Source organism: Marinobacter sp. NSM (assembly GCF_052380025.1).
Classification (GTDB): Bacteria; Pseudomonadota; Gammaproteobacteria; order Pseudomonadales; family Oleiphilaceae; genus Marinobacter.
In genome coordinates this window covers 453038-510708 of record NZ_JBQTCK010000002.1, presented here as the reverse complement: position 1 = coordinate 510708, position 57671 = coordinate 453038, and the positions used below count along the sequence as shown (strand labels likewise).

Here is a 57671-nt window from a genome sequence, read left to right as displayed (position 1 = left end):
CGCCGAGCGTTCCCTGGCCACCAAGATGGCCCGGAGTGTCGACGAAGTGCTGGAATTTCTGAACCAGCTGGCGGCCAAGTCCAAGCCCCAGGCACAGAAGGAGTTCGCCGAGCTGAAGGCATTTGTGAAAGACGACTTCGGCGTGGACGACCTGCAGGCCTGGGACATTGGCTACTACAGCGAAAAGCTGCGCCAGAAGCAGTACGACATCTCCCCGGAAACCCTGCGCCCCTGGTTCCCTGTGGATAAAGTGGTGCCGGGTCTGTTCCAGGTGGCGGAGAAGCTGTTTGATGTGCAGATCGAAGAGCATGCGGAGGTAGAAACCTGGCACGACGACGCCAAGGCTTACTGCATTAGCCGCAACGGCCAGCCCATCGCCTGGTTCTACCTCGACCTGTTTGCCCGCCAGGGCAAGCGTGGTGGTGCCTGGATGGCCGACTGCCGGGTACGCTGGCGCAACCAGCGTGGCACGCTGCAGCTGCCGGTAGCATTCCTGACCTGTAACTTCACCCCGCCAGTGGATGGCAAGCCGTCGCTGCTGACCCACGACGAGGTCACTACCCTGTTCCACGAGTTCGGCCACGGCCTGCACCACATGCTTACCCAGGTGGAAGTGATGGACGTGTCCGGCATCAATGGCGTGGCTTGGGATGCCGTCGAACTGCCCAGCCAGTTCCTGGAGAACTGGTGCTGGAACCCGGAATCCCTGGCCCTGATCGCCAGCCACCACGAAACCGGAGAGCCACTACCGGAAGATCTGCTGCAGAAACTGCTGGCGGCCAAGAACTTCCAGTCCGGCATGGGTATGGTGCGCCAGCTGGAATTCTCGCTGTTCGACTTCCGCCTGCACGCGGAATTCACCGACGTGGCCCCCACCAACCCGCTGGACATGCACCGCAAGGTGCGGGAAGAAATCGCCGTGGTCCAGGCGCCGGAGTTCAACCGGTTCCCCAACGGCTTCTCCCACATCTTCGCGGGTGGCTATGCGGCCGGTTACTACAGCTACAAGTGGGCGGAAGTGCTGGCAGCTGATGCCTTCTCGCTGTTCGAGGAAAAAGGCATCTTCGACCCGGAAACCGGCCAGGCCTTCCTGCACAACATCCTTGAAAAGGGTGGCTCCCAGGAGCCGATGGAACTGTTCAAAGCCTTCCGGGGCCGTGAACCGCAGGTGGATGCCCTGCTGAAACAAACCGGCATCACGGACGAAGCTGCCTGATACAATCCACCCCGGTTGTCGTACCGGCAACCGGGTGTGTTACTGGAGTAGAGTTATGGCAAGTCCGAAACGCTTCATCGCCGGCGCGGTGTGCCCCCGCTGCGCGGAGATGGACAAGATTACGATGTTCACCACCGAGGCCGGTGACCAGATCCGCGAGTGCGTGGCCTGCGGCTATACCGATGCCCTGTCTGACCAGCCGCAGCCCGAGGCCCCGGAAATCGAAACACGGGTGAACAAGAAGGCCAACAACGATGATCATACCGTCAAGCAGGTGGTGTTCTTTAAGTCCGGCTCTGACTCTGAGGACTAGGCTGGGCTTGGGCCCTAGCCTGCCGGTTTTGGTGGGTTAGAGGCCACGGGGGTGCTTTTCTTCCGGGAAAAACAACTCGCTTCGCTCAGACTCTTTTTCCCTGCAGAAAAGCACCCCCGTACCCTCTAAGCCGGACAGCACGGAAATCGCTTGTTTAAGGTTTGGTTTCTTTCTTTTTTTCTTCTTTCTTCTTTTCCTTCCGTACCTCTCATTGGTACGACGTGAGGGGGTGGGTCAGGTTTTTTTCCGCCGGAAATGGATGTCTGAGCGCAGCGAGTTGCATTTCCAAGGGAAAAAACCTGACCCACCCCATCGCAGCCCCCAAACCAGGCAGGCTACGATCAGGACGGCAAACTCCAAAGCAAACGGGTCAGAGCACCATAGCCGCGAGCCAGCCGAAGGCCAGCAGGGGCAGGTTGTAGTGCAGGAACGTCGGCACCACGGTATCCCAGATGTGGTTGTGCTGGCCGTCCACATTCAGGCCCGCTGTTGGCCCAAGGGTGGAGTCCGACGCTGGTGAACCCGCATCACCCAGGGCACCGGCGGTGCCGACCAGGGCCACGATGGCCAGGGGGCTGAAGCCCAGTTGCAGGGCCAACGGCACGTACAACGCCGCGATGATGGGAATGGTCGAGAACGACGAACCAATACCCATGGTAATCAGCAGGCCCACCACCAACATCAGCAACGCCGCCAGTGCCTTGTTATCACCGATGGCGGCCACCGAACCCTCCACCAGGCTGGCGATCTCGCCGGTTTCCCGCATCACTTCCGCGAAGCCGTTGGCGGCGATCATGATGAAGCCGATCATCGCCAGCATCTTCATGCCCTCGGTGAACAGGTCATCCGCTTCCTTCCACTTCACCACGCCGGAAATGTTGAACAGCACGAAGCCCGCCAGGGCGCCCAGGATCATCGAGCCCAGCCAGAGTTGCACCACGAAGGCCACGGCAATGGCCACCAGCGCCATCACCAGGGTTTTGGGGCTGTACTTCACATCCACCCGCTCGGTACGTTCGATGAGTTTCATGTCGTAGCCCCGGCCGCCCCGGTAGCTGAAGAACACGGCAATCAGCAGGCCGATGAACATACCCAGGGCTGGCAGGGCCATGGCGGACATGACGTTCAGCTCGCTGGCATCCACGCCGTTATCGCCGACATTGGCCAGCAGGATCTCATTCAGGTAAATACCGCCAAACCCTACGGGCAGGAACATGTACGGGGTGATCAGGCCGAAGGTGAGCACACAGGCCACCAGACGGCGGTCCATGTTCAGCTTGGCCATCACGTACAGCAGTGGTGGAACCACCAGGGGAATGAAGGCGATGTGGATTGGCAGGATATTCTGGGACGAGATGGCGATGGCCAGCAGCAGGCCGATGATCATGAAACGAATGCCGGTGGCAGCGCCGCCCTCCTCCTGTCGGCCGACGATGGCCAGGGCCTTGTCGGCCAGGGCGTGGGCCAGGCCGGACTTGCCGATGGCCACGGCGAAGGCACCCAGGGTGGCGTATGACAGTGCCACGGTTGCACCGCCACCCAGGCCGGTGTTGAAGGCATTGATGGTGGTTTCCAGAGACATCCCTGCCACCATGCCACCGGAAATGGCACCAATGATCAGGGCGACGACAACGTGGATGCGGCACAAGCTCAGCACGAGCATGATCAGTACCGCGGCAACAACGGCATTCATGGCAAACTCCGGGTAGGAATTGAAGATTTACCGGCGCCTTTTGGGCTCCGGCAGCACGAAAAGTGGGCTAATGTGCAGGAAATGACTGCGGCAGTCAAAGCGGTTGTGTAACGATCACTAGGTGTCGAGGCGGGCGAACCTGGGGACCTGTTCACCGGCCACTTCCACGGTTTCCCGGAACATTGCCAGCGGCCTCACCCAGAGGCTGTAGTCGCCGTAAAGGCAGCGGTACACCACCAGGGGTTCCTCGGTCTCGCTGTGCCGGGCTATGCCAATAACCTCGTAATCCTTGCCTTTGTAATGGCGGTATCGGCCGGGGGTGATGGGGTGTTTTTTGTCAAACATGCCTTCCTCTCAGGTGGTAACCGGGGATTACCCCTTAATTTCGGCGGACTCCCGCGCCAGTTACGTCTACACTTAACTCAGACGCTGGGGTTTGGATCTGTAGCCGTGCAGCCGTTTCCCAGTGTAGTTCAAGACTCCAGAGCCGGGAATAACAGACAACAATGAATGGCCCATTTCCGCGCACCCTATGCCAGCTTCTTTTCCTGTTGCTGTATGTTGTCAGCTTTCATGTGCATGCTGGGCCCGTGGGATTTGACTGGGTTGAAGTGCCCGAGGACAACCTGACCGTCGCCCAGGTTCAGCAACTGCCCGATGGCCAATGGCAATATAACAGTGCCGCCCGGGTGCTGAACCGGGGCTTCAGCAATGGTGCGTTCTGGCTGAGGGTGCCGATTACGCCGGAGCCCGTCAACCGGGTGCTGGAAATCGCCTATCCGTTGTTGGATGAGGTATCCGTTTACTGGGAACTGGACGGCCAGTTTGTCGAATCTCACCACACCGGAGACACCCGGCCATTCGATACCCGGCCGATCATACATCGCAACTTTGTCTTTCTGGTGCCTTCCAATACCGAACCGGTGGTTGCCTGGGTGCGAGTAAAAACCCAGGGCTCGGTGCAGATACCGGTGGCCGTTACACCGTCGACCACGTTTCTCGCCAACGAGCAGTTCTCTTATGGCTGGCAGGCCATGTTCCTGGGTATTGTCGTGGCTCTGTCACTGTATAACCTGTTCCTGTTTGTCATTGTTCGCCATACCACCTACCTGTGGTATGTGTTGACGGTAGTGTCCACCGGTATGATTCAGCTCAATTTCAATGGGCTGCTGTTTCAATGGTTCTGGCCGGATATCCCCGAGCTCAATCGCTACTTCACCGTGCCGGTGATCAGCTTTGCCATGTTTTGCGCGGTGATGTTTACCATCAAGTTTCTGTCAGTGCGCCAATACAGCCCGTTCAGCTATCGGGTATTACAAAGCGTGATCGCCGCCTGCAGTTTCACCTTCGTCTACGGTTTGTTCGGTCCCTATCAGAGCGGCATTGCCCTGGTCAGCGGAATTGCCGCGTTTGCTACACCTGCCGCCTGGCTCATCGGTTTCTATGTCTGGCGTCAGGGGCAAGTGTTGGCGGGGTTCTATGTGCTGGCATGGACGCCGTTGCTGGTGGGCCATCTGGTGTTGGCGGTCAGCAAGATGGGTTGGATGCCGACCAGCCCGGTGACCGAGCTGGTTCCCCAGGCCGGTGTGGCGATTGAGGTTATCCTGCTGTCATTCGCCCTGGCCTACCGGATCAATATGGAGCGTCGCCGCCGACAGGAGGCACAGGAGCATGCACTGAAAGTGCAGCAGCAGGCCAACCTGACGCTGGAAGCCCGGGTGAGAGAGCGCACCGAAGAGCTTGAGCGTGCCAACGAACAACTTAAGGCAATTAGCCTGACCGATGGCCTTACCCACGTGGCAAACCGCCGCCGGTTTGATGAGAAACTGGAGATTGAGTGGGGCCGTGCGCTGCGCCATGAGCACGAGCTGAGCTTGCTGTTACTGGATATTGATCACTTCAAGCGGGTCAATGATGAGCTGGGGCATCTGACCGGCGACGATTGCCTGGTGGCACTTGCCGGCATTTTGCAGGCGGAAGTCCAGCGGGCAGGTGACCTTGTGGCACGTTACGGCGGTGAGGAGTTTGCGATACTGCTGCCAACCACCGATCCCGCGGGCGCCCTGTTAGTGGCAGAGCGCATTCGCAAGGCGGTTGCGGGAACCCCTGTGGCCACCAAAGAGCAGGATGCGCCGGTGCCACTGACCATCAGCGTTGGTGTGGCAACCATGCTACCGGCGAGAGGCGTCAGCAGCCAAGAGCTGGTGCGCCGCGCCGATGAAACACTCTATGCCGCCAAGGACAATGGCCGGAACCGGGTGGTGGTTTGGCAGCCGAAAGTGCCGGCCCCCACCGCCGATTCCTGAGCGTCAGTTTTTTAGCTTGTACTTGCCGGGCCCCAGGAAAATCACTGCAAAGGCAATAAACAGGAAGAAACCCTGCAGCTCCAGTGCCCAGCCTCCGTTGCTGCTGAGGCTCAACAGCTGATGCCCATGGACCAGGGCAATGGCGACGATCATATTGAAGACAATAACCAATGCGCCAATCCGGGTCTGGTAGCCCAGTATCACCATTAGCGGAGCAATGACTTCACCAACGTAAACACCGTAAGCGAAAATGGTCGGCAGACCGTGGGCAGCCAGCTGCCCTTCGATGAAGCCGACACCGTTCAACAGTTTCGCGATGCCATGAAACAGCAGCAGTCCGCCCAGGGTGAGCCGGACAATCAGTTTTCCCAAATCGGCGTTTTCAAGCACAGGGAGGCCTCCAGATGAGTGAGTCGAAAGCCGAAGGATACCGTGTTTCTGATTGATAATTCAGTGACTTGTTTGTAGTAAAACCCAGGGCCCCGGTTAATAGCGGAGGGAAAACCGGATGTGATTGCGTTCCAGCAGATTTTCCCAGTAATGCCGCATCCAGTCCCAGGCCCGGTTGTTGACCTGATCGATGAAGGGGTCAAGATCAAGATTGTAATAATCCGGTGTGCCGGCGATCTGCAGCACGGTGACGGTAATGGAGTCATCGAGTTCGTTGGCGAATGGCTCGCCAATCAGTTCATGGGCCAGCAGGTTGGCCCGGGTGGCTTCCAGGTCGATCAGCTCGCCGGCCCGGATTGAACGGTTGTTATCGTGCATCTCTTCCATCAGCCGATGGCACAGGTACGCACGGATTAGCAGGCCGTCCAGACCGTCGTATTGCACTAACAGTACAGAAGGCTGGGTGAAATATCGGGTCGCGGCGTCCACGAAAGGCTGAAATAGCTCGGACTTGCCGGCCTCCCGTGCGCAGGCATCAACACACTCGATCAGTCTTGGCGCCATCTCGATGTATTCGACGGCAAACTGGAACAGTGAGGTGGCCGGCTGATAGCCGTCAACCACGATCGCTGTGGGCAGTTGGGCGGCTTTCTCCTTCATCTGCCGGAGAAATGCGCCGGAGCGGGCTTCCTTTCGCCTTGCCTGGTCAATGATGTTGAGAACAGCCTTTGGTGTCATTTCAGGAAATGCCAGTGTATGAACAAGTTGAGGTCGCAAGGCGTTCCCCCTGGGTCGAGGAGTACACGGGCAAAGGCGCCAATGCTGAAACACAAACGCCCCCGCCGTTTTTGATCAGTGTAGCCAAGATTTCGGGCTCTGCTGTGGTTATGACAGAAGTTAACCTTTCACGGCCAGAACGCGGTTCAGGGTCGGCGCTGGCTGAACCAGCTGTCCAGGCGGGTATAACGCCAGCAGAGCCAGCCCATGCTGGCGGCTCTTGCCAGCATCAGGGCTATGAGCGACAGCCAGAGCCCATGGTTGCCCCAGCCAGTGCTCAGCCACCAGACCGGCAGGAACACGCCGAGGGCAGAAAACAGCATGGTGTTCTGCATTTCCCGGGTGCGGGTGGCGCCGATGAATACACCGTCCAGCAGGAAACCCCATACCGCAGCCAGCGGCAATAGCCACAGCCAGGGCAGGTACTGCCAGGCCGCGGTGCGTACCTCTTCCAGCCCGGTGAGCAGGCTGATCAGCCATCGACCTCCAATGACAAAGACAATGGTCAGTATTAGCGAGCCCCATAAAGACCAGCGCAGGGCGCTTCGGAAAGCCAGGCGAAAGCGTCGCCGGCTGCCCTTGCCAACGGCTTCGCCAATCAGTGCCTCGGCGGCATTGGCGAAGCCGTCCAGGGCATTGGAGATCACCAGCAAAAAGGTAATCAGCACAGCATTGGCGGCCAGGATCACATCTCCCTGGCGGGCGCCCTGGGCAGTGAAAAAAGCCAGTACCAGCAGCAGTGCGATGGTCCTGACCATGATGTAGCGGTTCACCTGCAGAATCGCCAGATAATCGGACACCTGGCCGATCAACGCCCGGGTCAGCCGCTGGCCTTCGGGCATTCTGCTTAACACGATGGCAAACCCGATCAGGGCGGCACCGTATTCGGCGATGACGGTGGCCATGGCCACGCCACGGCTGTTCCAGCCCAGCACCGTCACGAAGAACACATCCAGCACGATGTTGATACCGTTGGCGATGATCAGCATCACCATGGGGCCTCGGGGGAACTGAGTGCCAATCAGCCAGCCCACCAGGGTGTACTGACACAGCACGGCCGGCGCACTCCAGATCCGGATAGAAGCGTATTCCGCTGCCAGTTCCGCCACCGCCGGGCTCGGGTTCATCAGGGTCAGACCAAGTGTGATCAGGGGCTTGTGGAACAGGATCAGCAGCAGGCCTATGCCGGTGGCCAGCACGATGGAGCGTAACAGCAGAGCTACCTGGGCGAAGGAGTTCCGTTTACCCCAAGCTTGTGCCGCCAGGCCCGTGGTCCCCATGCGCATAAAGCCGAATGTCCAATACAGAATATTGAACAGGTTGGCGCCGACCGCCACAGCGCCAAGGTATTCCGGGCTGTCCAGGTGGCCCAACACAGCGGTGTCCACCAGGCCGAGTAATGGCACGGTCAGATTGGTCAGCATCAGCGGCCAGGCCAGGGCCCACAGGCGGTGGTCTGTGCTGGTCAATAGGGGCCTTTTATGAGTTCTGGTTCTCAAAACTTAGTGTTTATCCGTTTTGGATTTAAGGATTTTTTAGCCTTTTCTTGATCTGTGTCTATACTCGATCTTGATGTATCCATAAGCAGGCTTTCACTCTGAGGCCATCCGGTGTTGCGAGCGCCGGTGTGTGTCGCAGGGGGATGACGCAAAATCCGACAAGAATAACACTCTGTGGAGACACAGTATGCGCGTGCATGCCAAGCGGGCAGTAGCCCTAGCCGCTGGTCTGTTGTTGCCGGTCACTGTCATGGCTGACTGGACCATGAACATGTCACCTGGGGTGACCAGCACCAGTAACCAGATTTTTAGCCTTCATATGACCATTCTCTGGATCTGTGTCGCCATTGGCGTCATTGTTTTCGGGGTTATGTTCTGGTCAATCTTTGCCCACCGTAAATCCCGGGGTGCCAAGCCCGCGAACTTCCACGAGAACACCGTGGTGGAAGTGCTCTGGACCATTATCCCGCTGGCTATCCTGGTGGCCATGGCGATACCGGCAACGGCAACCCTGGTCGAGATGTACGACACGACCGAGTCGGACGTCGACATCAAGATTACTGGTTACCAATGGCGGTGGCAGTACGAATACATTGACGAAGATTTCAGTTTCTTCTCCAACCTGTCCACCCCGCGAGAGCAAATCCGTAACCGTCAGGCCAAAGGCGAACACTATCTGCTGGAAGTTGATAACTCGCTGGTGATTCCCGTCGGCAAAAAAGTCCGTTTCCTGCTCACCGCCAACGATGTTATCCACTCCTGGTGGGTGCCGGAATTCGGTGTGAAGAAAGACGCCATTCCGGGTTTTATCAACGAAACCTGGACCCGGGTTGATGTGCCTGGCACCTACCGTGGCCAGTGTACCGAGCTGTGTGGCAAGGATCATGGTTTTATGCCCGTGGTCGTCAAAGCGGTGCCTGAAGAGGAATACAACGAGTGGGTGGCAGAACAGAGAGAGATGGCCGAAATGGAGCGCCAGTTGACTGAAAAAGACTGGACGCTCGAAGAGTTGATGGAGCGTGGTGAGCGGGCTTATGCAACCGCCTGTGCCAGCTGCCACCAGGCTGACGGTACCGGCATGCCTCCGGCTTTCCCGGCGCTGAAGGGCAGCCAAATGGCGCTGGAGGACATGGAGGGGCATATCGATATCGTGGTGAACGGTGCGCCGGGCACAGCCATGCAGGCCTTCGGCAACCAGTTGAGCGAGGTCGACCTGGCCGCGGTGATTACCTACGAGCGGAACGCCTGGGGTAACAACACCGGTGAAATGGTCACGCCCAAAGAAATTTTTGATTACAAGAACCAGCAGTAATCAACGCCAGATAACAACAATCACCAGCCATAACAAACGGCGGTAACGGGGGTTTTCATGAGTGCGGTTGCAGATACCCACGCCCAGAACCATCATCACGGCCCGGCCAAAGGCATCAGCCGTTGGCTATTCACGACCAACCACAAAGACATCGGGTCGATGTACCTGATCTTCAGCTTCGCCATGTTCCTGCTGGGTGGCAGCATGGCGATGGTGATTCGGGCCGAGCTGTTCCAGCCCGGCCTGCAGATTGTCGAGCCGGAATTCTTTAACCAGATGACCACCATGCACGGCTTGATCATGGTGTTTGGCGCGGTAATGCCGGCTTTCGTCGGCCTGGCTAACTGGATGCTGCCACTGATGGTGGGTGCGCCAGACATGGCTTTGCCGCGGATGAACAACTGGAGCTTCTGGTTGCTGCCTTGTGCCTTCCTGATCCTGGTCTCTACCCTGTTCATGCAGGGCGGCGCTCCGGACTTTGGCTGGACCTTCTACGCGCCTTTGTCGACGACCTACGGGCCGCCGAGTACCACCTTCTTTATTTTTGCGGTGCACATCATGGGTGTGTCGTCGATCATGGGTGCCATCAACGTGATCGCCACGATTCTGAACATGCGGGCACCGGGCATGACCCTGATGAAAATGCCCCTGTTCGTATGGACCTGGCTGATTACCGCCTTCCTGCTGATTGCTGTCATGCCGGTACTGGCCGGTGTGGTTACCATGATGCTGATGGACATCCACTTCGGCACCAGCTTCTTTGATGCTTCCGGTGGCGGTGATCCGGTGCTGTTCCAGCACGTGTTCTGGTTCTTCGGGCACCCGGAGGTTTACATCATGATCCTGCCGGCTTTCGGGGCCATCTCACACATTGTATCGGCGTTCTCCCGCAAGCCGCTGTTTGGCTATGCCTCTATGGTGTATGCGGTGGGCGCGATCGCCATCATGTCGTTCATGGTCTGGGCTCACCACATGTTCACCGTGGGCATGCCCTTGGCCGGCCAGTTGTTCTTCATGTATGCCACCATGCTGATCGCAGTGCCGACCGGGGTGAAGGTGTTTAACTGGGTGACCACCATGTTCCGGGGCTCGCTCACCTTTGAAGCGCCGATGCTGTTCTCGGTGGCCTTCATCATTCTGTTCACCATCGGCGGTTTCTCCGGCCTGATGCTGGCCATCGCGCCGGCGGACTTCCAGTACCACGACACTTACTTTGTGGTAGCGCATTTCCACTACGTACTGGTACCGGGGGCCATCTTTGGCATCTTTGCCTCTGCCTACTTCTGGCTGCCCAAGTGGACCGGCCATATGTATGACGAAACCCTGGCCAAGACGCACTTCTGGCTGTCGTTCATCGGTATGAACCTGGCGTTCTTCCCCATGCATTTCCTGGGGCTGGCGGGCATGCCGCGCCGGATTCCGGATTACGCCCTGCAGTTCACCGATTTCAACATGATCTCCAGTATTGGAGCCTTCATGTTCGGAGCGACCCAGTTGTTGTTCCTGTTCATTGTGGTCAAGTGTGTGAAAGGCGGCAAAAAAGCGCCCGCCAAGCCCTGGGATGGTGCTGAAGGTCTTGAGTGGACCGTTCCGTCACCTGCGCCTTACCACACCTTCTCCACTCCACCGGAAGTGAAATAACCGGGAGGCTGCACCATGTCTGAGCAAACAGGTGAGAAAACGCCAGAGCGTAAAAGTAATGTAAGGGTGATTGGCTGGTGCCTGTCAGGGGTGGTGGGCATGTTTGCCTTCGGGTTTGCGCTGGTGCCGTTGTATGAAGTGTTCTGTGAGATCACCGGCATCAACGGCAAAACCGGTGGCCGATATGAAGCCAGTGCCACCCAGCAGGTGGATGAAAACCGGACCGTGACGGTTCAGTTCCTGGCCAGTAACGGCCCCGGTATGACCTGGAAGTTCCGTCCGGTGGTTCGAAGTGTGCAGGTGCACCCGGGGGAATCGGTCACTATCAACTACTATGCCGAGAACCCGACCGATCAGCCCATGGTTGGCCAGGCCGTGCCCAGCCTGGCCCCCTCAGAAGGCACGCTGTTTTTCCACAAGACCGAGTGTTTCTGCTTCAATCAGCAACCGCTGGAAGCGGGGGAAAGTGTGGAGATGCCGCTGATCTTCATTGTTGATCGGGACTTGCCGGAACACATCACCAAACTGACCTTGTCATACACCCTGTACGATCAGGGCAAGCAGGCGGAAGTTTCAAAGTCCGACCGGGCGCAGACAACAACTAACAATAACGGCTAAGCCATCGGAGACAGTTATGGCGGATAACCAGACCTATTACGTTCCCGAACAGAGCAAATGGCCCATCGTGGCCACTGTCGGGCTGGGGGTGACCCTCTACGGGGTGGCCTCAATCATGGTCAATGGCAAACAGGGCGAAAGCACCACCGGCTCCTGGATCATGTTCATGATAGGCGCCCTGATTATGGCGTACATGCTGTTCGGCTGGTTCGGCGCGGTCATCCGTGAGAGCCGGGCCGGCCTGTATAGCCCCCAGATGGACCGTTCGTTCCGCTGGGGTATGAGCTGGTTTATCTTTTCGGAAGTGATGTTCTTTGCCGCCTTTTTTGGCGCGTTGTTCTATGTTCGGGTGTTTGTGGTGCCCTGGCTGGGTGGTGAAGGTGACAAAGGCAGCACCAACATGCTCTGGGAGGGGTTCCAGGCCAGCTGGCCGTTGGTGAACAATCCGGACCCGCAAGCCTATCCAGGCCCCACGGAAGTCATCGGCCCCTGGGGCTTGCCTCTGATCAACACCATCCTGCTGGTCACCTCATCCTTTACCGTTACCATTGCCCATCACGCCATGAAGGCGGGTGACCGGGCAAAGATCAAACTCTGGTTGATGGCGACCATTGCGCTGGCGGTTGTGTTCATGTTCGTGCAGTCCTATGAATACCTGCACGCCTATCGAGATCTGGACCTGACCCTGCAATCCGGTATCTACGGCAGTACCTTCTTTATGCTGACCGGCTTCCACGGTGCTCACGTATTCCTTGGCACCTTGATGCTGGTGATCATGCTGATACGAATCAACAAGGGGCACTTCACGGCCGACAACCATTTTGGTTTTGAGGCGGCAGCCTGGTACTGGCACTTTGTGGATGTGGTCTGGCTGGGACTGTTTGTATTCGTCTATGTCATTTGACAACAACGTTGACCATTACGGGACCGGGGTCGGGTTAAGCACCAGATCTCCGGTCCACAGGGAGGTCAGAACCACGGCAATGAGCAATACGCTCAACGCCACCCGAACCGCCAGAGAGTTCACCACCCGGCTGGTTTTGCCACCGTCGCGGATCAGGAAAAACAGGCCGCTGAACAGGCTGACCATAACCGCCAGCAGCAGTACAACGATTAAAAGCTTTAGCATGGGGTGTCCCTGTTGTTGAATGGTTATATGGACGGAGTCCCCGGTGCACGATGGGAACCTGATATCACTATAGCAAAGCATGGGTAGGTGCGGTTGATGAATCGCCGATGGCAGTTTGACTGGCGATTGCTGATGTTCAGCGGGTTGCTGTTGCCGGTGCTGCTGAGCTTGGGCGTCTGGCAACTCAACCGGGCGGAGGAAAAGCAGATGCTGTTGGCAGCCTGGCAGCAACAAGCCAGCCAGGGTGATTGGCCGACATTTGTCTCAGGCGGATTAGAGAGAGGGCAGCCGGTTGTTCTGACCGGCTGGTATACCGAATACACCTGGCTGCTGGATAACCGAACCCGTGACGGCGTGCCCGGATACGAGGTGTTGACCGTGTTTACGCCGGTAGAGGGGCCGTCACTGGTGGTCAACCGTGGCTGGGTTCGCGGCCCCCGCACTCGTGATCAACTGCCGGAAATCGACACCCCGGGCGGACTGTTTACCCTGGAGGGACGGCTGGATGATTATCCGGTGCCTCCGGTGCTGGCGGAGGATATCGGCCCTGCCAGTGGCTGGCCAAGACGGGTACAGGCATTACCTCAGGCTACTGTTGAAGACACGGTGGCCAGTCCGGCCGGGATGGTCCTAAAGCTCTCAGACAGCGAGCAGCCGGGTGCTTACCGCGCTGATCATGCTCCGGATGTGATGGGCCCCCAGACCCACTACGGATATGCTGTGCAATGGTTTGCGCTTGCTGCAGCACTGACTATATTGACGTTAGTGGCGAGTTATAAAAAAAATGAAAGAATCCGAAAGACAGGAGCCGATAATGACAACGACAACGGCTGATTCCGTGACCGGGCAGGACCCCCACAGCCCGGAACAGGTTCGTCGTGGCAGGCGCACCGCCTTGCTGCTGTTTGCGGTGGGTTTTGGGCCGATGATTCTGGCCACCATCATGTTTTATACCGGCTGGTTGAATCCGGTTGGTCATACCAACGAAGGCGAGCTCCTGATGCCGCCTGTGCCGGTGCAGGCATTGAATCTGGAAACCTCAAACGGGGTGCCGCTGGCAGAGCGCTTCGGTGCTGATCAGGTCGACCCTAACTGGCTTATGCTGGTGGTCTCCGGTACTTGCGGCAGCGATTGCGAGGAGCTGCTGTATCTGGCCCGCCAGGTAAACATCGCCCTTGGCAAAAATGCACCTCGGGTCAGCCGGGCAGCAGCGCTGGGCACTGTGCCAGCCGGGCTCGAGCAACGCTGGCAGGCAGAGTACAGCTCCATGGAGCGACTGCGCCCGGCGCCCGGCGCGGCAGCGGCCTGGCCCACTGGCGTGTCACCTGAGACAGCCCCCCGGATCTTGCTGATCGATCCTTTCGGTAACGTGATGATGCATTACGGCACCGAACACACTGGCAAGCAAATGCTCAAAGACCTCAAGCATTTGCTGAAGTTGTCGCAGATTGGCTGACCAGGGAGAACGGAACGTGACGCAACAGTTTTCCCGTGAGCAATCTGCTCAAACGGTTAAGAAAATGGCCCGCTGGTCCACCGCTGCCTGCCTGCTGGCGGTGGTGGTGATTATGCTCGGTGCGTGGACCCGACTGGTGGATGCCGGGCTGGGTTGCCCTGACTGGCCGGGGTGTTACGGTTTCCTGACGGTGCCCCAGAGTGAAACCCGCATTGCCATCGCCAATGCCCGTTTCCCCGAGACGCCGGTGGATGTGTCCAAGGGCTGGCCGGAAATGATCCACCGTTACGCCGCCGGGATTCTGGGACTGGTGGTGTTTGGCCTGGCGGCGACCGCGGTTCGCCATCGCCGTGCAGGGGTTCCGGTAAAATTGCCGCTGTTTATCGCCGCGTTCATTCTTCTGCAGGGTGCGTTCGGTGCCTGGACGGTTACCCTCAAACTCTGGCCACAGGTGGTCGCCCTGCATTTGTTGGGTGGGTTCACCACGCTCACTCTGCTGCTATTGCTAACGCTACGTCTGCGCAAACGATCCCGGGGCTCTGCCCCTTCCGGCGCCGCACCGCCGGCCCTCGCCCGCCTGCGCCCCTGGTTGTACGGCGGCCTTTTGCTGGTGATCATGCAAATTGCGCTGGGTGCCTGGACCGCAGCCAACTATGCCGCTGTGGCCTGCACGGACCTGCCTACCTGCCAGGGGCAATGGTGGCCGGAAGGCATGGATTTCCGGCATGGTTTTGATATTACCCAGGAGGTTGGCCCGAACTACCTGGGCGGCCAGCTGACGGCTGACGGCCGTGTGGCGATTCATGTTACCCATCGCCTGGGTGCGGTTATCGTACTCGGCTACTTTGTCGTCCTGCTGACGCTACTCTGGCGGAACCGAGGTGATAGCGGCCTGGACCGGAGCATCGCGCTGGTTGCGGCGGCGCTTACGGTGCAGATCGGCCTGGGCCTGGCCAATGTGTGGCTGTACATTCCGTTGTCTATCGCCGTCGCCCACAACGCCATGGGGGCAGGACTGCTGCTGACGGTCGTTCACCTGATCTGGCAGCACCAGCAGCTGCCACAACCTGAAACATCCCCCGCAGCCCATACAACAACCATAAACCGGGAGGTAACGGCATGAGCGAGCAAGTTAAAGCGCTGCCGGCCGAGGAACATGCGAGTTCCCTGAGCAAATCCATTTCCTGGCGGGACTACCTGGAGCTGACCAAGCCCCGGGTGGTCGCGCTGATGATCCTCACCTCGGTTATTGGCATGCTGCTGGCGGCGCCCGGCATGCCAGGGTGGGGTGTGCTGCTGTATGGCAACCTCGGTATTGCCCTCCTCGCAGGGGCCGCCGCCGTTGTGAACCACGTCGTCGACCAGAAGATCGACACCGTGATGGCCCGCACCCGCAAGCGCCCGGTGGCCACCGGACGGATTGCTGCGATTGATGCCCTGTTGTTTGCCACCGTACTGGCAGCCGTGGGCATGATTGTGCTGGTCTGGCAGGTGAACGAACTGACGGCCTGGCTCACCCTGGCTTCACTGGTGGGTTATGCCGGGGTTTACACCCTGTTCCTGAAGCGGGCCACGCCACAGAACATCACCATTGGTGGCTTGGCGGGTGCTATGCCTCCCTTGCTTGGCTGGACCGCCGTTACCGGTCAGGTGGAGGGCCACGCCCTGCTGCTGGTACTGATCATCTTCGCCTGGACACCGCCGCACTTCTGGGCCCTGGCCATTCACCGTAAAGAGGAATACGCCAAGGCTGGTATTCCCATGCTGCCAGTGACCCATGGCAACAAGTACACCGAGCTGCACATTCTGCTGTACACCCTGATGCTATTGGCGGTCAGCCTGCTACCTTTTGTCACAGGGATGTCGGGAGGTATTTACCTGATCGGCGCACTGGCACTAGGCTTGAGGTTCCTGCAATACGCCATCCGATTGTTGAAGGGCGATGACCGGCGGGTGGCGTTGAACACCTTCAAATACTCCATCACATACCTGATGGCGTTGTTTGTGGTGCTGCTGGTCGATCATTTTGTCTATTTTTGAATGACAGTTTCCGGGTTTATAAAGTGGAGGCCCCATGGGGCGATCGTTACGCATCACGTTGTTTGTCTTGTTCCTGGTGGTCATGCTGGTATTTGGCCTGACAGTTGGCCGGCAGGTGTTCCTGAAAGGAGCCGGTGAATCGCCAGTGGCGGCGCCCGACCTGAGCCAGTACAACACTTATGTGTACGAGCAGCCAAGACCCCTGGCGGAGTTCACCCTTACCAACGAACAGGGTGAAACCGTCACCCGCGATGACCTGAAGGGCCAGTGGACGTTCGTGTTTGTGGGCTACACCAACTGCCCGGATATCTGCCCGGCGGCCATGGCTAACCTGCGCCAGACCGATAAGCTGTTGTCTGCGGATGTGCCCAAACCGGACTACCTGTTGGTCACGGCAGACCCGGAACACGACACGCCGGAACAGCTGAAAGCCTACACCGGCTTTTTCGGTGAAAACTTCCATGGCCTGACCGGCGACCTGGAGACCCTGCGTGAACTGGCGAAGAGTGTCAGTGCGGTGTTTGTTCATCGGGAGGTGGACGGGCAATTGCTGGTGGACCACAGTGGTCACTTTGCCTTGCTTAACCCCGAGGGACAGCTTCAGGCCTTGATCCAACCGCCTCACAAGCCCCAGGAGCTGGCCCAGGCCTATCAGCGCATCACCCAGTGGGCCAAGGCCCGCAACCCCGGCTCCTGAAACGGTAGCCCGCCCTGCGGGCCTGCTGGTTGGGCTTTATCCTGCCAAAGTCACACTGACAATTAATCGGTAGTGACCTACACTGCTCGGCCGTTTGATTGATCGACACGACCTCCGGGCTGCGCTATGACCAACTCGCACTCTGCTGACCCAAGACAGCTGTTTACCGTTCTGACCGCCGGCGCCCTGGTGCTACTGGTGGTGCATGGCCTCGGCCGGTTTATTTACACCCCGCTGTTGCCCTATCTGGTGGCCGACGGCCAATTCAGCGCAGCAGATGGCGCTGCCGTCGCCACCTGGAACTATCTTGGGTACCTGATGGGCGCCATGCTGGCCATTCGCTGGCATCGGATTGACCAGATCCGTGTCATACTGCCGCTGTTCCTGGCGATCCATGTGGTCACCACACTGGTCATAACCCAGACCGACAACCTCACAGTCATATCCGCAAGCCGCTGGCTGAACGGCGTGGCCAACGGCGTGGTGTTCGTGCAGGCACCCGCGTTGATACTGGAGTGGCTGGTGTTGCGCAACAGGGCCTCGCTCAGCGGCCTGGTCTATATCGGTGTGGGCATCGGCCTGCTGGTGTCCAGCGGACTGGTCACCGGTTCTGCGACCCTGCTTGAGGGCGCCGAGCGCTGGTGGCCTGCGGCGGTGTTGTCGATACCAATAGTCTGGTGGGGCGCCATGCAGCTGCGTAGGCTGGAGGTACCGGTGCGCCAGCACGACGATTCCGGGCAGGTGGTCAGCAACACCCCGTTACTGGATCGCGCGAGTATTCCGTTGTTCCTGTCCTATGCCGGGGCTGGCCTGGGGTACATCCTGCCCATGACCTTCCTGCCGCTCCTGGCCAAGATGACCTTGCCCCAGGGCCACGGGCTACTGAACGGCACCTGGGTGATCGTAGCCCTGTTTACCATTCCCGCACCCTGGCTCTGGAACAAGCTGGGGGCCCTGATGGGGGATCTGCCGGCGTTGCGGCTTAACTTCCTGATCCAACTGGCGGGGGTGCTTGCGGCGGTGGTCTGGCCGGGAGCCGTGGGGTTGGTGCTGTGTGCAGCGCTGGTGGGCAGTACGTTCCTGGGTACGGTGCTGCTGACCCAGCGTATCGGGCGGGCGTTGCATCCCCATCAGGGGCCCCGGTTGTCGGCGGCGATGGTGGCGCTCTACGGTTTCACCCAGATGGTCGGGCCATGGCTCACCAAACAATGGCTGGATGCGGGTGGTACCCTGGGGTCTGCCTTCGGTATTGGGGTGGCGGCGCTGGCGTTTGGGCTTTTGTTTGCGTTCTTTGTGCCTCGGGCTGAGGTTTGGCATTCGCGGTCTTGATGTGGTGTGGACCCAGACTGGGGTTTGGGGGTTATTTAGGGGGGTGTGGGGGTATTTTTTGCCTTGGAAATTAAACTCGCTGCGCTCAGACATTCATTTCCGGCGGAAAAAAATACCCCACCACCCCGCTCTAGCTGACCACGGCGGTTCCGCTGAAAAAGATAATTTGCTGGGGGAGCTTGACGGCATAAGCGGCTTAACCCAAGTACGACCATGGTAACCTCTGGATATACCCTTAAAGTTACGCAGGGTGTGGGGGTGTTTAGGTTTTTTTGACCGAATAAAGGTGTCTGAGCGAAGCGAGTTCTTTTTCGGCCAAAAAAACCTAAACACCCCCGCGCCACCCCCAAAACTCCCAGGCTAAACCCAACCACACCCCATGCTCCCAATAGAACACATACTCCCAGAGCTAAAACAAACCCTGAACGAGAGCACCACTGCGTTGCTCCAGGCACCCCCGGGCGCGGGTAAAACGACAAGGGTTCCGCTGGCTCTGTTGGATGCCCCGTGGCGGGACAACCGGAAGATCCTGATGCTGGAGCCCAGGCGACTGGCAGCCAGGTCGGCGGCCCGGTATATGGCGACGCAGTTGGGGGAAGCGCCGGGGCAGACGGTGGGGTATCGGACTCGCCTCGATACCAAGGTGTCGGGCAGCACCAGGATTGAGGTGGTGACCGAGGGCATTCTGACGCGCCTGATTCAGAACGACCCGATGCTGGAAGACTATGCCGCTGTGCTGTTTGATGAATTTCATGAGCGGTCGTTGCAAGCCGATCTGGGATTGGCCCTGGTGCGGGAAAGCCAGCAGGCCCTGCGGGAGGATCTGCGGTTGTTGGTGATGTCGGCCACCCTGGATACCGCGCCCATTGCCCGGGTGCTGGGGGATGTGCCGGTGATCACCAGCGAGGGGCGGGCGTTTCCGGTGGAAGTGTTGTACCGGCCCCTGCCCCGCAGTGCCCGGATCGTGGACCAGGTAGTGGCGGTGGTTCAGGAGGCCTTGGGAGCGCAAACCGGTTCCCTGCTGGTGTTCCTGCCCGGGGCCGGGGAGATTCGCCGGGTGGCGCAGCAGCTGGCGGGGCAGTTGCCGGGTAACGTGGTGCTGGCCCCCTTGTACGGCAACCTCAAAGCCGAAGAACAGGACCGGGCGATTTCGCCGGCGCCGGACGGTACCCGCAAGATTGTGCTGGCCACGGCGATCGCCGAGACCAGTCTGACCATTGAAGGCGTGCGGGTGGTGATTGATACCGGCCAACAGCGCCGAGCGGTGTTTGATCCCAACAGTGGTATGACACGCCTGGTGACTGGCCGGGTATCGAAGGCGTCTGCCGAGCAGCGCAAAGGCCGGGCCGGTCGGGTTGAGCCGGGGGTGTGTTACCGGCTGTGGAGTGAATCGGAGCAGTTCGGGTTGGCAGACTACACACCGCCGGAAATCCAGGAAGCCGACCTGGCCCCCTTGGTGCTGGAACTGGCCCAGTGGGGGGCGCGGTCTCCGGAGCAGGTGGCTTGGATTGATGCGCCACCGAAAGCGCACTGGCAGCAGGCGGTGGAGTTGTTGCAGTGGCTGGATCTGCTGGATCCCGGGGGCGCCATTACTGACCACGGCAAGTTGGCGCGAGAGCTGGGGCTGCATCCGCGCCTGGCCCATATGGTGATCAAAGGTCGCGCCCTGGGGCTGGGCCAGTTGGCGGCCGAGCTGGCGGCGCTGCTGGAGGAGCGGGATCTGCTCGGGCCAGGCTCCGGAGCGGATTTGCATGAACGGATTCGGGTGCTGCGGGGCGAACGCGGTCATCGCGGGCTGGATGCCGCACGGGTGCAGGCGGTTCGCCAGGCGGCAAAACGGCTGTGCCGTGGCCAGCTGGCACAGGATTTACCCTCTGAAACGGATGTTGGGCGGGTGTTGGCCCAGGCCTATCCGGACCGCATTGCCCGCCGCCGCTCAGCGGCCATGCCCCGGTATCAGCTCAGTAACGGCAAGGGCGCGGTGTTGCGGGAGGACGATCCCCTGGCCCGGCAGGACTGGCTGGTGGCGGCAGACCTGGATGGCAAGGCCCGGGAAGCAACCATCTATCTGGCGGCACCGGTCGACCTGTCGGATCTCGAACAGGACCTGGCCAGCCATATCGAAGAACGCGAGGAAGCCCTGTGGAATGACAAGCGTGGCACCATTGTCGCACGCCGGGTCCGCAAGCTCGGAGCCCTGGTGCTGGCGGAGCGGCCGTTGAGCCAGGTCGCCCCGGAACTGATCCAGCAGGGCCTGCTGGACGCGGTGCGCCGTAAAGGTCTGGACAGCCTGCCCTGGAGTGATACGGCCCGCCAGTGGGTTGCCCGGTTGCGATTGCTGGCGGGGCAGTTCCCCGGCGACTGGCCAGAGGTTAGCGACCAGGCCTTGCTGGACACGCTGGAGACCTGGTTGGCGCCGTTTATGGGTGGCATGAAGCGTTGGTCAGACCTGGCAGGGATCAACCTGGTTCAGGCCCTGAGTGCCCTTCTGGATTACCCGCAACAGCCGCAACTGGACGAACTCGCGCCCAGGTCTCTGACCATTCCCACCGGCCAGAACGTCACCCTGGATTACACCGTGGAAAACGGCCCGGTGCTGGCGGCCAAGTTGCAGGCGTTGTTTGGCTGGACGGAAACGCCAAAAGTGGCTGGCGGCCGGGTACCGGTGGTGATTCACCTGTTGTCGCCAGCCCAGCGGCCTTTAGCGGTGACTGCAGACCTGGCCAGTTTCTGGCAGAACGCCTATCCGGAGGTGCGCAAGGACATGCGGGGCCGCTACCCCAAACATCCCTGGCCGGAAGATCCACTCACCGCCCAGGCCCAGCAGGGAACGAAAAAACGCCCTGCTCGCTGACCCGCCCGGTCACCAGGTTGTCAGGTACGGGTTCGAAGTAGATATTGCGAACGGTTATGCCACTCTCTTCGGGGCCTTGCAGTTCAGCCGCGGGCATTTCTTCGAGATCGATGGTGTCAACGGTTGCCGGGCTGTCCCGGAAAGTGTCCGCCAATACCCAGAAAGGCGTTCCCATATGCCGCGCGGCCAGGGCCAGCAGCAGGGTGCCGCTCTTGTTGAGGAAGTGGTGGTCGGCCAGCCAGCAGTCGCAGCCGGTGAGTACCAGGTCTGCTTTCAACATAAACAGGCCGGCCTTGGCATCGGTAATCAGAGTGACCGTAACTCCCTGACGGGCAAGTGCTGTGGCCAGGCCGTGGCCCTCGAAACCGGGGCTGCTTTGGGTGCAAATCACCGAAAATGCCACGCCATCCCGAGCCATTTGGGTCAGTAACTGAAGCACCACAGAGCTGGCGCTGTGAGTCAGGATGGTGTTGCCTTGCTGCACGAGCTTACGGGCGTGCGTGATCAATTGGCAGGTGGCCGACTCGAGCTCGGTGATTAATGCCTGAATGGCGCCTTCAGCGGACTGCGGATTCTCCGCCAATGCCCGTTGCAGACGGCCGATACTGTTGCCAATCACCACCATGCTGGGCCGGGCTTTAGCCAGGGCAGCCAGCAACGGTTCCAGGCCTGGAGGGTGCTCCGGTTGTTGGGACGCGTAGCGGTGCAGATTACGAAAGGTCGTCAGCGCCAGTTGACTGGCGCCCGAGTGGGTGTCCTGCTCAACTTCCCGTAACAGCGCCTGCGCTTGCGGATCAAGGACGGCCATCGCCACCAACCTTTATTCCCCGAGCGAGTAGCCTTCAGGTTAGCAGCGATGGAGAACCGGAACAGCAATCTGTTATTTGATCACTTCCCGACTGACTTCAAGGTACTTCTGCCCGTGCTTTTTAACAGCGTTGCCATCGGCGTGCTCGGAGGCAACGTGAACTTCTTCCAGCACATCCGCCAGTTCGCGCAGTTCTTCATTGATCTTGCCCAGGGCGTTTTCCAGGGTATAGGTCAGTTGGTGGACCTCGTTCATGGTCTCGGGGGTCATGTCTCCGGCCAATACCTGCTCCAACTTGTTGTTGTATTCCGAAAAGTTCGCTACTGCCTGTTCCAGGGTATCAGAGGCTTCACCCTTGAAGTGTTCAACATCACTGGCGTGGGCGGTGGCACCGAAGGTGATAGCGGCGCAGGTGAGGGTGGCAAACATCAGATTCTTAGTCATGGACAGCTCCTTTTTTAATAATGATAAGTGTTATTATTTATATTCTATGTGTCTATGGCGCAGGTCAACTATTTTTTCTGTGGTGGCTTGTCCGGAACCGGATTCTGTATAAAATGCGCGCAACTTATCTGGAGTGCCGCTGACACCATGCACCTGGTTTCCTTTGATATCTTCCGTACCCTTGGCTTTCCCGACACCACGGTCATAAAGCCGGAGCAGTTTCTTCGACACAAGGAACTGTTGCGAGACGCTGACTGGGTACTGTTCCCCGAATACTGGCAACTGAATGCACTGGTCCACGGCCTCAAGTGCCGCGTGTTTCCGAGCGAGGCGAGCTATCGAATTGGCCACGACAAGGTGGAGATGACCCGTACGTTTCAGACCGTGGCGCCGGAACACACCCCGTGGACGTTGATTGAAGCCAACGGCCCCCAGGAACGGGATCTGATTTGGGACACCATGGCCCTGCCCTTTGTGGCGAAACTGCCGAAGGCCAGTATGGGTGAAGGAGTGTGGCTGATTGAGAGCCGGGACGACTGGCGCCGTTACTGCGAACGTACCCACGTGCTCTATGCCCAGGAATACCTGCCGATCGACCGTGATGTGAGGGTGGTGGTGGTGGGAGACCGCGTGCTGACGGCCTATTGGCGAACCCAGTCGGAACAGGGGTTCTACAACAACGTGGCACGGGGTGGCCAGATTGACACCAGCCCGGTGCCAGAGGTGGTCACTGAACTCGCCCTGCGGTTGGCAAGAGAGTTGGGAGTAGACCACGCCGGCTTTGATATTGCGCTGGTGGGCGGCTACCCCTACGTTCTGGAATTCAACCGGCTGTTTGGCAATCAGGGGCTGGGCCAAGGCAGTGACCTGAAAGAGGCGATTCTTGACTACCTCAGCCGGCAGAGCTGCCCTCAGGACCCGGACGGGCCAACCGAGCCAACACCCCTTTGGCCAGTGGCGGTGTAGCTGGTGTAATCAGGCTTTGACATCCACCAGGCTGCCAATGTTGTCTGTCGGGTTGGCACCGGTGGTTGCCACAGAGGTTTCAGTGACGCTTTCGAGAAGCTGCATCGCCCCTTGCTGGGCCATGTCTCTTGACTGTTTCATCACTGCGATCTGTGCTTGCTCCTGAACCCTTTGTTGGCTGATCTGGGTGCTGGCGGCGGCGATTCCGGCAATATCAGACATTGTGCACCTCGTTGTCTGGTGAATTTTTGATCACCCTAACACAGTTGATCTTGCAGCCGGGGCCGGGTTTACAGACTGTAACCATTTTAACTAAATGCGAGCGGATAGGCCCCTGCCGGAAGCGGCTATCTGGTCCCCGGTTTATGGGTATATATGCGCATTTGCGGTGGCCGGAAAAAAGCCCGATGATCGCGAAATCTGATGGGTGCTGCAGCCTTGCTGTGGTGCCTTTTTTTATGCCTGTTTGCCCTGTGGAGGGACACACCACCCATGATCCAGACCCCCAACGCCGATATCGCCGACTACTACAGCGCCGATACTTTCAAGCGGATCAGGGACTTTGCCGATGGCAAGGAAACCCCGTTTGTGGTCATCGATACCCAGACCATTGATCGCCAGTACGAAGAGCTGGTGGAAGGGTTTCCCTATGCCAGGGTCTACTATGCGGTGAAAGCCAACCCGGCGCCGCAGATTCTGACTATGCTGCGGGACAAGGGTGCCTGTTTCGATATCGCATCGGTGTATGAGCTGGACAAGGTGATGGGCCTGGGTGTGACCGGTGATCGTATCAGCTACGGCAACACCATCAAGAAGGCAAAGGACATTCGCACCTTCTATGAGAAGGGCGTGCGCCTGTTCGCCACCGACTCTGAGGCCGACCTGCGCAACATTGCAAAGGCCGCGCCGGGCTCGAAGGTGTATGTGCGCATCCTGACCGAAGGCACCCTGACCGCAGACTGGCCGCTGTCCCGCAAGTTCGGCTGCCAGACGGATATGGCCATGGACCTGCTGATTCTGGCCCGTGATCTGGGCCTGGTGCCTTACGGCGTGTCATTCCACGTGGGTTCCCAGCAGCGGGAAATCGGCGCCTGGGACGCGGCCCTGAATAAGGTGAAGGTGATTTTCGAGCGTCTGAAGGAAGAAGACGGCATCGAGCTGAAAATGATCAACATGGGCGGTGGTTTTCCGGCCAACTACATTACCCGCACCAATGAGTTGGCGGTGTATGCGGAGGAAATTGCCCGTTTCCTGCGGGAAGATTTTGGTGACGATCTGCCGGAGATCATTATTGAGCCGGGCCGTTCGTTGATCTCTAACGGCGGTGTGCTGGTGAGTGAGGTGGTGCTGATTTCCCGGAAGTCCCGTACCGCGTTGCACCGATGGGTGTTTACTGATGTGGGTAAGTTCTCGGGGCTGATTGAGACGCTGGATGAGTCGATCAAGTTTCCGATCTGGACCGAGAAGACCGGTGAAGGCGAGGACTGTGTGATTGCGGGGCCGACTTGTGACAGTGCCGATATCATGTATGAGCACCACAAGTACCCGTTGCCTTTGAATCTGGCGATTGGTGACCGGATGTACTGGTTGTCGACCGGGGCCTATACCACCACCTACAGTGCGGTGGAGTTTAATGGCTTTCCTCCGTTGAAGGACTACTACATCTGAGTTTGGGAGTCTGGCCGCAGGGTGGGAGATAATTTTCCTCTGGGAAAAATAACTCGCTGCGCTCAGACATCTTTTTCCCGGCGGAAAACTACCTCCCGCCCCGCGGCCTGCTGGCTCGGTCCGGGAAGTCTTATTTTGCTACGGTTTTGTGGGTCGCTTTGGCGGCCCTTTTTTATTTCTGCGGGGCCTTTTGGCGCTGTTCTTTGTTTTCGGCCTTGGTTTGCGGGCTGTCGGGTTGAGCCTCTTTGAGGTCGTCTGGTTCCGGTAGCGGATCTCTTGGCGGGTAAACCAGCGCCATGGGGTTTTCAGCGACCACCTGGAACCAGGCTTTGATCAGTTTCGGGAAGCTGGATATCCGGGTGTTTCTGGCTCTCAGGGCAACGTTCAGGGCCAGGGTGAAGCTGACGATGAGGTTGACGCCGCCGATCAGCAGGGCGAACAGGGTGAACAGGGCGAAGTCGCTGGCGCCGGGGATGAAGACGGACATGGCGTAGCCGACGTCGGCGGAGGAGAAGGCGACGTGGCGGATGTCGATGGGCAGAGCCAGCAGGTAGCCGATGTAGCCGGTGACACCGAGCAGTACGCCGAACACGAAGTTGCTCATCAGGGCGCCGTAGTGTTCAGCCACGTAGGCGCCGAAGCGGGCGCGGGTTTCCGGGGGCATCAGCGGGCGCAGCAGGGGGTGTTGTTCCAGGCGTTCGGCCAGGTTCAGGTAAGCGGCGCGGTTGTCGAAGTAGCCGGCCACCAGGCCGGAGAAGAACAGCCAGACGCCGGCGATGGCAGCGTACATCAGGGCCAGGCTTTGCCAGGGGTGGATGCCGGAAAGCATGTAGTCGTAGCGTTCGGTACTGATCAGCGGAACGCCTTGTACATGGCTGTATAACGAGCCAACCGCGAAAGCCACAGACAGGGCGACGGCGACGTTGCCTATGATGGCGACGAACTGGGTGCGGCCAACCCGGACCAGCAGTTCCGCCAGTTTGCGGGCGTTGGCGCGGCCCTGTTCGCCCTGCTCGACTTTTTCGGCGATGCTGGCGGCGGTCATGGCGGGCTGTTTGGTGGCCACAGTGCAGTGCAGCATGTGGATGATCATGAAGCCGATGCCGTAGTTCAGGCTCACCCAGAGGGTTTCCCAGCCTTTGGTCAGGTCCAGTTGGAGTATCTGGATCTTGATCAGCGCCATAAAGGCGATGATGAAGCCGCCGCCGGCACCGGACGCCAGCATGGCCAGGTATTCTTTTCGGCTGCCGGCAATGTAGTGTTCGCCGTGGTCACTGGCATTTTCGGTGACACTGCGGGACATCAGCCGGAGATTGGCGCGCCACAGGGCTCGAACACCGTGTCGTTCGGCGCTGGCCTGGACCAGGGTCTTGAACAGTTCCACGGAGCGATTGAGCCGTTTAAGCGGGTCTTCCGGGTCCAGAATATCGAGCAGGTGTTCGATCCGGTCCAGGGTCTGGTGTAGCCGCTCCAGCAGGTGAGTCAGCGCCATGGTGGAGCCGGCGGTGACAGACTTGCGCTGCAGCCGGTCAATTTCTTCGCGGCACTGTTCAATCAGTACCCGCGCGTGGGCATCGTCCAGCTCCACACTCTCCTTCTCCTGCAGCGCATGGCCCCAGGACTGCACCAGCGCGGCAATCTCCCGCTGCAAAGCCACGAACGCTGATTCCCGGTCGATAATCTTCGGGTTCAAGCGCAGGATGTTGGGTTCCAGCTCTTCGGCGGCAACCCAGATGGACATCATCTCCAGGGCGTTGAGCATCTGGCTGTATATGCGATTTCGGGTGCGTTCCAGCGCTGACGGTGAGAAGTGCCACAGGGTGGTTAACAGCCGGATCAGAGCCTCATCGGGGATTCGGTGAATCCATTCGGCGTCGTCTTTGCGGTGGAACACGACAAACAACACGTTCTTGACGTTGTTGCGGTCTTTTGGGGCCGGGTTGATCCGCTCGTACAGACGCTCGCCAATCTCTTTCAGGAAGCCGCGGCGGGAATAGAGCCCGAGGCCTGACAACAGCTGGAAAAACTGGGCCTGGTCGAGCCATTCCTGCAAGCGTCCCGAGACGGCCAGGTGTACGTCCAGGTTCTCGGTCAGGGCGCCTTCGAGTTGCTTCATGCGGTCAACGGCGTTGTGCACGGTTTCGCCACGGTGCGGGCGAATCCAGTCCACCACCAGGCTGAGTGTTTTCAGAGCGCTGGTTTCTTCATCGGCGAGCTGGTTAATCAGGGTGGCCAGTTTCAACACAGAGTCCTTGCTTGAGCATGGAGGTTAACGGCTTCCATACGATGTTTGTTTGCTGACAGATGATACTCAGGCCGGCCGGCGGCGCAGATCCAGGGTAAATGCTATGGGCAATACCAGCAGGCTGTATCCGACCATGACCATAATTGCGTGGCGGATATCCCCACTCCAGTCGGCGATCAGGCCACCCATCATGGGCACTGAAAACGCCAGTGTATAGCCCACCAGGAAGGTCCCTGCCGACAGTCGACCGGTCTCCTCGGAGCGTACCAGCAGCGGCGGTAACGCAACCAGCAGAATCAGCAGTATGCCAGCGACAAAACTCATTAGAGTCGCACTGATAATGGCTGGCCATCCTTCCAGGATGATGGTGCCACTGGTGCCGACAATACTGAGCAGCGCCATCAAAACAATCATGCTGCGTCTTCCCACCCACGCCCGGGCCATCTTGAGCATCAGCAGCGAGGCCACCACTTGCGCAAAGTTATACCAGAAAAGCGCGTCTGCCAGTTTCTCAAAATGCCCCTGTTGCTCCAGCAGGTTGCCCATGTAGGCGTTCAGGCCAAAAAACATTGAGCCGGACAACCCCAGCAGCAGGCCAATGCGTAAAGTCAGCGGGTTTTTCCAGTCCGGCAGCCAGGCGCTGCGGCGCACCGGCCGGGCCAGGTCCCGCTTGGGCAGGAACAGGGCTGCTGCCACCAGCAGGGCCGGTAACGACCATGCCAGCAGGGTTGCGCGCCAGCTGTTGTCCAGCAATGGCATGAGCACCGGTAATGTGATGCCGGCGCCGATGAATTCGCCCATCAACATGCCGTTCATGTAAATGGCAGAGCCAAGGGCCAGGTGGTGGGGTGCCAGCCAGCGTGGCAGCAAAGCCGGTAATGCCGGTTGCATCATGGCGACCCCCAGCCCCATTACGGCGCTGGCGACCATCAGTGAGGTTGTGTCCGGCACCAGACCGCGACCTGCGGAGCCGATCACCATAATCACCGTAGCCAGGGCCAGGGTGTTTCGGGGGCCGATGCGGGAAATGGCCAGGGAGCCGGGCATGGCGCCGATGGCCAGCATCAGGATAGGCAGGGTGGTGAGCGCGCCGGTCAGGGCCTGGGTAAGCGCCAGTTCATCTGAAATAAACGGCGCCAGAGGCGGTGCCACCAGTACCGGAATTCTCAGATAAACACCGGCCAGCCAAAGCAGCACCGCCACCGGCAGCAGCTTGGCTGGCGATGGCGGTGGGGTGGCTGCCGTAGAGGTTGCCACGGTCAGCGGGTTCAGTCTTCGCTGGTGTCCGGCAGGTAGGCGCCGTCTTCGTCGTGCACTTCGCGACCGGTGACCGGCGGGTTGAAGGCGCAGATCAGGCGCATGTCTTCGGTGCCACCGTACAGGGTATGCTGGTCGTGCTTGTCGAGTGCATACAGGGTACCATCGGTGATCTCGTGGGTTTCGCCGGTGGCCTTGTCCAGGATCTTGCCGTTACCGGCAACGCAATAAACGGCTTCCAAGTGGTGCTTGTACCAGAGGTTCAGCTCGGCACCGGCGGGAATAATGGTTTCGTGGAAGGAGAAGCCCATGCCGTCTTTTTTCAGCAACATGCGGCGGCTGGTCCAGCCCGGGCCGGTGACTTCGCGCTCGGTACCGATGATGTCTTGCACTCGTACAATTTTCATTCGCATTCCTCATTGTGTGATGGAATAGCCGTACAGTATAAACATGTCGGTTAGCGCCGATTCAACCGCCAATCGTCGTAAACCATCATGGCCTGCTCAATGGCGGCCGCCAGATTCTGTCGTTGCTGATGGCTGAGCGATTTCTGCTTGCGGCACCGGTCGAAGGCTTTCTGGATCTCCCGCCGACCGGGTTTATCCAGCCTTTCCAGCCAGTGCTGATCGGCCGGTTCCAGCTCCAGCAGGTCCCGGCCGGCGTGGTTTCGGTGGCTGATGTGCCACCAGTGATCCACCGCCCGGCCCAATACAACATAGCCGAACTGGCTGTCCTGTACAGGGCCGAAACTGGCGCTTTTCAAACCGTCTTTCAGGGGGCCGATGTTCAGTGCCGGCAGCAGCAACCGGTCGCCGTAAAAGTAGCTTCCAGCGGCACCGATCAGCCCCCCTATCAGAGCCCCGGTGCCCAGGGATGTGCCGAAGGTCGCGGCATCAATGCCGGCACCCCCGACCGCACCCGCGCCAAAGCCGGCGCCGGCCAGGTATTTCTTGCTGACCGCCCAGTGTTTCCGGGTGTCTTCGGAGAACAGATCGTGCTGGTTGGCCCATTCCAGCTCTGCTTCCTGGCGCTGGATGCGTTGGTGCTGGTACAGGTGTTCCACGTTCACCCGCAGGGTCTGTTCCCGCTGCCGCTGGTGACGATACCAGCGGTCCCGCAGGGTTTCGGCCAGAGAGGCATCGCTGATGCTGGCCACCTGATCCAGGGTGAGTGTGCGCTTCTCCTGGTAGGCCATCATGTCTTCCAGGGCGCGCGCGATCAGGCCGGCGGCCTGGTGGCGGCGCTGTTGTCGCTGCTGGGCCAGCAGGTCGGTGGCCCGGGCGAGGGTCTGCTCCCAGTCGGGCTCAAGCTGGCCAAAGGCTTTGAGTAAGCTCAGATGTTGCTCGAACAGGGCGCGAACGGCGTCGAACTTGCGGACAACCTGAAAGAACTGGCCAAGTGCAGATTGCCAGACGTCACTGTAGTCGTCATCGCCGATACTGTTGATCAGGGCCAGGCTTGGCCGGCCGGTCCATCGCAGAATGGTCATTTCCGCCTCGTGCTCTGCACTGTAGGGTACGGAGCCATCCACCACGTAAATGATCCCGGCGCCTTCGATAATCGGCGCCAGCAATTCGCATTCATCCACATAGCGATCATCGCCCTGGTGCTGAAGCACGAACGCCCTGACGGTTTCCGGATGGTCGGAGGCGGACAGGCTGTGGGCTTCCAGCCACTGCAGTACCCGCCGGGGCCGCTGGAAGCCGGGGGTGTCGACCAGGGTGTACAGCTGTTGGCCGTCAACACTGAGCGGGTAGGCCTGCCGGGCCCGGGTGGTGCCCGGTTCCAGGGCGATGGCGATGGCGTCGTTCTGTGACAGGGTGGCTACCACACTGGATTTGCCTTTGTTGGGGTGGCCGACCACCGCGAAAACCGGCTGCTGGCTCATGGGTGTTCGGTTCCGGTCTGGTAAGGGTTATCCGGCAAGGATGGCAGCACGGTGACATAGGCAAAGCCCGCCGGTAATCGCTCGGTAAAGCGCAGCCAGGGCTGGATCAGGTGTTCGGGCGGCGCCTGGTTGGCGTCCGGGGCGAGCGGCAGCACCAGCACATGGGTATTTTCTGGCCACTGTTCCCGGGCGTGTTCGAGGAAGTCATGCAGCTCACCGGTGGGCGGTTCCCAACTGCGGGTAACGACCATAACACCGGGGCTCGGGCTTTCGGCCAGGGCCTGCGCCAGGGTTGCCAGCACCTGGTCATCGTCTTCCAGAGAGGCTCGCCCTCCAGCCTTGAGGATCTGGGTCTGGTTACCAAGTAGTTGCTGGGGTAACTCCGGTTCACCGGCACCGGCCCAACAGACGATATGGTCCGTGTCTGCCAGTTCGACGGTCCGGGCCCGGGTGGTGGTGTCGGGGAGGTCGTCGGCGTCGTTGTGCTGGTTGCCGGTGTCCAGAGTCGGGGTTTCCATGCGCCAGGCCAGCGCTTGCATGCCGGGATGCTGTTGCAGAAGTTGGCCGGCCTTGTGGGTGATCAGCCAGTGGCTGAAAGCCAGAAGCACCAGGCGGGGCAACAGCACCCAGGTTAGCCACAGCATGACGATAAATGGCCACCATTGGCCCCATTGTGCCGGGGCTGTGCCGGGGCTATCCGGAGCCGCCCGGAAAAATCGCGTGGCTTCGACCAGTTCCTGGGACGGCACAGCCGCTGGCCACAGCCAGCCCCAAGGCGTGGTAAGCGCCTGCACCAATGTATGATACCCGCCGGCGGCCGTGTCCAGTGTGGTGCTCCAACCAAAGGCCAGGTCTTGAATAACAAGCAATACCAGCAGGGTCAGTAGCCCTGTGGTGGCGAACGCGGTGCCGCCGGCGTGGGCGGCACGGGCCATCAACGGCGGTTGCAATTGTGCCAGGGCTTGCCCCGGCAGTTGCGGCTGCAACCGCCGGGGCAACCAACCCCAGGGCTGCCAGCCGGCAACCGCCTGGACGGTGGTTGCGCCAGCCAGTAACAGCTGCAGCAGCACAAAGGCCAGAAACACCGTGATGTTGATGCGCTGGCCGCCGTCGTAGAACAGCAGGCCGGCCATGGTCATCATTCCGAACAGCGCGCCGGCCGCGATAAAACCACGCTGGATACGTTGCCACTGCAACTCGAGCTTGTGGTTCGCCTGGCTTGCACTGCCGGGGCCGCTGAGTCGCTGCATGTGTGCCAGCCAGGCCGCTGCGTCGGGGCGAATGCCCTGCTGTTCGCAGTCCAGTGCAAAACGCCGGTCCCGGCGGTGCAGAAAGGCGGGGGCTTGCTCCCTGTCGCGCTGGATGCGGTCATCAAACTCCAGCAGCAGACGAAGGGGGTGGTGGCTCATGCAGAATCCTGTTGCATTCGGTCGGTTATGCTTTCCTGCTAGGATATAGCCAACAACGCCCGTTAAGCCAGCCGGAACGCCCTATGCCCCACCACCTGATGAATCTGCGTAACGTACCCGACGACGAGGCCGACGACATTCGCGCGCTGTTCGAGGAGCATGAGGTGCGCTACTACGAGACACCGCCCAGCCGTTGGGGCATCAGCATGGGCGGCTTCTGGGTGCATGACGATGACGAGGCCGAGCGCGCCCGGGCGTTGTTGGATGACTACCAGGCCCGCCGCCTGCAGGCCCAGCGCGAAGAATACCTGGCCCGTTGCCAGCGTGGTGAAACCGGGCTCTGGTATCAATTCCGGAGCCGGCCGGCCACCTTTCTGGCGGCGCTCATCGCCATTGCGGTTATCCTGGGCCTGAGCCTGTTACCGTTCATTCGCCTGGGCTGACTGCGGTCCGGCCCCCTGGCGAGCCAGGAACTGGGCCGCCTGATCGACCGCATTGCCGGCGGTCAGGAAACTGGTGACATGGCCTCGCAGGCGCATCCGGTAGATCTCGTGGTACACCCCCTTGGTATCGAGCGCATCGGCAAACCGTTCGGCCTGCCTGAATGGAACCAGCATATCCATGGTGCCGTGAAACAGAAAAAATGGCGGAGTTGATGGGCTCACATGGGTAACCGGAGACGCCTGTTGGTAGCGATCGGGTTGCTCTTCCAGGTCCGCTCCCAGCAGCTGCCTCAGCAGCCGGCCGGAGCCAAAGGCGGGCAGGTCTGCCGGGAGCCCGCCTGCCACCGCAGCCTGTAAGGCCGTTTCCGGCCCGCCATGGGGCCTGTTCAGTTCGCTGTCTGTGCTGGCCACGGTCGCCAACAGCGCCACCAGATGCGCACCTGAGGAGAAACCGAAGCCAGTGACCCGGGATGTATCCAGACCGTAGCGGCCGGCATTGCGGTTCAGCCAGTGGCGGGCAATCTGCAGGTCGTGCAGCTGCGCCGGAAACCTGAACTCCGGGGCAAACCGGTAATCCACATTCAGCACGGCAAATCCCTGGCTGGCGAGGGTTTCAGCCACCCAGGTCATATCACTCCGGGAGCGACGCTCCCAGCCACCACCGTGAACCGTCAGAACCACCGGGGCAGGATCATTGCGCTCAGGCAGGTAAAGGTCCGCGTAGAGCGGCTCTGGCCAGGTGTCCGGGGAATAACGTAACGAGGGGTGAACCGCAAACCCGGTTTCCGGCAGGGTCAACGAGCCTGGTGGTGTCGGCTGGTGGCTGGCGCAACCGGTCAGCAGCAGTGCGGCCATGGCCATGATGGTGCGGATATACCTGACGTTTTCAACGATCACCCTCGTCTCCTTACGGTGTGCCAATCATCCCGGTGATACGAGCTGTGGCTGTTGATGGATGTCCGTTTGATGTGCGCGTGTCCGGATTGCAGGACTCCGAAAGGCGGGATTGCGCGATTTGCCCCCGGCCAGGGGGCTTTCTATACTTCCGTAACGGCGTCCGGAATTCCGGACGCCCAGGGTGCACCCATGAACCTTTCCAACCCGTGAGTACGCGGTACATGACTGAGCTGTTCACCAAAAAAAACAAGAGTGGTCTAACAAGAGACCTGATAGAAGCGCTGTTTCCCATGTTCGAGGAAGCCAGTGCCGGCGCCATTGCCGTGGACCGGCATACCCGGATTACCTGGATCAACAGCAGCTATTCCCACCTGCTGGGCCTTGGCGACCCGGCGCAGGCGATCGGCAAACCGGTGCGCCAGGTGATTCCTCAAACCCGAATGCCGGAGGTGGTCGAAACCGGCAAACCCCTGCTGTTGGACATCATGGAGCACAACCAGCAGCAGCTGGTGGTGACCCGACTGCCCTATTACGATCCGCAGGGTGAGATTGAAGGTGCGGTTGCCTTCGTCCTTTATGACGACCTGCAACCGCTGACGCCACTGGTATCAAAATACCGCCGCCTGCACCGTGATCTCGCCGCCGCCCGCAAGGCGCTGGCGAAGAAGGCCCGGGGCACCCGTTACAGCCTTGGGGACTTTGTCGGTGGTAGTCCCGCTGCCCTGGAAGTCAAACGGCGTGCCCGTCTGGCCGCTGGCCGGGACATGCCAGTGCTGCTGCTGGGGGAAACCGGTACCGGCAAGGAGGTTCTGGCCCAGGCGATCCACGCGGTATCGCCCCGGGCCGACAAACCCTTCGTTGGGGTGAACGTGGCGGCCATTCCGGAAAACTTGCTGGAAGCAGAGTTTTTTGGTGTGGCGCCGGGTGCCTACACCGGAGCTGACCGGCGTACCCGTGACGGCAAGTTTCAACTGGCCAACGGGGGGACCCTGTTCCTGGATGAAGTGGGCGACATGCCGCTGCCGTTGCAGGCGAAACTGCTGCGGGCCCTTCAGGAGGGGGAAATCGAACCTCTGGGTTCAAACAAGGTGGCCAATGTGGATGTTCGGGTCATCGCGGCAACCAGCCGGAATCTGGAATCGATGATTGCTGAGGGCAGTTTTCGGTCAGACCTCTATTACCGCCTGAACGTGCTGGAAATCAACATACCGCCGCTACGGGATCGCTTGGCAGATCTCGGGGTGCTGTGCGAGGCGCTGCTGGGTGAAATCTGCGAGGGCCAGGGGCTGCGGGGGGAAATTACCGATGCCGGAGTGGCGGCTCTTGGCAGCTATGACTGGCCGGGCAATATCCGGGAATTGCGCAACGTGCTGGAGCGGGCGTTGACCATGAGTGAGGATGGCGACCTGCTGGATGCCGATGCCATCTTCAAGGTGTTGCCAAGGGCGAGCCAGCGCGCTGTGCCGGCCATGGCGCCCAGGCCGGTGCGGCCGCTCGCCCAGACCCTGGCCGAGGCGGAGGCCCAGGCCATCGAGCAGGCGCTGTTGGCATGCCGGGGTAACCGTACCAAGGCAGCCCGTCTGTTGGGCATTTCCCGGTCGGTTTTCTATGAAAAGCTGGCCAAACTGTCCTGAATCCAAGACGTGTGTCCTGTTTTTCGGACATTTCATTCCGACCAAGGTCTTGAAGTGTCCGGTCAGCCAGACGCTCCGACGTTTCTAAAATAAAGGCGAAGATTATAATTCATTGATAAATAAGGACTTTGTTTTGATGGCACGGTGTCTGCTATAGCCTGAATGCAGGACGTCAGAACAACGCTCGAAAACAACACTGGCGCACATTCGTTGGACCCGAACCGGTCAGTCGCGGTTTCGTGCGTTGTCTGATTCAACTCAGACCAGCCTTTCGGCACCAAGACCGAAAGGTGGATGACAACAACAAGAAGGATCCATTTCATGTCGATCAAGCAAAAGCTCTCGCGACTTACCTATGGTATTACCGCTGCGGCTGTAATTTCCGGCAGCCTGATCAGCAGCGATGCCCTGGCATCGGAAAGAGTCCGTTGGCAGGTGCCCCTGGCATTCCCGTCGCATCTGATAGGCCTGACTACCCCGGTCAAACACCTGAGTGAGAACCTGAAAGCAGTTTCTGGCGGCAATATCCAGCTTCGTTACTATGAGCCGGGCGAGCTGGTACCCCCGTTTGAAATCATGGAATCCGTCAGCACGGGCAAGTACCCCGCCGGTTACACCTGGGTAGGTTACGATCAGGGTACTATTCCCGCGTTGCCGTTGTACTCTGGCGCCCCCTTCAACATGGAACCCCCTGCCTACCTGGCCTGGTATTACCAGGGTGAGGGCCGCGAGTTACTCGAAGAAATCTACGCCAAACGCAACATCCACCCCATGCTCTGTTCGATCATTGGCCCCGAGGGTGCCGGTTGGTTTGCCAAGCCGATCGAAAGCCTGGATGACATTGATGGCCTGAGAATCCGCTTTGCCGGCATCGGTGGCAAGGTTCTGGAAAAGCTGGGTGCGTCAGTCACCATGATTCCGGGCGGTGAGCTGTATCAGGCCCTGGAACGCAAGACCATCGATGCCACCGAGTTCTCCCAACCGGCCATCGACAAGATGCTGGGCCTGGACCAGATCATCAAAAACTACATCATGCCGGGTTGGCACCAGACTCTGACTACTTCTCACCTGCTGGTGAACAAGGACGTCTGGAACAAGCTCAAGCCTGAAACCCGCGCCGTGATCGAAATGGGCTGCGAATCGGCAACCCTGAAAGGCTTCGCCGAAAGTGAATGGGCCCAGCCCACCGCCCTGCGGGATTACGAGAAGGAAGGTGTAAACGCTCAGACTCTGCCGGAGCCGGTACTGCGTGAGCTTCAGAAAGTCACCAACGAAGTACTGGACGAGATCGCCGCCGGAGACGAAATGTTCCGTCGCGTTCTGACCAGCCAGCGTGAGTTTATGGAACACCACTCCATCTGGCACTCCAAGGGCTACCTGCCCCGGGACTTCTATCAGTACGACTGATACCAAGTCCTGAACCTGTGGGTGCCGGCGTTGCCGGCACCCACCCCGAATTTTCCCTGATTATGTCGAGGTGATTGTGACTCACGAGCACGAATCCCCCAAGGCGCCCGTGCCTGCTCAGGCGGGGTCTGGCCTGCCCTACAACCGGTTGTCCTGGTGGCTGGACCGGTTTGTGGCTGGCGTTGGCAAGCTCAGTTCCTGGCTATGGATTGCCGTGCTGGTGGTGGTGCTGGCCAACGTGTTCAGCCGGTTCATTCTCAATGCCGGATCGATCTGGCTTGAGGAGTTGTCCTGGCACTTCTTCGGTGCCGCCATGATGCTCACCCTGGGCTTTGCGGTGGTGAAAGACGATCACGTTCGGGTGGACGTGTTGCGGGAAAGGTTCTCCCTGAAATGGCAGGCGAGAATAGAGCTGGCGGCCATCTTGTTACTGGCGCTGCCCATCGTCTACCTGATGGTGGAAACGCTGATTCCTTACGCCTACAGCTCTTATGTGTACAACGAGCGTTCCCAGGCTCCCAGCGGCCTGCCCTATCGCTTCATCTTCAAAAGTGTGCTGCCCATCGGCATGACCCTGGTGGGTATTGCCCTGGCTTCCCGGGCCCTGCGTTGCTGCACGCTACTGTTCCGTTTTCCCCGCGAGATTGCCACGCCCGAGGGCTATGGCAACGGCGAACACCCGCATCCGTAACGAGGCACAAGAATCATGGGCTTGGAAACACTTCTGGTTATTGCCATGTTCGCCGCCTTCATGGTGCTGTTGCTGCTGGGTTTTCCAGTGGCCTGGTCATTGGCGGGCATAGGCCTGGTGTTTGCCGTACTGGCGAACTTTCTGATCGAACATTTTGATGCCGACCTCTGGTTTACCTGGAACGGCACCATCGGCGTCCTGGATGCCCGATTGTATGGCGTGGTGGCCAATGAACTGATGGTGGCGCTACCGCTGTTTATCTTCATGGGCATCATGCTCGACCGATCCGGCATTGCTGAAAAATTGATGCACAGCCTGGTTCGGGTGCTCGGCCCCCTGCGCGGTGGCTATGCCATTACCGTGGTGATTGTCGGTGTGCTGCTGGCGGCCTCCACCGGTATTGTCGGGGCTTCGGTGGTATTGTTGGGCATGTTGTCCCTCGGGCCGATGATGCAGGCGCAGTACAACAAATCCCTGGCGGTGGGTACTGCGTGTTCCGTCGGCACCCTGGGTATTCTGGTGCCTCCCAGCATCATGCTGGTGTTGATGGCTGATCGTTTGGGCACGTCCGATGCGTCTGTCGGCAAGCTGTTCATGGGGGCGCTGATTCCAGGCCTGATGCTCGGTGCTATGTATATCCTGTACATCCTGATTGCCTCCTTCATCAAAAAGGACCTGGCCCCGGCGCCAAAAAACCGGGAGCCGCTGGATCTCAGGGCGCTTCTGGATGTATTCCTGGCGGTGGTACCGCCGATGGCGCTGATCATCGCGGTGCTGGGTTCCATTTTCTTTGGCATTGCCACCACCACCGAGGCCTCGGCAGTAGGGGCGTTCGGTGCTTTGCTGATGGCACTTCTGAGCCGGCGTTTAAACGTGGAGGTACTGCGGGAATCCCTGTACCAGACCAGCCGCACCACGGCCTTTATCTTCGGCATCTTTATCGGCGCCACGGTGTTTGCCGCCGTCCTTCGCGGCCTGGGCGGCGACGATGTGATTCGTGACGCCATTACCGGCCTGCCGTTCGGTACCACTGGCATCCTGATCACCGTGCTGTTCATTACCTTCCTGCTGGGCTTCTTCCTGGACTGGGTGGAAATCACCCTGATCATCCTGCCCCTGGTGGCCCCTGTAGTGTTCTCCCTCGGCGTGGAGCCGGTGTGGTTTGCGGTGATGTTCGCCATCTGTCTGCAGACCTCGTTCCTGACCCCGCCGGTTGGTTTCTCCCTGTTTTACATCAAGGGTGTTTGCCCACCGGGGATCACCACACGCCATATCTACCTGGGGGTGCTGCCGTTTATTGCCCTGCAGGTGCTCGGACTGGCGTTGGTTTTCTGGTTCGAACCCCTGGCCACCTGGCTGCCCAACGAAGTCTACGGCGGTCGTTGATATGACCGCCCTGTACAAGACCAATAACAAACCGATCATCAACAAGGAGACAGTGTGATGCGTCTTCACAACCAAGTTGCACTCATCACCGGCGCTGGCCGGGGCATTGGCCGGGCCATTGCCGAACATTACGGCCGCGAAGGCGCCCGGGTAGCGGTCGCGGACTTGACGCTGGAAAGTGCCGTCGACACCGTCGCGGCCATCGAGCAGGCGGGCGGCACGGCCATGGCCCTGGCCATGGATGTCACCGATGAGCAGGCGGTGGACCAGGGGGTTGCTACCATCATTGAGCGATGGGGCCGGCTCGATGTGGCCCTGGCCAATGCCGGCATTCAACACATTGACCCGGTGCATAAACTGGCCTTTGCCGACTGGAGCAAGGTGATGAACGTGCATCTCGACGGCGCTTTTCTGGTGACCCGTGCCGCTTTGCGCCAGATGTACACCCAAGGTGGGGGTACTATGCTGTACATGGGCTCGGTACACTCGGTGGAAGCCTCGCCGCTGAAAGCGCCCTATGTAGCCGCCAAGCATGGCATGCTGGGCCTGTGCCGGGCGGTGGCGAAAGAAGGTGCCGAGCATGGGGTGCGCAGCAATATCATCTGCCCCGGCTTTGTACGCACCCCGCTGGTGGACAAGCAGATCCCAGAGCAGGCCAAAGAGCTGGGCATTTCCGAGGAAGAAGTGATCAGCAAGGTGATGCTCAAGAACACGGTGGACGGCAAGTTCACAACCCTCGAGGACGTATCAGAGCTGGCGGTGCACCTGGCGGCCTTCCCGTCCGCCGCCCTCACTGGCCAGTCGATCGTGGTCAGCCACGGCTGGCATATGCAGTAATTTTCTGGAGAGACGGATGAGCAACACAGAACAATCACCGGTTGTCTGGACCCCGAGCCAGGAAACCCTCACCGGTTCCCGAATGGGCCAGTTCCAGGCCTGGCTTGAGCAACAGGGCTTTGGCCCGTTTGCCGATTACCACGCCCTGCACCAGTGGTCGATCACCGAACTGGACACCTTCTGGCAGAAAGTCTGGGATTATTGTGGCCTGGTCTGCGACACCCCCGCCAAGCGGGTGCTGGGCCGCCGTGAGATGCCTGGCGCCGAATGGTTCCCCGGCATGAAACTGAATTTTGCCGCCAACCTGCTGCGGCTGGCGGACGGCGAGCATGCTGACAAAGAAGCCGTGGTGGCCTACTGCGAAACCCGCCCGGTACTGCGCAAGACCTACGCCGAACTGAAAGCCGACGCCGGCGCCCTGGAAGCCTTCCTGCGCAGCAAAGGCATCCAGAAAGGCGACCGCGTGGCTGGCGTGGTCACCAACGGCTACGAAGCCCTTGTGGGCATGCTCGCCGCCACCAGCTTGGGCGCCATCTGGAGCTCCGCGTCGCCGGACTTCGGCATTGGTGCCATCAACGACCGCTTCGGCCAGATCGAACCCTCCGCGTTGATCGTGGTGAATGGCTACGGCTATGGCGGAAAGGTGTTTGCCCGCCAGGACGACTTTGCCGAATTGATCGCTGGCCTGCCGTCCCTGAAATTGGTGGTCAGCGTAGCGCAACTGCCAGATGAAGCCCCGATCCCCGGCGAGATGGTCACCACCTGGGACGATGCCCTGAAAGCCGGAGAAGGTCAGGCACCTTCCTTTACCCCAGTCGACCCTGATCACCCGGTTTACATCCTCTATTCCTCCGGCACCACCGGCAAACCCAAGTGCATCGTGCACGGCACCGCCGGCTTGCTGGTTAACCATGCCAAAGAGCTTATGCTGCACGGCGACGTGGGCCCGGACGACCGCTTCCTCTACTTCACCACCTGCGGCTGGATGATGTGGAACTGGCAGGCCTCCGCCCTGATGACCGGCGCCGCCGTGATTACCGTTGACGGTTCCCCGGGTTACCCGAGCCTGAATTTCCTGTGGGAGACCGTGGCCAAAGAGCGGGTCACCCACTACGGCACCAGCGCCCGTTTCATCGCCGGCTGCCGCAAAGCCGAACTGCAACCGGCGAAAACCCTGGACCAGAGCCACCTGCGCGTGGTCTTCTCCACCGGCTCCCCACTGCTGCCGGAAGACTACGATTGGGTGTACAGCGATGGCGCCCCCAATGTACTGCTCGGCTCCATCGCCGGTGGCACCGACATCTGCGGCTGCTTTGTGGGATCGACCCCACTGCTGCCGGTACGAAGAGGCGAAATCCAGTGCCGCTTCCTGGGCGTGGACGCCGTGGCCTACGGCGACGACGGCCAGCCGGTCAGCGAAGGCCGGGGCGAACTCGTTTGCCGCCAACCCCTACCCTCCATGCCCGTCAGCTTCTGGCAGGACCCGGACGGCGAACGCTACAAAGACGCCTACTTCAACACCTTCCCCGGCGTCTGGGCCCACGGCGACTTTATCGAATTCACCGAACACGGCGGCGCCATCATCTACGGCCGCTCTGACGCCACCCTTAACCCCGGCGGCGTCCGAATCGGCACCGCGGAAATCTACCGCCAGGTAGAAACCATCAGCGAGGTCAAAGACAGCCTCGTAGTCGGCCGCCAGATCGACGGCGACGTGGAAGTGGTCCTGTTCGTAGTCCCGGCCGACGGCCAGACCGTCACCGACGACCTGATCAAAACCCTGAAAACCCGAATCCGAGAAGGCGCCAGCCCCCGGCACGTACCTAAACACATCGTCGAGGTCCCCGACATTCCCTACACCCGTAGCGGTAAAAAAGTGGAACTCGCGGTGGCCCGGCTGGTCAATGGCTCAAGCAAGGCGGACAACCGGGATGCTCTTGGCAACCCGGAAGCCCTGGATCGGATACGTGAGCGGTTGGTGGCGACTGGTTTGCTCGCAAAGTGATTTGATCGGCCAGGGATGGCCATGAATGCAATGCTTCTGGTTAGCGAGGGTCGGCTTACGACTTAGTACCACAAGTGTTCCGGATGTAGGCTTGGACTCGCTCGGTGATTCAGGTACCTTTGACCACACTACAGGCATGGATTGTGCCGATTAATACCTTGTGGATACACGGACGTGACCAAAATAGCAGACCCGCACTCGCTTGCGCTTCATGAAGCGTTGATGATCGAGGGTGGTTGGGACCAATACTCCGATAGGGAATTGGCCAGCTACCTTTCGAGCTCCAGTTTTACCCCTGCCCGATTACGAGACCAGCTTACCAGTGGCGAGCTGGTGTTGCTGAAAGAGATTCCGGCGGTTCCCGTCTTCCGGCTGGTATCCGGGCGCATTGTTCCCACGGAAAGAGCCTCTGTCGCCATTGCAGAGAATGCCGTCACTGGCTTCGAAAAACGCTTCGGTGACCGGCAAGCGTTTCCTTCCAGAGGCACCGCCTACGCTCATTCCGAGAGGCTGTAAACGAAATTGTGCAACTGCCCACCCATTGCGGGCAGACATTGAGGCTTTACGCATCCAATTTTGGAAGCTCACCAAAACAGAGGGAAGCTTCTCGAGCGAAAACAGTTTGCTGAAGCTCGCGTACGCCGCTATGTTGCAAGTGTCAATATTCTCTGTGGGAGCCGACGATTACAACACCTTTCTCCGACCGCCCCTTCCCCTTCACCTGGTGGGTGGTATGCCGCTACACCCCCAAGCGGGCCGCTGGTCTGCTGCTGATCACCGTTGTGGCCACCACGTTGCAGAGCCTGGTGCCCTACCTGGTCGGACAGTTCGTGGACCAGTTGGATGGCGTTAATGCGGATGAGCTGCTGGCCAGACGTGATCAACTCTACGACCTGTTCTGGCTGCTGGTGTTTGCCTGGCTGGCGGGGCCTTTTGTTCAGCGGCTCTACACCGCCCTGAACGCCTTCACCATGCCGCGGATGCGTGCCGGCATTGATACCGAGCTGTTCGCCTGGACCCTCCGGCAGTCCAAATCGTTTTTCGAGAACAGCATGGTGGGGTCGCTCACCCAGCAGATCCGCAAGGCCGGCCAGGCATCGATCAATCTGTTCGAAAGCTTTGTGCTGCCGTTTGCCTGCGTCGCCACCACCCTGGCGGTCTTCGCCTTTCTGTTTTTCATCACGCTGCCCGGGTATGGCCTGGCGTTTGTCGGGTTCGCTGTGGCCTTTGTGGTGGTGTCCCTGGTGCTGGCGCGGTGGGTGGGGCGCATCGTCAGTGACCTGGCCGCGGCCCGTTCCCGGGTGTCCGGGCGGATTGCCGACACTATCGGTGCCCACGATGTGGTGCGCAGTTTTGCGGCGGAGGCAGATGAGGTCAGGCAGCTGCAGACTCTAGTGGAGGAGGAGTACCGCCGGGGCCGGGATGCCCGGCTGTATTTCACCGTGATGCGCGTGGCGCAACTGGTGCTCAGCGTCGGGTTCATGTCGGTGGTGGTCTGGCATGCCCTGGGAGAGGTGATCGCCGGGCGGCTGACACCGGGCAATCTGGTGATGATGCTGACCATCGGTGTGCAGCTAGCGCTGACCATCAATGACTTGGGCGATAACATCCTGTCCTGTTTCGAATACGTGGGGGACTTGCAAGAATCGCTGGATGCGCTGGTCCATCCGATTGCGATTACCAGCGCCGACGGCGCAGCGCTGCCTGAGCGTGCCCAGGGCGGTTTGACCCTGGACAAGGTTTCGTTCCGCTACCCCGACGGCAAGCAGGTGTTCCGGGCGTTGTCGGTCACGGTTGCACCGGGTGAGAAGGTCGGTATCGTCGGTCGCTCCGGGGCCGGAAAGACCACGCTGCTGCGGTTGATTACCCGGCAATACGATCTGGAACGCGGCCACATCCTGCTGGACGACCGGGATATCCGCGAGTTGACGCTGCAGGGCCTCAAACACCAGCTGTCGGAGGTGTCCCAGAGCGCGGAGCTATTCCACCGCACCATCCTCGAAAATATCCGGTACGCCCGGCCCGGGGCCAGTGACGATGAGGTCATGGCGGCGGCCAAGGCTGCACTCTGCCACGACTTCATCATGGCTCGGGACGGCGGCTATCAGGCGGTGGTGGGCGAGCGCGGGGTGAAACTGTCCGGCGGCGAGCGCCAGCGCATTGCCATTGCCCGGGCCATTCTGAAACAGGCGCCCATCCTGTTGCTGGATGAGGCCACCTCGGCTCTGGACAGCCAAAGCGAACGCGAAATCCAGCGGGCATTGGAAACCCTGATGACCGACCGTACGGTGATTGCGGTAGCTCATCGGTTATCGACCCTGGCTGGCATGAATCGGATTCTGGTTCTGGAGAACGGCGCTGTGATTGAGGAGGGTAGTCACGAAGCTCTGCTGGCACAACGGGGCGCCTATGCCCGCCTCTGGGAGATGCAGAGCGAGGGGTATCTGGCCACGGAGTAAGACGTGCGCCGGATTTTGATCCGTAATGACAATCGTTCGTATTTTACTGTACTATTGTTCATTATTTGAGCCTTCCCATTCTTAGGTGACACGGTGAACGAACAGGCAGACGGGCTGGAAATCCTCTACAGGAAGCATTTTTCCTGGCTGAATTCTCTACTTCTTCGCAAGGCCGGGTGCTGCGAACTGGCTGCCGACCTGGCTCAGGATACCTTCTTGCGCCTGATCAAGCGCCAGCAAGACCCGGCGGTGATTGAGGAACCCCAGGCCTATCTCGGGCGAATAGCTCGGGGGCTGCTGGCCAATCACTGGCGCCGTAGGGATATCGAACAGGCCTATCTGGCCGCCCTGCAATCTCGTCCCGAAGCGGTGGCGATTTCCCCCGAAGAGCACCATGAAATCCTCGATGCCCTTTACCGGATCGACGACTGCCTGAAAAATTTACCGGAAAAGCCAAGAAACGCGTTCCTCTTATCCCGTTTCGAGGGGCTTACTTATCAGCAGATAGCTGAACAACTGGGTGTATCGGACCGGATGGTCAAAAAATATATGGCCAAGGCCATGTTGCACTTCATGACAGCTATTCAGTAATTCCCTGACACACTTCGGGCCGACCTATGAGACCACAAGGGCACTCCGGGCCTCCGGACCATCAGGCGATGGCGGAAGCAGCGGAATGGTTTGCCTGGCTGGAAAGCGAAGACTGTACCGACGCAGACCGTGCGCGCTGGCGGGCCTGGCTGGACCGGGCCCCAAGTCACCGTAAAGCCTGGCATCTGATTGAACAGATCGATGAGGATTTCCGTCTTGCCAGCCGCGGGCCGGCGCGGGAAGCTCTGAGCGCTGCCGGCCAGAGCCGCCGGACAGCCCTGAAAGCGCTGATGGGTATCGGCGTGGCCGTGCCGGCGGCCTGGCTTGCCAGTCAGTCGGATCTGGCACGTACCTGGAACAGCGACCTGCAGACGGCCACTGGGGAAATCCGGGAGGTGACCCTGGAAGATGGCACCCGGCTGTGGCTGGACACCGCCAGCGCCGTGCGCCTGGACTTCAACGACGTCCGGCGCATCATCGTCTTGCTGGTGGGGGCGATTCATGTGCATACCGCGCCGGATTCACGGCCTCTGCAGGTGGCCGTCGATCAGGCAACGATCCAGCCCATTGGCACCCGGTTTTCGGTGTCCCGGCATGACCAGCCGTTCACGGTGGCGGTCGAGGAGGGCGTGGTGGAAGTCTCGGATCTTACCGGCGGCCGGGTCCGGGTTCTGTCTGGAGAGAAAGCGATGTTGGATCCCGTATCAACACGTGTTTCCGAAGCCCGGGGAAGTGATTTCGCCTGGGTCTCGGGCCGACTTGTGGCCGATAACCTGCCCCTGGGGCACCTGGCCGACCGGTTGAATCGCTACTACCCGGGGATGATCGTGGCCACACCAGCGGCGGCAGAGCTTCGGGTTGTGGGAGCCTTCCCGCTTGATCGTATCGATCAATCCCTGGATGCCCTGTCCGATTCCCTGCCCGTGGTCGTTCGTCGAGTGACCCCCTGGTTTGTTCTGATCAGCACCTGATGACATTTTCCTACCCCCTATGTCCCTGACTTTCGATCAACACCAGACCGCCGTAGGGGCCAGCAAGGTGGCCCGCCCGATCACGATGATCCTTATTCTGGCCGCGTTGATGGCGCTGGCCGCCCTGGCCAGTCTGCGGATCGGTTCCCTGCCGTTGTCCACGGGTACCGTGGTTGAGAGCCTGGTGGCTTATGACGGCTCCGATGAACACCTGGTGGTCCGGACTCTGCGCTTGCCGAGAGTCCTGCTGGCCATCATGGCGGGCGCAGCGCTCGCGGTGGCCGGTGCCTTAATGCAGGCGGTTACCCGAAATCCGCTGGCGTCGCCCACCATCTTTGGCCTGAATGCCGGAGCCGCGTTTGCGGTGGTGACCTTGTCGTTTGTGGCGGGGCTGACCAGTCCACTACTGCTGGTGCTGGCCGCCTTCGCTGGCGCCATCGGCGCGGTTACCCTGACCTACCTGATCGGTTCGGCGGGCCATGGCGCGACACCGGTCAAGCTGGCGCTGGCGGGCACGGTGGTAGGTATTCTCCTGTCGGCCTGGGTTAGCGGCATTCTGATCTTCGACCAGCAAACCCTCGATGAAGTCCGGTTCTGGCTGGCCGGCTCTATTGCCGGCCAGTCGCTCGACGCCAGTCTGGTCACTCTGCCATTTCTTTTGTTGGGGCTGGTTTTGGCCATTGCGATCAGCCATCAAGTCAACGCCCTGAACCTTGGAGAGGAAGTGGCCATTGCCCTGGGCCAGAACACCGCCCGTATCCGGTTATTGGCAACCCTGGCCACAGTATTGCTTTGTGGCGCTGCGGTTGCCGCAGTGGGGCCCATCGCTTTTGTCGGCCTGGCGGTACCGCACCTGGTGCGCCTGCTGATCGGGCCAGATTACCGCTGGATTATGCCTGGTTGCCTGCTGGGCGGGCCTGCGCTGCTGCTGGCAGCCGATACCCTCGGCCGGGTCGTGGTATCGCCGGGTGAATTGCAGGCCGGGATTGTCACCGCCCTGATTGGTGCGCCGGTACTGATTCTGGTGGTCCGGCGGCACAAGGTGATGCAGTTATGACCTCACGATTATCTCTCGCGGGGCTCTGCTGTCTCGTCGCCCTGGCCGGTGCTCTGTTGCTCGCGCTCTGGTCACTGAGCCTCGGGGTTTTCCCGCTGTCTTCGGCGGCTCTGGGCCAGGTGGTGACCGGCAATCTGTCAGCCATTGAAGCCATGGTTCTTTATGAACTGCGCCTTCCCCGCACCATCGCGGCCCTGCTTGTGGGCTTTGCCCTGGGGATGTCGGGTTGCCTGTTCCAGGGGCTGGTGCGCAATCCGCTGGTGGCACCGGACATCATCGGGATCAACGCCGGCGCCGGGTTGGCGGCCGTTGCTTTAATCACCACCGGGACCGGTCTTGGCATGGTGCCTCTGGCCGCCATGGGCGGCAGCCTGCTGACCGCTTTGATGATCTATACCCTGGCCTGGAAAGCGGGAATCGTTGGCAACCGGTTGGTGCTTGTAGGAGTGGGAATCAATGCCATTCTGGGCGCACTGACCAGCTACCTGATTATCAAGTTCCCGGTTGAGTCGGTCACTCCGGCCCTGGTGTGGGCGGCCGGTTCGTTGACTATGGCGCAGTGGCCACTGCTGGCCTGGCTGGCCGCTACGCTGTTGGTAGCAACACCGCTGACGTTGATCCTGCTTCGCCGGCTGCAACTGCTGCAGCTGGGGGACGACAGCGCCCGGGCCCTCGGCCTGGTGGTGGAGCGTGACCGGGCCTTGCTGCTGCTGATTGGCTCCTGCCTGGCGGGCGCGGCCGTGGCGGTGGCCGGGCCGATCGGATTTGTAGCGTTGATCGCGCCCCACATTGCCCGCCTGCTGGCGGGGCCCCTGACCACAGGCGTGCTGCTGCTATCGGGACTCACCGGCGCCTGTCTGGTTATGTCTGCCGAGCTGATTGCCCGTCATGCCATGGCGCCGGTGACACTTCCGGTGGGCCTGATTACCGCCGCCACCGGCGCGCCCCTGTTTCTCTACCTGCTTCATCGCGAGAACCGCAAAACCTGAGGAGCCGACCATGCCCGATCTGCGTGCACAGCAAGTGACCCTGGGATACGCCGGCCGGCCGGTGATTGATGACCTTTCCGTGGTTTTTCCCGAGGGCGCCATCACAGTGATCGTCGGCGCCAATGCCTGCGGTAAATCCACCCTCCTGAAATCCGTGGCCCGCCTTCTCAAGCCCAGTTCAGGCGAGGTGTTGCTCGACGGTAAATCCGTACACCAGCTGCCCACCCGGCATCTGGCCCGGCGTCTGGGTATGTTGCCGCAATCGCCGGTTACCCCCGAGGGCCTGACCGTGCGGGATCTGGTGGGTCGGGGCCGGTTCCCCCACCAGGGTCTCTTCGCCACCTGGCGGCCTGAGGACGAGCGGTCGGTCACCGAGGCCCTCACCCTGACCGGCATTCTGGAACTGCAGCACCGGCCGATGGACGAGCTGTCCGGCGGCCAGCGTCAGCGCGCCTGGATTGCCATGGCCCTGGCCCAGCAGACCGAGATTTTGCTGTTGGACGAGCCCACCACCTTCCTGGACATTGCCCATCGGCTGGAGGTTCTGGACCTGTTGCACCGCCTTAACCGGGAGCGGGGAACCACCATTGTGATGGTGTTGCATGATCTGAACGAGGCCAGCCGTTACGCCGATCACCTGATTGCCATGCGTAATGGCGGCATTGAAGCGGTGGGCCCACCCCGGAAGGTGGTGACCGCAGAGCTCGTCCGCCGGGTTTTTGCCATCGACAGCCTGATACTGTCTGACCCGCTGACCGGCAGCCCCATGGTAGTTCCGCGCAGCGCTGTGGGGGTGAATGTGCCCATCGGGGCAGAGCAGGAGCCAGAGAGCGAACCGGTATCACACAGCGGGGAGGTCCGTCATGGCTGAGAACTGGGCGGAGTCACCCCTGGCCGAATCTCTGGCGGCAGTGGCACGCGAGGGCGGTGACGACTTGTCCTGGCTGGCGCCCAGCCCACCGGGCGGGTACAACTCGCTGGCGGAATTACCGGCCGCGAGAGGTCGCCTGGATTGGCTGTTGACCCGGCTTCCCGAGGTCTGGGACAGCGAGGATCCGCGGTTCGGCGCAGCGTGGCTGTTCGAGAAAACCGTGGAACACACGGTCTCTGCTCTGGCCGGCTGTTTCGTACTCCACCATCGGGTTCCCCTGGCTGGCCCCCGGGACATCTGGGTGAATTACGACGCCGACGGTGTCTGCTCGGCCCCGGGGTTCAGTGATCCCGCTTTTGCCTGTCTTGCAAGCGATGCTTCTGCGGACCACCAGGATGCCGTGGTTGTTGAAACTGTTGAACAACTGGGCCAGCGCCTGCTGGCGCAGCTGCACGATTTATACCGGCCCCTGGCCGAGACGCTGGCCCGCCCCGCGCGGCGCGGGCTTCGCACCCAGCTAAAGGTTGTGGCGGATCTGGCCATTGTCGCGGTGTGGTGGTTTGCGCGGGAATTCCGGGGAGAAGCCGAGGGGTTCCGCTATGCAGAAATGCTTGGCCACGGCGGGCCGCCCTTGTGGGGAAAGGCCGGATTCCGGGATTTTCCCCATCGCGGCCGGGTGTTCCGGCACCGGATTCGCAATACCTGCTGCCTGTTCTACACGCGGCGCGAGAATCGCTACTGCTTTACCTGCCCTCTGCGCAGCAAGGAGAACCGGAACGAGCGCTGGGGTGAGCATTTTGATGCACAGATGGAGGCGAAACCATGACCCGACTGCGGGGATTGGCCGGGGGGGTGGCGCTGGCCGGCCTGCTGGGTGCTGGTGGCCTCGTTGGTGTGGCCCATGCCGGGTACCCCAAGACCATAGAACACGAATTCGGTGAGATACGATTAGCCGAAAAACCCGAGGTGATTGTCTCGCTGGAGCCGGCGGCCGTGACCGACAGCCTGATCGCCCTGGGTTTCCCGCCCGCGCTCAGCGCCACCTATGGACTGGCCGGTGGCGATGACCCCGACGTCTGGCCGCCGGCGATACGGGAGCAAGCCATGGCTGCCGGCATCCGCTCCGTCGGTACCACCGCGGAACCCAATCTGGAAGCGATCGCGGTGGTACAGCCTGACCTTATCATTGCCTATCCCTGGCAGGCGGCAACCCTCTATCGCCAGCTGTCGTTGATCGCGCCCACGCTGGTGGTGCCGTTCGTTCGCGATTTCCGGCCGCCCATGCAACTGATTGCTGAGGCGTTGGATGCCACCGCCGAGGCCGACGCTCTCATCGAGGAACTGAGACACCTGCAGCAGGCCATCAGGCAGGCCCACGGAGGCACTGAGATCGGGATTGTCCGGCCGAGGCAGTTTGCCGCGTGGCTCTATGGCCCGGGTTCGAACGCCGGGCGCCTGCTGGTGGAAGCCGGACTGGAGATCGAGGTCCCCGTGGAGGACAGTTCGGTGACACCGGACAGTCCCTCGGCGATTTACGATCTGTCGCTGGAGCGGGTGCCGGGGATTGAGGCAGAGTTCCTCTTTTTCATCCTCTACAACCTGGAGGAACCGCTCGACCGTTACCTGCAGCATCCAGTGTGGCAAAGGGCAGACGCAGTAGCGGAAGATGCAGTGCAGGGCGTTCAGGGTATTGCCTGGACCAACCATGGCCCGCTGGGTGCACTTGAGATGTTGCGGGAGGTAAAGCAGGCGCTGGACGCTAGGTCCGGCGCCGCGGATTGAGCGGGGCAAGCGGTTGCTTGCCCCGTCAGGTAGGCCGACTCAGAAGTCAGTGGTGAGTTTGAGGTAAGCGGTTCTGGGCTCTCCGCGGAAGGCAATGCCCTCGCCAAAGCCACCAGTGTAGTACTCCCGATCGAACACGTTCTTCAGACCGGCCTGCACCGTCACGTTACTGTCGGCGTAACGGAAGCGGTACTGGGCGTTGGCATCCACGGTGGCGTATCCCGGCATGGTGTTCTGGTTCTGTACGCTGGTGAATCGTTCACCCTTGGCGAACAGGCCGGCACCGATTGTCAGGCCTCGGACACCCTGGTCAAAGACCTGGTAGTTGAGCCAGATACTTCCGGAATGACGTGGTGTGCTCGGCAGACGGTTGCCCTCGGTACCATCTGTCGCATCTGAGACCTGGTTCTTCAGATAGGCATAGCCGGCGATGATATCCAATTGCTCTGTCAGAGAGCCATTCAACTCAAATTCCATGCCGCTGGTCTCTGCCTCGCCAATCTGAATGGTGCTATTCGGATCGTTGGGGTCCGGCTGAGGGATATTTTCCTGAACAATCTTGAAAACACTGGCGGTGGCATAAAGACGGCCATTCATGAACCCCTGCTTCACACCTGCTTCCCACTGCTCGGCCTCGGTTGGGTCGGCAGGATTAGCGGGGTCGAAGCTCAGGGGCTGTTCGAACGAAGTGGAATAGCTACCGTAGAGTGATGTGGTGGGGGTGACTTTGAAAAGGATGCCGGCTCTCGGGCTCACTTTGTCGGCCTGCTCCACAAACAGGAAGGGGTCCGCGTCTTCATAGGTATACTCTATGTCGGTGTATCGGGCGCCAGCGATCAGTTTCACCCTGTCCTGAATCCAGGCTTCTGCCTGTACGTATGCTCCCCAAGATTCGGTAGTCTGATTGGATTCTGGGAAGAACGTCAATCGAGGGTCATTTAATGAAGGTAGGGCACTTGAGTTATCGGGGTCCAGGACATTCACACGATCGAAATTGGCAATATTGGCTCGCCCCGGGCCGGCGTCTTTCACCGTTGTCTCGCGGATGTCCGCGCCAGCGAGGAAACGCCACTCGACGTTCTCAGTCAGCACCTCATGGATCAGGTTTGTCTCGAACTGCTTGTCTTCCGAGTCGAACACGCGGAGGCTGTAGCTGCGCCGCACAGTGTCATCACCCGCTACCTGCTGTCCCGGGCCGCCGAATGGGCGAAGGGCGCGAGAATCGTGTTCATTGAGATGCCATGTCAATGCGGCATCTACTTTGGTCAAGTCCGAGAGCGCATACTCGGCACGTACCTCTGCAGAATAATCTTTTGTCTCTTTGCTAGAGTCTTTAGAGCCCAGGAATGCACTGTAGTCAATGCGGTCGTCGGGCCGGTTGTTGCGAGTAGGTACACCGAATTCGAAGGTTTCATCGTTGCTGAGGTACGTGAGATCGAGGTCTACCCGCAGCCGTTCGTCTTCGGTTAAGTAGGACAAAGAGGGTGCAAAGAAAACCTGTTGTCGATCATTGTCGCTGACAAATGAATCGCCATCCTCGCCGGAGGCGATGAATCGGTACAGTAAGGACCGATCATCGTTAAGTGGGCCTGTGAGGTCAATGCTGCCATCGAAGCTATGGCCGCTACTGCCTGTCACTTTTGAGCTGCTAACTGACACCGATCTTGCCGCCTCAGCCTGGGGACGTTTGGTCTGCACATTGACGAACCCCCCGGGGGAAAGGTCACCATAAAGTACGGAGAATGGGCCTTTAAGCACCTCCACTGAGGAGATGTTGGCTGTGCTCATGGGGCCGGTCGAGCGGCGCTGAACACCGTTTACTCGAATCAGGGCGGATTCAAAACCGCGGATACTGACTTCTTCCTGCACTGACACATTCGCCGGGTTGGGGCCTACCCCGATGCCAGGCACGTTGCGCAGAGCCTCGGTGACAGTGGTTGCGTTTTGGTCTCTTATTGCTCGTTCTGTAACAACCGACACGGTGCCGGGCACATCGACGAGCTGCTCCTGGGTTTTTGTTGCGGATGAAACAAGGCTGGCTCTGTAATCGTCGGTCGTGGAGGTCCGCCAGCCGCTGACCATTATTGGTGCCAGGGTCTCTGTACCCTCGCCTTCAACATCGTTACTCCGAGTGATTGTGATACTGTCAGACCCGGTGACGCGGTAGCTCAGGCCGGTACCGGACAGTAGCTGGTTCAGAGCCTGGGCTGTGGGCATTGCTCCCCTCACGCCGCTTGTTTGCTTGCCGTCCGTCAGAGTACTGTCTGCTGATAGCAGTATGTTTGCCTGATCCGCAAATCTCCCGAGTGCGGTGCTTAATGGGCCTGCGGGGATGCTAAAGTCGACCTGCTGAGTTAGTTCCTGAGTTGTTTTAGCTTCTTGAGCTATTGCTGATGGGGAAAATGTTGCCGCGGGTGCTGCCAGAGTTGCAGCGATCGCCAGGGCCATATGGTGGCGCTTGAATGAGTTCAAGGTGTTCTCTCCTTTGTTGCAAATACAAATTCATAGCATTTGCATTTCATGCCCCGGCGCATGGAAAAAGGGGAACTTTTCTATGAGAAAGGATGTCTGGTCCGAGCAGGTACATTCTGAATTCCGGTCCATCGAATTACGTCAACCGGAAAACCTGATAAATGTTAGAAAGTTTCGTAAATTCCCGCCATTTCATCGTCCTGTAACCGAAGATCAGGCATTTTTAGTCCGTTCTTATACTAAGATCGTAACCAAAGTTTGGTAAAAAATGCTATCTTAGTAGGTCTATCAAAAGTTCCGAATCAGTCATCGGCATAACCAGCCGTTCACAAGACGCCTGACCGTGCCATGACCGTCCTGAACCCACCCATTTGCCTGAGGACGAAAATGACAACATCCAAAGCCAAGATTGTCTACACACTGACCGATGAGGCCCCCGCCCTCGCCACCCGGTCACTGCTTCCCATCCTGGAAACCTTCGCCAAGCCGGCTGGCATCGACTTTGAAACCAGCGACATCTCTCTCGCGGCGCGTATTCTGGCAGGCTTCCCGGACTACCTTGAAGAAAACCAGCGCGTTCCGGATGCCCTGGCTGAATTGGGTGAGTACACCAAGGATCCGGACGCCAACATCATCAAGCTTCCGAACATCTCCGCCTCCATTCCCCAGCTTCGTGCCGCCATCAAAGAGCTGAACGAGCAGGGCTACAAGGTTCCGGAGTACAAAGAACACCCGGAAACCGACGAAGAGAAAGAAATCCACGCCCGTTACTCCAAAGTACTGGGCAGTGCTGTTAACCCGGTACTGCGTGAAGGTAACTCCGATCGCCGTGCGCCGGCTGCGGTAAAAGCCTTTGCCCGCAAGTTCCCCCATAGTATGGGTGAGTGGAGCCCGGCGTCCCGTACACACGTAGCGCACATGCGCGGTGGTGACTTCTACTCCAGTGAGCAATCGGTCACCCTGGACAAGGCCACCAACGCCCGCATCGTGTTTGAGAACAAACAGGGCAAACAGACGGTGCTGAAGTCCGACCTGCCGCTGCAGGAAGGCGAAGTGCTGGACGGCATGTTCATGAGCAAGAAGGCCCTGGTGAAGTTCTTCGAAGACGCCATTGCCGACTGCGAGAAAACCGGCGTGATGTTCTCCCTGCACGTTAAAGCTACCATGATGAAAATCTCCCACCCGATCGTGTTCGGTCACGCGGTGAAGGTTTTCTACAAGGAGCTGTTCGACAAATACGGCGACCTGTTCAAGGAAATCGGCGTTAACCCGAATAACGGCCTGTCTTCCGTCATCGAGAAGATCAAGCAGCTGCCGGAGTCCAAGCAGGAGCAGATCCAGGAAGACCTGCACGCGTGCTACGAGCACCGCCCGGAAATTGCCATGGTGGACTCCGTTAAAGGCATCACCAACCTGCACGTACCGAGCGACGTGATTGTTGATGCCTCCATGCCGGCGATGATCCGCAACTCCGGCAAGATGTGGGCCCGTGATGGCAAGCTCAAGGACACCAAGGCGGTTATGCCGGAGTCCACCTACGCCACCATCTATCAGGAAGTGATCAACTTCTGTAAGACCCACGGCGCGTTTGACCCCACCACCATGGGTACCGTACCGAACGTGGGCCTGATGGCGCAGAAAGCTGAGGAGTACGGCTCTCACGACAAGACCTTCGAAATGAAGGAAGACGGCATTGTGCGCGTGGTGGCCGAAGACGGCACCGTACTGACCGAGCACAAGGTTGAGGAAGGCGATATCTGGCGTGCCTGCCAGACCAAAGACCTGCCGATCCGTGATTGGGTCAAGCTGGCCGTCAACCGTGCCCGCTCCAGCGGCACGCCGGCGGTGTTCTGGCTGGACGATGAGCGCGCCCACGATGCCCAGCTGATCAAGAAGGTTGAAAAGTACCTGGCCGAGCTGGTCACCGATGGTCTGGAAATCCACATCAAGTCGCCGGTTCGCGCCATCCGCTGGACCATGGAACGCCTGATTCGTGGTCTGGACACCATCTCGGTAACCGGCAACGTGCTGCGGGACTACCTGACCGACCTGTTCCCGATTCTGGAACTGGGCACCAGTGCCAAGATGCTGTCCATCGTACCGTTGCTGAACGGTGGTGGTCTGTACGAAACCGGCGCCGGCGGCTCTGCGCCCAAGCATGTACAGCAGCTGATTCAGGAAAACCACCTGCGCTGGGATTCCCTGGGTGAGTTCCTGGCCACGGCGGTGTCTCTGGATGAACTGGGTGAGAAACAGGACAACCAGCGTGCCCGCCTGCTGGGCCAGACCCTGGACAAAGCCACCGAGCGCCTGCTGGAAAACAACCAGTCTCCGTCTCGTGTCACCGGTGAGCTGGACAATCGGGGTTCCCACTTCCACCTGGCCCGTTACTGGGCGGAGGAGCTGTCAAAACAGGATGATGATAAGGAGCTGAAAGAGTTCTGTGCCAAGCTCTCCAAGCAGCTGGAAGAGAACAAGGACAAGATCCTGGAAGAAATGACCGTGGTGCAGGGCCACCCGGCCGATATCGGTGGTTACTACCACCCGCCCATGGAGAAGGTGTGTGAGGTGATGCAGCCAAGCGCGACCTTCAACAAGATCCTGGCCGATGCACGGGACTCCGTGAAGTAAGGCCAGCGGTTCTGCCAGCCGGAGCCTGCTCCGGCCGTGACCGACAAAAACCGGGCTGCCCATGGTTGCCCGGTTTTTTTTGTGCTTGCTACCAGGGTCAGTCCTGCTGCAGCGGCACTAACAGGCCATTGGTCAGGCGTGCCAGGTCGTCTGGCGCCAGCTCAATCTCGAGGCCACGTTTGCCAGCGCTGACGAACACCGTCGGGAAGTGATGGGCGGTGCTGTCGATAAACGTTCGGAGCCGTTTTTTCTGGCCCAGAGGGCTGACACCGCCCAGAACATAACCGGTGGTTTTCTGGACCAGCTGTTTGTCCGCCATGGCGGCTTTCTTTGCCCCGGCTGCCCTTGCGATCTGCTTGAGGCCCAGCATGGCGGTCACCGGCACAATGCCGACCGCCAGTTCCTTGTCATCCAGGCTCACCACGAGAGTCTTGAATACGCGCTCCGGCGCCACGCCCATTTTCGCCGCGGCTTCACCACCGTAACTCTCGGCCGCCGGGTCGTGGTCGTACTCATGTATGGTGTAGTTCACTTTGGCCTTCTTGGCCGCAAGAATTCCAGGGGTCATGCCGGGTCCCGTAATGATCGATGGTCGGCGGAATTAAAGCATGCACTGCCGGCGACGTCATCCCTCTGGCACCACCGGCCAGTAACCGGAAATCTGCCCCAGTCTGGCATCGAAAACGGCGAGATCGCCGAACTGCAAAAACACAGACTCGCTCTGCTGCGGCCTCAGGAATACCCAGTCGTCTTCCTGCAGTGGCACCCCGGCGGCCAGGTTAAGCATCTCCTGATTACTGGAGCGTCCGAACACCGGATTGGTTGTCAGCCCCGCCGGTGACACTGGCCGAGCCTTCCAGTTGCCCCCGTAAATGAAGACCGCCCTGGCCCGGTTGGGGTTCCAGAATCGCTGCAGTCGGCCAAGGCCCGGTGTGCCGGGAATCCGGTTGGCTTCCTGCAGTTTCAGCACCGGCGTGGCAATGAAAGCCGCAGGCTGGTGGCCCGCCAGGGAGGCCAGGTCGAAATCCGTGGGCATCACCAGGCCGGAGCCGGCCGCCAGTTCGTTGGCGGAAACACTGTTGGCCCGGCCCCGATATAACTGGTACGTGGTGGAGCCTCCGGTGTTGAAGGTAAGCCCTGCCAGGTCACGCCCCAGGGTGTTCCGGGCCAGTGAAACATACCGGTTGTAACGGGCCATGGCCTTTTGCCACAACCAGTCCGTTGGCCCCGGTGCTTTCACGATATGGGGTTCATAACCCATAAAACCGCTGAAGCTCAGCCAGCGGGATTGCTCTATGTCCAACAGCGCCCGGGATAGCAGCTGATCATCGTTGAAACCACCCCGGTGCAGGCCGATATCCAGTTCCAGGTTCACCCGCATAGGCTCGTTCCGTTGCCGGGCCAGTTGCTCGTATTGCGCCAACCGGCGTGGAGAGTCGATCAGCCATTGCAGTTGCTGTCGGGGCTGGAAGTCGTTCTGGTCAGCCGGGTGCCGATCATAGAAACGGGCAGCCGCCGCGACCGGTAACGGTTTGCCCAGCAGAATGTCGGCGTCAGGGATGGATCTGGCAATCTGGTTGAGGAAAGGCTGGTGAAACAGCATCAGCCGCCGGGTGCCGGTGTTGGCCATTACGTGCTCCAGCAAGGGCACCGAAGGCAGGGATTTCACCACAATCCGGTAGTCGAAGTCGTCGCCAAGGTGTTGTAGCAACAGCTGAATGTTGTGGTCCAGGCGTTGCTGGTCAATCACCAGGGTGGGTGTGGCCAGCCCGCTGGCATCCAGCGCTCGGGACAGGGCGCGGAAGTAGTCTGAGTGGCCATCGCAAATAGCTGGGGGCCGGAGCCATGCGGCTGTACCCAGGCCGCCGGCCGCCACCCCGGCCAGAATGAGTTTGCGCCTTTGCTGACGGAACGCGTCGCTGTGAGCCATGGTGGGTTATCCGTGGGAGATGTTGTCGTTAAAAAGGCCGGCCAGGTAAGGGTTCAGGAAACGGCCGTTCGGGTCGAGACTTTCCCTTACGTCACAGAACGCCTGCCATTTCGGGTACAGCGTCCGGAATTCAGCGGCGCTAAGCGTGTTCAGCTTGCCCCAGTGAGGCCTGCCACCATACCGGCGGAATATCGGCTCCACTGCGGCAAAGAGCGGCTGGTAGTCGTCCTCGAAAAACCGGTGGACGGCGATGGATACCGAATCCCGCCGATAGAATGGGCTGAGCCAGGCATCATCGGCTTGTACAAAACGTACCTCGAAGGGAAAGAACACCTCCGGAAAACGGTTTTCAACCAGATCCACCACCTCCCGGAAGGCCTTTAGCCAGTTTTCCCTGGGCAGGTGGTACTCCATCTCATTGAAGCGCACATTGCGGTCACTGGTGTAGTTCTGCCAGGACGGCGCCACCTTCTGCTCCCGGGCCAGGGTGCGCATGTAACCCCCGAGAATCAATCGCCGCAGCCTGGGGGACCAGGCCAGGTAGTCGCGGGCTTTCTGCAAATCTCGCGCGCCGTCGTTCTGGTCCAGTGCCGGGGTTGCCGAGTGGGGTTCGTCCGTAAGGTCGTGGGTGCTGGTGAACCCCATACCGGAGAACGGGATGTA

The 57671-nt window shown here is 59.9% G+C and carries 52 protein-coding genes (2 of these 52 running past the window's edge); 33 read left to right on the top strand and 19 right to left on the bottom strand.

All coding sequences use genetic code 11. The features are described 5' to 3' along the window. A protein-coding gene (gene prlC, locus ACTZWX_RS06430; RefSeq protein ID WP_444713224.1) for an oligopeptidase A crosses the window boundary here: on the top strand, positions 1-1216 show its 3' portion. It extends 830 nt beyond the left edge of the window; only the last 1216 of its 2046 coding nucleotides appear in the window; the start codon falls outside the window, past its left edge; its stop codon occupies positions 1214-1216. Positions 1217-1271: 55 nt separating this feature from the next. Next, complete coding sequence (locus tag ACTZWX_RS06425; protein ID WP_444713223.1) at positions 1272-1529, top strand: YheV family putative zinc ribbon protein; 258 nt, start codon at positions 1272-1274, stop codon at positions 1527-1529. Positions 1530-1899: 370 nt separating this feature from the next. On the opposite strand, the gene ACTZWX_RS06420 is transcribed toward ACTZWX_RS06425, so the two are convergent. Further along, positions 1900-3222: a Na+/H+ antiporter family protein gene (locus ACTZWX_RS06420; RefSeq protein ID WP_444713222.1), complete on the bottom strand. Its 1323-nt coding sequence runs from the start codon at positions 3220-3222 to the stop codon at positions 1900-1902. Between the two features lie 117 nt (positions 3223-3339). After that, the gene (locus ACTZWX_RS06415) at positions 3340-3567 is read right to left on the bottom strand and encodes a DUF1653 domain-containing protein (protein WP_444713221.1); all 228 of its coding nucleotides are present in this window, start codon (positions 3565-3567) and stop codon (positions 3340-3342) included. A gap of 161 nt (positions 3568-3728) precedes the next feature. On the opposite strand from ACTZWX_RS06415, the gene ACTZWX_RS06410 reads away from it, so the two are divergent. After that, on the top strand, positions 3729-5528 hold the full coding sequence (locus ACTZWX_RS06410; protein WP_444713220.1) for a sensor domain-containing diguanylate cyclase: 1800 nt from the start codon (positions 3729-3731) through the stop codon (positions 5526-5528). Between the two features lie 3 nt (positions 5529-5531). Here the strand turns inward: ACTZWX_RS06410 and ACTZWX_RS06405 are convergent, their stop codons facing one another. The 3 genes from ACTZWX_RS06405 to ACTZWX_RS06395 all read right to left on the bottom strand — a co-directional run bounded on the left by ACTZWX_RS06405 (position 5532) and on the right by ACTZWX_RS06395 (position 8119). Further along, on the bottom strand, positions 5532-5918 hold the full coding sequence (locus ACTZWX_RS06405) for a DoxX family protein (protein ID WP_444713219.1): 387 nt from the start codon (positions 5916-5918) through the stop codon (positions 5532-5534). Between the two features lie 96 nt (positions 5919-6014). Next, a complete protein-coding gene (locus tag ACTZWX_RS06400; protein WP_444713218.1) occupies positions 6015-6656 on the bottom strand; it encodes a hypothetical protein in 642 nt (213 codons plus the stop codon). 185 nt (positions 6657-6841) lie between these two features. After that, positions 6842-8119 carry an MATE family efflux transporter gene (locus ACTZWX_RS06395; protein ID WP_444713425.1) on the bottom strand — a complete coding sequence of 426 codons (1278 nt, stop codon included), beginning with the start codon at positions 8117-8119 and terminating at the stop codon, positions 6842-6844. A 262-nt stretch (positions 8120-8381) separates the two neighbouring features. Here ACTZWX_RS06395 and coxB point away from each other — a divergent pair, with 262 nt between their 5' ends. The 4 genes from coxB to ACTZWX_RS06375 are packed head-to-tail and all read left to right on the top strand — an operon-like array spanning position 8382 to position 12669. Further along, positions 8382-9506, top strand: coding sequence for a cytochrome c oxidase subunit II (gene coxB, locus ACTZWX_RS06390; RefSeq protein WP_444713217.1), 1125 nt, complete (start codon positions 8382-8384; stop codon positions 9504-9506). Between the two features lie 57 nt (positions 9507-9563). Further along, a complete protein-coding gene (gene ctaD, locus ACTZWX_RS06385; protein ID WP_444713216.1) occupies positions 9564-11147 on the top strand; it encodes a cytochrome c oxidase subunit I in 1584 nt (527 codons plus the stop codon). Positions 11148-11162: 15 nt separating this feature from the next. Beyond that, the gene (locus ACTZWX_RS06380) at positions 11163-11765 is read left to right on the top strand and encodes a cytochrome c oxidase assembly protein (RefSeq protein WP_444713215.1); all 603 of its coding nucleotides are present in this window, start codon (positions 11163-11165) and stop codon (positions 11763-11765) included. A 16-nt stretch (positions 11766-11781) separates the two neighbouring features. Then, positions 11782-12669 carry a cytochrome c oxidase subunit 3 gene (locus ACTZWX_RS06375; protein WP_058091853.1) on the top strand — a complete coding sequence of 296 codons (888 nt, stop codon included), beginning with the start codon at positions 11782-11784 and terminating at the stop codon, positions 12667-12669. A gap of 15 nt (positions 12670-12684) precedes the next feature. On the opposite strand, the gene ACTZWX_RS06370 is transcribed toward ACTZWX_RS06375, so the two are convergent. Next, positions 12685-12894 (bottom strand): twin transmembrane helix small protein, encoded by a 210-nt coding sequence (locus ACTZWX_RS06370; RefSeq protein WP_061331377.1) that lies wholly within the window; start codon positions 12892-12894, stop codon positions 12685-12687. 96 nt (positions 12895-12990) lie between these two features. On the opposite strand from ACTZWX_RS06370, the gene ACTZWX_RS06365 reads away from it, so the two are divergent. The 7 genes from ACTZWX_RS06365 to hrpB all read left to right on the top strand — a co-directional run bounded on the left by ACTZWX_RS06365 (position 12991) and on the right by hrpB (position 21270). Beyond that, positions 12991-13728, top strand: coding sequence for an SURF1 family protein (locus ACTZWX_RS06365; protein WP_444713214.1), 738 nt, complete (start codon positions 12991-12993; stop codon positions 13726-13728). After that, a complete protein-coding gene (locus ACTZWX_RS06360; RefSeq protein WP_444713213.1) occupies positions 13709-14350 on the top strand; it encodes a hypothetical protein in 642 nt (213 codons plus the stop codon). The genes ACTZWX_RS06365 and ACTZWX_RS06360 overlap by 20 nt, the downstream gene beginning before the upstream one ends. A 64-nt stretch (positions 14351-14414) precedes the next feature. Further along, complete coding sequence (locus ACTZWX_RS06355) at positions 14415-15473, top strand: COX15/CtaA family protein (RefSeq protein ID WP_444713424.1); 1059 nt, start codon at positions 14415-14417, stop codon at positions 15471-15473. Continuing rightward, positions 15470-16390, top strand: a complete 921-nt coding sequence (cyoE, locus tag ACTZWX_RS06350; protein ID WP_444713212.1) for a heme o synthase — start codon at positions 15470-15472, stop codon at positions 16388-16390. The genes ACTZWX_RS06355 and cyoE overlap by 4 nt, the downstream gene beginning before the upstream one ends. 34 nt (positions 16391-16424) lie before the next feature. Beyond that, positions 16425-17087 carry an SCO family protein gene (locus ACTZWX_RS06345; protein WP_058091859.1) on the top strand — a complete coding sequence of 221 codons (663 nt, stop codon included), beginning with the start codon at positions 16425-16427 and terminating at the stop codon, positions 17085-17087. A gap of 126 nt (positions 17088-17213) precedes the next feature. Then, positions 17214-18416, top strand: a complete 1203-nt coding sequence (locus ACTZWX_RS06340; RefSeq protein ID WP_444713211.1) for a YbfB/YjiJ family MFS transporter — start codon at positions 17214-17216, stop codon at positions 18414-18416. A gap of 379 nt (positions 18417-18795) precedes the next feature. Further along, a complete protein-coding gene (hrpB, locus tag ACTZWX_RS06335; protein ID WP_444713210.1) occupies positions 18796-21270 on the top strand; it encodes an ATP-dependent helicase HrpB in 2475 nt (824 codons plus the stop codon). On the opposite strand, the gene ACTZWX_RS06330 is transcribed toward hrpB, so the two are convergent. Together ACTZWX_RS06330 and ACTZWX_RS06325 are read right to left on the bottom strand one after the other, a co-directional pair. Then, positions 21224-22078, bottom strand: coding sequence for a translation initiation factor eIF-2B (locus ACTZWX_RS06330; RefSeq protein ID WP_444713209.1), 855 nt, complete (start codon positions 22076-22078; stop codon positions 21224-21226). The genes hrpB and ACTZWX_RS06330 overlap by 47 nt on opposite strands. Before the next feature lie 72 nt (positions 22079-22150). After that, a complete protein-coding gene (locus ACTZWX_RS06325; protein WP_444713208.1) occupies positions 22151-22522 on the bottom strand; it encodes a DUF6746 family protein in 372 nt (123 codons plus the stop codon). A gap of 147 nt (positions 22523-22669) precedes the next feature. On the opposite strand from ACTZWX_RS06325, the gene ACTZWX_RS06320 reads away from it, so the two are divergent. Beyond that, on the top strand, positions 22670-23488 hold the full coding sequence (locus tag ACTZWX_RS06320) for an ATP-grasp domain-containing protein (RefSeq protein WP_444713207.1): 819 nt from the start codon (positions 22670-22672) through the stop codon (positions 23486-23488). A gap of 9 nt (positions 23489-23497) precedes the next feature. On the opposite strand, the gene ACTZWX_RS06315 is transcribed toward ACTZWX_RS06320, so the two are convergent. After that, complete coding sequence (locus tag ACTZWX_RS06315; protein WP_444713206.1) at positions 23498-23710, bottom strand: YjfB family protein; 213 nt, start codon at positions 23708-23710, stop codon at positions 23498-23500. 270 nt (positions 23711-23980) lie between these two features. On the opposite strand from ACTZWX_RS06315, the gene ACTZWX_RS06310 reads away from it, so the two are divergent. Continuing rightward, on the top strand, positions 23981-25156 hold the full coding sequence (locus tag ACTZWX_RS06310; RefSeq protein ID WP_444713205.1) for a type III PLP-dependent enzyme: 1176 nt from the start codon (positions 23981-23983) through the stop codon (positions 25154-25156). A 172-nt stretch (positions 25157-25328) separates the two neighbouring features. Here the strand turns inward: ACTZWX_RS06310 and ACTZWX_RS06305 are convergent, their stop codons facing one another. From ACTZWX_RS06305 to ACTZWX_RS06285, 5 genes are all read right to left on the bottom strand, one after another. After that, positions 25329-27398 carry a site-specific recombinase gene (locus tag ACTZWX_RS06305; RefSeq protein WP_444713204.1) on the bottom strand — a complete coding sequence of 690 codons (2070 nt, stop codon included), beginning with the start codon at positions 27396-27398 and terminating at the stop codon, positions 25329-25331. Positions 27399-27467: 69 nt separating this feature from the next. Then, the gene (locus tag ACTZWX_RS06300) at positions 27468-28658 is read right to left on the bottom strand and encodes an MFS transporter (RefSeq protein ID WP_444713203.1); all 1191 of its coding nucleotides are present in this window, start codon (positions 28656-28658) and stop codon (positions 27468-27470) included. An 11-nt stretch (positions 28659-28669) separates the two neighbouring features. After that, positions 28670-29065 carry an ectoine synthase gene (locus ACTZWX_RS06295; protein WP_008176749.1) on the bottom strand — a complete coding sequence of 132 codons (396 nt, stop codon included), beginning with the start codon at positions 29063-29065 and terminating at the stop codon, positions 28670-28672. A 50-nt stretch (positions 29066-29115) separates the two neighbouring features. Then, positions 29116-30546 carry a GTPase/DUF3482 domain-containing protein gene (locus tag ACTZWX_RS06290; RefSeq protein WP_444713202.1) on the bottom strand — a complete coding sequence of 477 codons (1431 nt, stop codon included), beginning with the start codon at positions 30544-30546 and terminating at the stop codon, positions 29116-29118. Next, positions 30543-31955, bottom strand: coding sequence for a DUF2868 domain-containing protein (locus tag ACTZWX_RS06285; protein WP_444713201.1), 1413 nt, complete (start codon positions 31953-31955; stop codon positions 30543-30545). Before ACTZWX_RS06285 ends, ACTZWX_RS06290 begins: the two co-directional genes overlap by 4 nt. Before the next feature lie 83 nt (positions 31956-32038). On the opposite strand from ACTZWX_RS06285, the gene ACTZWX_RS06280 reads away from it, so the two are divergent. After that, positions 32039-32398 (top strand): DUF6164 family protein, encoded by a 360-nt coding sequence (locus ACTZWX_RS06280; protein ID WP_444713200.1) that lies wholly within the window; start codon positions 32039-32041, stop codon positions 32396-32398. On the opposite strand, the gene ACTZWX_RS06275 is transcribed toward ACTZWX_RS06280, so the two are convergent. Beyond that, positions 32375-33295, bottom strand: a complete 921-nt coding sequence (locus ACTZWX_RS06275; protein ID WP_444713199.1) for an alpha/beta hydrolase fold domain-containing protein — start codon at positions 33293-33295, stop codon at positions 32375-32377. The two genes, ACTZWX_RS06280 and ACTZWX_RS06275, sit on opposite strands and share 24 nt — an antisense overlap. Positions 33296-33516: 221 nt before the next feature. Between ACTZWX_RS06275 and ACTZWX_RS06270 the strand changes: the two genes are divergently transcribed. From ACTZWX_RS06270 to ACTZWX_RS06200, 15 genes are all read left to right on the top strand, one after another. Continuing rightward, positions 33517-34929: a sigma-54 interaction domain-containing protein gene (locus tag ACTZWX_RS06270; protein ID WP_444713198.1), complete on the top strand. Its 1413-nt coding sequence runs from the start codon at positions 33517-33519 to the stop codon at positions 34927-34929. Positions 34930-35250: 321 nt separating this feature from the next. Then, complete coding sequence (locus ACTZWX_RS06265; protein WP_444713197.1) at positions 35251-36336, top strand: TRAP transporter substrate-binding protein; 1086 nt, start codon at positions 35251-35253, stop codon at positions 36334-36336. Positions 36337-36412: 76 nt separating this feature from the next. Beyond that, positions 36413-37027: a TRAP transporter small permease subunit gene (locus ACTZWX_RS06260; RefSeq protein WP_197463808.1), complete on the top strand. Its 615-nt coding sequence runs from the start codon at positions 36413-36415 to the stop codon at positions 37025-37027. Positions 37028-37042: 15 nt separating this feature from the next. Further along, the gene (locus ACTZWX_RS06255) at positions 37043-38413 is read left to right on the top strand and encodes a TRAP transporter large permease (protein ID WP_444713196.1); all 1371 of its coding nucleotides are present in this window, start codon (positions 37043-37045) and stop codon (positions 38411-38413) included. Between the two features lie 57 nt (positions 38414-38470). Continuing rightward, positions 38471-39250, top strand: a complete 780-nt coding sequence (locus tag ACTZWX_RS06250) for a 3-hydroxybutyrate dehydrogenase (protein WP_444713195.1) — start codon at positions 38471-38473, stop codon at positions 39248-39250. Positions 39251-39266: 16 nt separating this feature from the next. Beyond that, positions 39267-41255 (top strand): acetoacetate--CoA ligase, encoded by a 1989-nt coding sequence (locus tag ACTZWX_RS06245; RefSeq protein ID WP_444713194.1) that lies wholly within the window; start codon positions 39267-39269, stop codon positions 41253-41255. Between the two features lie 174 nt (positions 41256-41429). Then, a complete protein-coding gene (locus tag ACTZWX_RS06240) occupies positions 41430-41771 on the top strand; it encodes a hypothetical protein (protein ID WP_444713193.1) in 342 nt (113 codons plus the stop codon). A gap of 212 nt (positions 41772-41983) precedes the next feature. Next, a complete protein-coding gene (locus tag ACTZWX_RS06235) occupies positions 41984-43714 on the top strand; it encodes an ABC transporter ATP-binding protein (RefSeq protein WP_444713192.1) in 1731 nt (576 codons plus the stop codon). Between the two features lie 93 nt (positions 43715-43807). Further along, entirely contained in the window at positions 43808-44305 is a 498-nt protein-coding gene (locus ACTZWX_RS06230; RefSeq protein WP_444713191.1) for a sigma-70 family RNA polymerase sigma factor, read from the top strand. A 68-nt stretch (positions 44306-44373) separates the two neighbouring features. Further along, positions 44374-45276, top strand: a complete 903-nt coding sequence (locus ACTZWX_RS06225) for a FecR domain-containing protein (RefSeq protein WP_444713190.1) — start codon at positions 44374-44376, stop codon at positions 45274-45276. A 19-nt stretch (positions 45277-45295) separates the two neighbouring features. Further along, a complete protein-coding gene (locus ACTZWX_RS06220) occupies positions 45296-46333 on the top strand; it encodes a FecCD family ABC transporter permease (protein WP_444713189.1) in 1038 nt (345 codons plus the stop codon). Beyond that, entirely contained in the window at positions 46330-47322 is a 993-nt protein-coding gene (locus tag ACTZWX_RS06215; protein WP_444713188.1) for a FecCD family ABC transporter permease, read from the top strand. The genes ACTZWX_RS06220 and ACTZWX_RS06215 overlap by 4 nt, the downstream gene beginning before the upstream one ends. 10 nt (positions 47323-47332) lie before the next feature. Then, the gene (locus ACTZWX_RS06210) at positions 47333-48193 is read left to right on the top strand and encodes an ABC transporter ATP-binding protein (protein WP_444713187.1); all 861 of its coding nucleotides are present in this window, start codon (positions 47333-47335) and stop codon (positions 48191-48193) included. Next, positions 48186-49019 carry a (2Fe-2S)-binding protein gene (locus ACTZWX_RS06205; RefSeq protein ID WP_444713186.1) on the top strand — a complete coding sequence of 278 codons (834 nt, stop codon included), beginning with the start codon at positions 48186-48188 and terminating at the stop codon, positions 49017-49019. Before ACTZWX_RS06210 ends, ACTZWX_RS06205 begins: the two co-directional genes overlap by 8 nt. After that, a complete protein-coding gene (locus ACTZWX_RS06200) occupies positions 49016-49975 on the top strand; it encodes an ABC transporter substrate-binding protein (RefSeq protein WP_444713185.1) in 960 nt (319 codons plus the stop codon). The genes ACTZWX_RS06205 and ACTZWX_RS06200 overlap by 4 nt, the downstream gene beginning before the upstream one ends. A 39-nt stretch (positions 49976-50014) precedes the next feature. Here ACTZWX_RS06200 and ACTZWX_RS06195 read toward each other — a convergent pair whose 3' ends face one another. Further along, a complete protein-coding gene (locus ACTZWX_RS06195) occupies positions 50015-52423 on the bottom strand; it encodes a TonB-dependent siderophore receptor (protein ID WP_444713423.1) in 2409 nt (802 codons plus the stop codon). A 411-nt stretch (positions 52424-52834) separates the two neighbouring features. Here ACTZWX_RS06195 and ACTZWX_RS06190 point away from each other — a divergent pair, with 411 nt between their 5' ends. Then, positions 52835-55078 carry an NADP-dependent isocitrate dehydrogenase gene (locus ACTZWX_RS06190; protein ID WP_444713184.1) on the top strand — a complete coding sequence of 748 codons (2244 nt, stop codon included), beginning with the start codon at positions 52835-52837 and terminating at the stop codon, positions 55076-55078. A gap of 97 nt (positions 55079-55175) precedes the next feature. On the opposite strand, the gene ybaK is transcribed toward ACTZWX_RS06190, so the two are convergent. The 3 genes in view from ybaK to ACTZWX_RS06175 are tightly spaced (at most 57 nt apart) and all read right to left on the bottom strand, a layout consistent with a single transcriptional unit that may run on beyond the window. After that, positions 55176-55646, bottom strand: a complete 471-nt coding sequence (gene ybaK, locus ACTZWX_RS06185; RefSeq protein WP_072675800.1) for a Cys-tRNA(Pro) deacylase — start codon at positions 55644-55646, stop codon at positions 55176-55178. A 57-nt stretch (positions 55647-55703) separates the two neighbouring features. Then, entirely contained in the window at positions 55704-57008 is a 1305-nt protein-coding gene (locus ACTZWX_RS06180) for a DSD1 family PLP-dependent enzyme (RefSeq protein ID WP_444713183.1), read from the bottom strand. 6 nt (positions 57009-57014) lie between these two features. Continuing rightward, on the bottom strand, positions 57015-57671 hold the 3' portion of the coding sequence (locus ACTZWX_RS06175) for a D-arabinono-1,4-lactone oxidase (RefSeq protein ID WP_444713182.1). 762 nt of this gene lie beyond the right edge of the window; the window shows 657 of its 1419 coding nt (coding positions 763-1419); the start codon falls outside the window, past its right edge; its stop codon occupies positions 57015-57017.

Coding starts and splice junctions, on each gene's coding strand:
- ACTZWX_RS06425 (WP_444713223.1), top strand. CDS start 1,272: ATGGCAAGTCCGAAACGCTTCATCGCCGGCGCGGTGTGCCCCCGCTGC.
- ACTZWX_RS06420 (WP_444713222.1), bottom strand. CDS start 3,222: ATGAATGCCGTTGTTGCCGCGGTACTGATCATGCTCGTGCTGAGCTTG.
- ACTZWX_RS06415 (WP_444713221.1), bottom strand. CDS start 3,567: ATGTTTGACAAAAAACACCCCATCACCCCCGGCCGATACCGCCATTAC.
- ACTZWX_RS06410 (WP_444713220.1), top strand. CDS start 3,729: ATGAATGGCCCATTTCCGCGCACCCTATGCCAGCTTCTTTTCCTGTTG.
- ACTZWX_RS06400 (WP_444713218.1), bottom strand. CDS start 6,656: ATGACACCAAAGGCTGTTCTCAACATCATTGACCAGGCAAGGCGAAAG.
- ACTZWX_RS06395 (WP_444713425.1), bottom strand. CDS start 8,119: ATGCTGACCAATCTGACCGTGCCATTACTCGGCCTGGTGGACACCGCT.
- coxB (WP_444713217.1), top strand. CDS start 8,382: ATGCGCGTGCATGCCAAGCGGGCAGTAGCCCTAGCCGCTGGTCTGTTG.
- ctaD (WP_444713216.1), top strand. CDS start 9,564: ATGAGTGCGGTTGCAGATACCCACGCCCAGAACCATCATCACGGCCCG.
- ACTZWX_RS06380 (WP_444713215.1), top strand. CDS start 11,163: ATGTCTGAGCAAACAGGTGAGAAAACGCCAGAGCGTAAAAGTAATGTA.
- ACTZWX_RS06375 (WP_058091853.1), top strand. CDS start 11,782: ATGGCGGATAACCAGACCTATTACGTTCCCGAACAGAGCAAATGGCCC.
- ACTZWX_RS06370 (WP_061331377.1), bottom strand. CDS start 12,894: ATGCTAAAGCTTTTAATCGTTGTACTGCTGCTGGCGGTTATGGTCAGC.
- ACTZWX_RS06365 (WP_444713214.1), top strand. CDS start 12,991: ATGAATCGCCGATGGCAGTTTGACTGGCGATTGCTGATGTTCAGCGGG.
- ACTZWX_RS06360 (WP_444713213.1), top strand. CDS start 13,709: ATGACAACGACAACGGCTGATTCCGTGACCGGGCAGGACCCCCACAGC.
- ACTZWX_RS06355 (WP_444713424.1), top strand. CDS start 14,415: ATGGCCCGCTGGTCCACCGCTGCCTGCCTGCTGGCGGTGGTGGTGATT.
- cyoE (WP_444713212.1), top strand. CDS start 15,470: ATGAGCGAGCAAGTTAAAGCGCTGCCGGCCGAGGAACATGCGAGTTCC.
- ACTZWX_RS06345 (WP_058091859.1), top strand. CDS start 16,425: ATGGGGCGATCGTTACGCATCACGTTGTTTGTCTTGTTCCTGGTGGTC.
- ACTZWX_RS06340 (WP_444713211.1), top strand. CDS start 17,214: ATGACCAACTCGCACTCTGCTGACCCAAGACAGCTGTTTACCGTTCTG.
- hrpB (WP_444713210.1), top strand. CDS start 18,796: ATGCTCCCAATAGAACACATACTCCCAGAGCTAAAACAAACCCTGAAC.
- ACTZWX_RS06330 (WP_444713209.1), bottom strand. CDS start 22,078: ATGGCCGTCCTTGATCCGCAAGCGCAGGCGCTGTTACGGGAAGTTGAG.
- ACTZWX_RS06325 (WP_444713208.1), bottom strand. CDS start 22,522: ATGACTAAGAATCTGATGTTTGCCACCCTCACCTGCGCCGCTATCACC.
- ACTZWX_RS06320 (WP_444713207.1), top strand. CDS start 22,670: ATGCACCTGGTTTCCTTTGATATCTTCCGTACCCTTGGCTTTCCCGAC.
- ACTZWX_RS06315 (WP_444713206.1), bottom strand. CDS start 23,710: ATGTCTGATATTGCCGGAATCGCCGCCGCCAGCACCCAGATCAGCCAA.
- ACTZWX_RS06310 (WP_444713205.1), top strand. CDS start 23,981: ATGATCCAGACCCCCAACGCCGATATCGCCGACTACTACAGCGCCGAT.
- ACTZWX_RS06295 (WP_008176749.1), bottom strand. CDS start 29,065: ATGAAAATTGTACGAGTGCAAGACATCATCGGTACCGAGCGCGAAGTC.
- ACTZWX_RS06290 (WP_444713202.1), bottom strand. CDS start 30,546: ATGAGCCAGCAGCCGGTTTTCGCGGTGGTCGGCCACCCCAACAAAGGC.
- ACTZWX_RS06285 (WP_444713201.1), bottom strand. CDS start 31,955: ATGAGCCACCACCCCCTTCGTCTGCTGCTGGAGTTTGATGACCGCATC.
- ACTZWX_RS06280 (WP_444713200.1), top strand. CDS start 32,039: ATGCCCCACCACCTGATGAATCTGCGTAACGTACCCGACGACGAGGCC.
- ACTZWX_RS06270 (WP_444713198.1), top strand. CDS start 33,517: ATGACTGAGCTGTTCACCAAAAAAAACAAGAGTGGTCTAACAAGAGAC.
- ACTZWX_RS06265 (WP_444713197.1), top strand. CDS start 35,251: ATGTCGATCAAGCAAAAGCTCTCGCGACTTACCTATGGTATTACCGCT.
- ACTZWX_RS06255 (WP_444713196.1), top strand. CDS start 37,043: ATGGGCTTGGAAACACTTCTGGTTATTGCCATGTTCGCCGCCTTCATG.
- ACTZWX_RS06250 (WP_444713195.1), top strand. CDS start 38,471: ATGCGTCTTCACAACCAAGTTGCACTCATCACCGGCGCTGGCCGGGGC.
- ACTZWX_RS06245 (WP_444713194.1), top strand. CDS start 39,267: ATGAGCAACACAGAACAATCACCGGTTGTCTGGACCCCGAGCCAGGAA.
- ACTZWX_RS06225 (WP_444713190.1), top strand. CDS start 44,374: ATGGCGGAAGCAGCGGAATGGTTTGCCTGGCTGGAAAGCGAAGACTGT.
- ACTZWX_RS06220 (WP_444713189.1), top strand. CDS start 45,296: ATGTCCCTGACTTTCGATCAACACCAGACCGCCGTAGGGGCCAGCAAG.
- ACTZWX_RS06215 (WP_444713188.1), top strand. CDS start 46,330: ATGACCTCACGATTATCTCTCGCGGGGCTCTGCTGTCTCGTCGCCCTG.
- ACTZWX_RS06210 (WP_444713187.1), top strand. CDS start 47,333: ATGCCCGATCTGCGTGCACAGCAAGTGACCCTGGGATACGCCGGCCGG.
- ACTZWX_RS06205 (WP_444713186.1), top strand. CDS start 48,186: ATGGCTGAGAACTGGGCGGAGTCACCCCTGGCCGAATCTCTGGCGGCA.
- ACTZWX_RS06200 (WP_444713185.1), top strand. CDS start 49,016: ATGACCCGACTGCGGGGATTGGCCGGGGGGGTGGCGCTGGCCGGCCTG.
- ACTZWX_RS06195 (WP_444713423.1), bottom strand. CDS start 52,423: ATGGCCCTGGCGATCGCTGCAACTCTGGCAGCACCCGCGGCAACATTT.
- ACTZWX_RS06190 (WP_444713184.1), top strand. CDS start 52,835: ATGACAACATCCAAAGCCAAGATTGTCTACACACTGACCGATGAGGCC.
- ybaK (WP_072675800.1), bottom strand. CDS start 55,646: ATGACCCCTGGAATTCTTGCGGCCAAGAAGGCCAAAGTGAACTACACC.
- ACTZWX_RS06180 (WP_444713183.1), bottom strand. CDS start 57,008: ATGGCTCACAGCGACGCGTTCCGTCAGCAAAGGCGCAAACTCATTCTG.